The sequence below is a fragment of the Geodermatophilus sp. SYSU D00698 genome (genome assembly GCF_054050335.1).
This window is the reverse complement of sequence record NZ_JBJGZD010000023.1, coordinates 1-56,313: the sequence shown is the minus strand read 5'-3', so window position 1 is coordinate 56,313 and position 56,313 is coordinate 1. Positions and strand designations below refer to the sequence as shown.

Sequence of the window (56,313 nt, the reverse complement as noted above, 5' to 3'; positions counted from 1 at the left end):
CGCCAGGTCACCGCCGTGTGCGCCGCCTTCGACGTCGACGGGCTGCGCGCCGACCTCGTCACCGCGCGCACCGCGATCGCGCACGCCGCCTGGTCCGGCCGCGACGCGGTCACCGAGGACGACGTCCGCGTCGCCGCCCGGCTGGCGCTCCCCCACCGCCGGCGCCGCGACCCGTTCGACGCGCCCGGCCTCGACGACGACACCCTCGAGCAGGCGCTCGAGGACAGCCGCCCGGACGAGGACCCGCCGCCCCCGGACGGCCCCGGCGACGGCGGCGCTCCCCCGCCCCCTCCCGGCGACGGCCAGGGTCAGGACGGCGGCGCCTCCTCCGGTTGGGAGGAGAGCCGTTCGCGCGACGAGGGCTCCTCCCGGGGCGGCGAGGAGCGCGGTGGGGCGCCGGCGTCCGAGCGGGCCGCGGTCGCGCCGTCGGACCCGTTCCGCACCCGCCGGCTCGAGGTGCCCGGCGTCGGGACGGGCGCGGCCGGGCGGCGGTCCAAGGCGCGCGCCGAGCGCGGGCGGGTCGTGGGCTCCACCCGCCCGTCCGGGCCGGTGACCCGGCTGCACCTGGTCGACACCGTGCTCGCCGCCGCGCCGCACCAGGTCGCCCGCGGGCGCACCGGCCCCGGCCTGCGGGTCGCCCGTGGGGACCTGCGCCAGGCCACGCTCGAGGGCCGGGAGGGCAACCTCGTGCTCTTCGTCGTCGACGCCAGCGGCTCGATGGGCTCGCGGGCGCGGATGGGCGCGGTCAAGGGCGCGGTGCTGTCGCTGCTGCTCGACGCCTACCAGCGCCGCGACAAGGTCGGCCTGGTCACCTTCCGCGGCGCCGACGCCGTCCTCGCGCTGCCGCCCACCTGGTCGGTCGAGGCCGCCGCGGCGCGGCTGCGCGAGCTGCCCACCGGCGGGCGCACGCCGCTGGCCGCCGGGCTGCTGCGCGCGGAGGAGACGCTGCGGGTGGAGCGGGTGCGCGACCCCCAGCGGCGCCCCCTGCTGGTCGTCGTCACCGACGGCCGGGCCACCGGGGCGCGCGGCTCGGACGCGCTCGGCGCCGCGCACGCGACCGCCCGGCGGCTGGCCGAGGCGGGCACGGCGGCGGTCGTCGTCGACTGCGAGTCCGGCCCGGTGCGGCTGGGCCTCGCCGGCGTCCTCGGCACCCACCTCGGCGCGCGGACCCTCCGGCTGGAGGAGCTCGCCGCCGAGTCGCTCGCGGCCACCGTCCGCTCCGTGCGACAGGCGGCCTGACGGTGCCGAAGGGACAGGTCGCCGTCGTCCCCCAGGACGGGCTGACGACCCGGCAGCGCCGCAACCGGCCGCTGCTGGTCGTGCACACCGGCCAGATGAAGGGCAAGTCCACCGCCGCGTTCGGCATGGCGATGCGGGCGTGGAACCAGGGCTGGTCCGTCGCGGTCTACCAGTTCGTCAAGAGCGCGAAGTGGCGGGTCGGCGAGGAGAACGCGCTGACCGCGCTGGGCCGGCTGCACGAGCAGACCGGCGAGGGCGGGCCGGTGGTCTGGCACAAGATGGGCTCGGGCTGGAGCTGGTCGCGCCGGCAGGGCACCGAGGTCGACCACGCCGCCGACGCCGCCGAGGGCTGGGCGCAGATCAAGCGCGACCTGGCCGCCGAGGCGCACCGCTTCTACGTCCTCGACGAGTTCACCTACCCGCTGAAGTGGGGCTGGGTGGACGTCGACGACGTCGTCGAGACCCTCACGCACCGGCCCGGCACCCAGCACGTCGTGATCACCGGGCGGGACGCGCCGCAGGCGCTGGTCGACGCCGCGGACCTGGTGGTCGAGATGACCAAGGTCAAGCACCCGATGGACGCCGGCCAGAAGGGCCAGCGGGGGATCGAGTGGTGAGCGGGGTGGGCCGGGTCCCGAGGGTCGTGGTCGCCGCCCCGAGCAGCAACGCGGGCAAGACGTCGATCGCCACCGGGCTGGTCGCCGCGCTGGCCGCCCGCGGGCTGGCCGTCTCCCCGCACAAGGTCGGCCCCGACTACATCGACCCCGGCTACACCGGCCTGGCCGCCGGCCGTCCGGGCCGCAACCTGGACCCGGTGCTGCAGGGCGAGGAGCGCGTCGTCCCGCTGTTCCTGCACGGCGCCCGCGGGGCCGACGTCGCCGTCGTCGAGGGCGTGATGGGGCTGTTCGACGGCGCCACCTCCCCCGACGTCGAGCCCGGCTTCGCCTCGACCGCGCACGTCGCGCGGCTGCTGCGGGCGCCGGTGGTGCTGGTCGTCGACGCGGGCGCGCAGGCGCAGAGCGTGGCCGCGCTGGTGCACGGGTTCGCCACCTTCGACCCGCGGGTGCGCCTGGGCGGCGTGGTGCTCAACCGCGTCGGCAGCGACCGGCACGAGGCGATCCTGCGCGAGGCGCTGGACGCGGCCGGGGTGCCGGTGCTCGGCGCGGTCCGGCGGCTGGACGCCCTCGGCACGCCGTCGCGGCACCTCGGTCTGGTGCCGGCCGCCGAGCGCTCCACCGAGGCGCTGGCCACGGTGCGCCGCCTCGGCGAGGTGGTCGCCGCCGCGGTGGACCTCGACGCCGTGCTGCGGCTGGCCCGGTCCGCACCCGGCCTCGACGGGCCCCCGTGGGACCCGGCCGCCGAGGTCACCGCGGTCGCCGGGCGGCCGCGGATCGCCGTCGCGGGCGGGCCGGCGTTCACCTTCGGCTACGCAGAGAACGCCGAGCTGCTCGCCGCGGCCGGCGCCGAGGTGGTCCCCGTCGACCCGCTGCGCGACGAGGCGCTGCCCGCGGGGACCGCGGGGCTGGTCGTCGGCGGCGGGTTCCCCGAGGTCTACGCCGACCAGCTGTCGGCCAACACCCCGCTGCGGGACGCCGTCGCGGCCCTCGCCGCCGGCGGCGGCCCGGTGGCCGCCGAGTGCGCCGGGCTGCTCTACCTCTCCCGCGAGCTCGACGGCGCGCCCATGTGCGGCGTCCTCGACGTCGCGACGGCGATGACGCCGCGGCTGACCCTGGGCTACCGCGCCGCGGTCGCCCTGTCCGACAGCGTGCTGGCCGCCGCCGGCACCCGGGTGCGCGGGCACGAGTTCCACCGCACGCACGCGCTCCCCGGCGCCGGCCCGACCCCGGCCTGGCGGTGGCCCGGCGGCGCACCCGAGGGGTTCGTCGCCGGCTCGGTGCACGCCTCCTACCTGCACCTGCACTGGGCCGGCTCCCCGGCCCTGGCCGCACGGTTCGTGGCCGCCTGCGCGGCGGCCGTCCCGGAGAGGGCACGCCATGCACATCGCTGAGGGCTTCCTGCCCGCGCCGCACGCGATCGGCTGGACGATCGCCGCCGCGCCGTTCGTCGTCCACGGCGCCCGGGCGGTGGTCACCGAGGTGCGCGAGCACCCGGAGTCCACGCTGCTGCTCGGCGCGGCCGGCGCGTTCACCTTCGTGCTCAGCGCGATCAAGCTGCCCTCGGTCACCGGCAGCTCGAGCCACCCGACCGGCACCGGCGCCGGGGCCGTGCTGTTCCGGCCACCGGTGATGGCGCTGCTCGGCACCGTCGTCCTGCTGTTCCAGGCGCTGCTGCTGGCGCACGGCGGGCTCACCACGCTCGGCGCCAACGCGTTCTCCTTCGCCGTCGTCGGGCCGTGGGTCGGCTACGGCGCCTACCGGCTGGCGCGGGCGCTGGGCGCCGGGCTGCTGCCCGGCGTGTTCGTCGCCCTCGCCCTGGCCGACCTCGCCACCTACGTCACGACGTCGCTGCAGCTCGCGCTCGCCTTCCCCGACGCCGACGGCGGCCTCCTCGCCGCGGCGGCCAAGTTCCTCGGCGTCTTCGCGGTCACCCAGGTGCCGCTGGCGGTCGGCGAGGGCCTGCTCGGCGTGCTGCTGTTCCGGGTGCTCACCGTCAACGCCCGGCCCGAGCTCGAGCGCCTGGGCCTGCTGCGCCCCGCCGCCACCCCGGAGGAGGTCCGGTGACCCGCCGCCACCTGGTCACCGCCCTGCTGGTCCTCGCGGTGGTGGCGCTGTTCGCCCTCCCGCTGGCCCTCGACGGCGGCGCCTCCGACTACGCCGGCACCGACAGCCGGGCCACCGAGGCGATCGAGCAGTCCGGCTACACCCCGTGGTTCGAGTCGGTGTCCGACCCCTCCGCGGAGGTCGAGTCGGGGCTGTTCGCCCTGCAGGCCGCGCTCGGCGGCGGCGTGCTCGGCTACGTGCTGGGCCGGCTGCGCGGCCGGCGGCAGGCGCGGGAGCAGCAGGCCGCCCCGCCTCCCGAGGCGCCGTGACGGGGCTGGCGGTCGACGACGCCGCCTGGGCCAGCGCCTGGCGCACCCGCTCCCCGGTGGACAAGCTGCTGCTCACCGGCGGACTGGTCGTCTGCGCGCTGGTGCTGCCGGCGTGGCCGGGCGGCGTGCTGGTCGCGGCCACCGCCGTCGTCCTCGCGCTCGGCCCGGCGCGGGTGCCGGCGCGCACCTTCGGCCGCGCGGCGCGCTGGCCGCTGGCCTTCGTCGCGGTCGGGGCGCTGACCGCCGTCGTCTCCGTGGGCGACGGCGGGCCCGGCTGGGCGCCGGACGCCGCGGAGCGCGCCGGCGCGCTGGTCGGGCACTCGGTCGCCGGGGGTGCGGCGGTGCTGCTGCTGGCCACCACCACGCCGATGACCGACCTGCTGGCCGCGCTGCGCCGGCTGCGCGTCCCGGCGGCCGTGGTCGAGGTGGCCGGGGTGACCTACCGGCTGCTGTTCGTGCTGCTGGAGAGCCTGCGCACCATCCGCGAGGCGCAGACCGCCCGCATGGGCCACTCGACCTGGCGCCGCTCCTACCGCTCCTCGGGGGCGCTGGCCGCCGCGGTGCTCACCCGGTCCTTCGACCGCGCCCGCCGGCTGCAGGAGGGCCTGGCCGGCCGCGGGATGGAGACCGGGCTGCGGGTGCTGCCGGAGTCCCGGCCCTCGTCCCGCCGCTTCCTCGCCGCCACCGCCGCGGGGCTCGCCGCGCTGGTCGCCGTGGGCGTCCTGGCATGAGCCACCGCACGCTGACCGCCGAGGGCCTCGTCGTCGGCTACGAGCGCGGCCGCCGGGTGCTGGAGGGCGCCTCGCTCACCGTCCCGGCCGGGCGCCGGCTGGCGGTGCTGGGCGCCAACGGCTCCGGCAAGACGACGCTGCTGCGCTGCCTGTCCGGCGCGCTGCGCCCGGACGCCGGCGGGGTGGCCGTCGACGGCGCGCTGCTGCACCACACCCGCCGCGGCCTGCGCGCGCACCGGCAGGAGGTCCAGCTGGTCCTGCAGGACCCCGACGACCAGCTGTTCAGCGCCTCGGTGACCCAGGACGTCTCCTTCGGCCCGCTCAACCTCGGCCTGCCCGAGGACGAGGTGCGCACCCGGGTGGCCGAGGCGCTGGCGCTGCTCGCCGTCGACGGCCTGGCCGGGCGGCCCACCCACCAGCTGTCCTACGGCGAGCGCAAGCGGGTGGCGATCGCCGGCGCGGTGGCCATGCGCCCCTGCGTGCTGCTGCTCGACGAGCCCACCGCCGGCCTCGACCCCTCCGCCGTCGCCGAGGCCCTGGCGGCGCTGGACCGGCTGCGGGCATCGGGCTCCACGGTGGTGATGAGCACGCACGACGTCGACCTGGCGCTGGCCTGGGCCGACGAGGTGGCCGTCGTCGTCGACCGGCGGGTGGTGCAGGGCCCGCCCGAGCAGCTCCTCGCCGACGACGGCCTGCTCGCCCGCGCCCGCCTCGGCCGGCCGTGGGCGCTCACCGTCGGCGCCCGGCTGCGCGAGCTCGGCCTGCTGGCCGACGGCCCGCTCCCCCGCGACGCGGCCGCGCTGCTCGCCGCCCTCCCCGACCGGCCGGGCGTGACCCCGTGGACGTGACCGTCGGCGTCGGCGCGGTCGCGGGGGTGGCCGCGCACGAGGTGCTCACCGCCGTCGACGCCGTCCTGCCGCCGGGCGCCCGGGTGGCGCGGCTGGCCACCCTCGACGCGCGCGCCGCCGAGCCCGGCCTGGTCGCCGCCGCGGCCGCCCGCGGCTGGCCGCTGACCGGCCACCCCGCCGCGGACCTCGCCCGGGTCGCCGTCCCCTCGCCCTCGGCGCGGGTGGCCGCGGCGGTGGGCACGGCGTCGGTGGCCGAGGCCGCGGCCCTGCTCGGCGGCGCCCGGCTGGTGGTGGGCAAGACCGTGCACGGGCGGGTGACCGCCGCGGTAGCGGTGTCGTCGCCGGGTGGGGGGCCGGAGGCCCTCCGGACGGCGGGGACGGACCGGCTCCACGCGACCGGGGGACGGTAAGTGGCCGCGGTTGGAGCCCGGGGGGCGACAGACGGCATCGACCTCGACCACCACGGCGACCTCGAGCTGGCCCCCGGTCTCACCGACCTCGCCGTGAACGTCCGCGCCGGCACCCCGCCGCCGTGGCTGCGGGCGGTGCTGCGGCGGGCCCTCGACGACGTCGCCGCCTACCCCGACGCCCGCCCGGCCCGCGCCGCGGTGGCCGCCGCGCACGGCCGCGACCCCGCCGAGGTGCTGCTCACCGCCGGCGCCGCCGAGGCCTTCGTGCTGCTCGCCCGCGCGGTCCGCCCGCGGCGGGCGGTGGTGGTGCACCCGTCGTTCACCGAGCCGGAGGCGGCACTGCGCGCGGCCGGGCACCCGGTGGAGCGGCTGCTGCTGGAGCCGCCGTCCTACCGCCTGCGGCCCGTGCCCGACGACGCCGACCTCGTGGTCCTGGGCAACCCGACCAACCCGACGTCGGTGCTGCACCCGGCCGACGACGTCGCCGCGCTGGCCCGCCCCGGCCGGGTGCTGCTGGTCGACGAGGCCTTCGCCGACACCGTGCCCGGCGAGCCCGGGTCGCTGGCCGGCCGTCCCGACCTGCCCGGCCTGCTCGTCGTGCGCAGCCTGACCAAGACGTGGGGGCTGGCCGGGCTGCGGGTCGGCTACGCGCTCGGCCCCGCCGACCTGGTCGCGGCCATGGCCGCCGCCCAGCCGCACTGGCCGCTGTCCACGCCCGCGCTGGCCGCGGCGGTCGCCTGCACCACCGCCGCCGCCCGCGCCGAGGCCGACGCGGCCGCCCGCGAGCTGGCGGACCACCGGGCCGCGCTGCTGGCCGCGCTCCCGGCCGGCGTGACCGTCCTCGGGGAGCCGCGGTCGTCGTTCGTGCTGCTGCGGGTGCCCGGCGGCGGGCGGGTGCGCGCGGCGCTGCGGGAGCGCGGCTGGGCGGTGCGCCGCGGCGACACGTTCCCCGGCCTGTCCCCCGACCACCTCCGCGTCGCCGTACGCGACCCGGCGACCTCGCGCGCGTTCGCCGCGGACCTCGCTGCGATCCTTGGAGCCGAGGTCCCCGACGCGGACGACGTCGTCGGGACCGGCCGCCGTCCCGGAGGAGCCCCGCTGAGCACCCACCCGACCCCGTCCGCCGGCCGCGGACAGGTCCCGTGAACGCGACGCCCGTCGACCCCGGGTCCGGGGTCGTCTACCCCGTCGGCCTGCGCCTGCTCGACCGCCGCGTCGTCGTGGTCGGCGGCGGTCAGGTCGCGCACCGCCGGGTGGCCGGGCTGCTCGAGGCCCGCGCGCGGGTGACCGTCGTCAGCCCGGAGGTCACCCCGGCGCTGGAGGCGCTGGTCGCGCCCGGCTCGCTGACCTGGGTGCGCCGCGGCTGGCGGCCCGGCGACCTCGACGGCGCCTGGTACGCGGTGGCCGCCACCGACGACCCCGCCGTCAACGCCGCGGTCGCCGAGGAGGCCGAGCGGCTGCGGGTGTTCTGCGCCCGCGCCGACGACCGGTCGGCCTCCAGCGTGTGGACGCCCGCCGTCGGCCGGCAGGGCGACCTGGTGATCGGCGTGCACGGCGGCGGCGACCCGCAGCGGGCGGTCGGCGTGCGCGACGCCGTCGTCGCCGGGCTGAGCGACGGCAGCATCCGCGACCGCGCCGCCCGCGAGCCGGAGGGCGGCCGGGCCGGCAGCGTGGTGCTGGTCGGCGGCGGGCCGGGCGACCCGGGACTGATCACCGTCCGCGGCCAGCAGGCGGTCGCGCAGGCCGACGTCGTGCTGGCCGACCACCTGGCGCCGCAGTCGCTGCTGGCCTCGCTGCCGCCGGAGGTCGAGGTCATCGACGCCTCGAAGCTGCCGCGCGGCCGGTCGATGGCGCAGGAGCAGATCAACGCGCTGCTGGTCGAGCACGCGCTGGCCGGCCGGCGGGTGGTGCGGCTCAAGGGCGGCGACCCGTTCGTCTTCGGCCGCGGCATGGAGGAGCTCGAGGCGTGCGTCGCCGCGGGCGTGCCGGTCGAGGTGGTGCCCGGCGTGACCAGCGCGATCGCGGTGCCGGCGCTCGCCGGCATCCCGGTCACCCACCGCGGGCTGACCCACGAGTTCGTCGTCGTCTCCGGGCACGTGCCGCCGGGCCACCCGCAGTCGCTGGTGGACTGGGCGGCGCTCGGGCGGCTGCGCGGCACGGTCGTCGTGCTCATGGGCGTGGACACCGCCGGCGCGATCGCCGCGGCGCTCATCGAGCACGGCCGGGCGCCGGACACGCCGGTGGCCGTCGTCGCCGACGGGTCCACGGCCACCCAGCGCGCGGTGCGCACCACGCTGGCCGGGCTGGCGGGGACGCTGGCCGACGAGGGCATCCGCCCGCCGGCCGTCTGGGTCGTGGGCGAGGTCGTCGCCCTGGGGACGCGGCTGTAGCCCGTGCGCGCGCTCGCGGTCGCCGTGGCGCCGGTGCTGCTGGTCCAGGGCGCGCGTGTCCGCCACCGCACGCCGGTGCTGCCGGAGGCGCCCGGGCCGCGCGCCGGCGTCGTGGCGGGCGACGGGCCGCCGCTGACCGTGGCGGTCGTGGGGGAGTCGCCGGCCGCGGGCGTCGGCGTCGCCACGCAGGAGGACGGGCTCGCCGCCCGGTTCGCCGCCGCGCTCGCCCGGCGCAGCGGCCGCGAGGTGCGCTGGCGGCTGTCGGCGCGCACCGGGACGACGGTCGCGCAGGCGCTCGGGCTGCTGGTCCCCGGGCCGGCCGGCCCGCCCGCCGACGTCGTCCTGGTCGCGTTCGGCGTCAACGACACGCTGCGGCTGCGCTCCCGGGCCGCCTGGCGCCGCGACGTGACCGCGCTGCTCGGCGCCCTGGCGCCGCTCACCGCGCCCGGCGGCGTCGTCGTGCTGGCCGGGCTGCCGGACCTGGGCCGCTTCCCCACCCTCCCGCAGCCGCTGCGCGGGGTGCTCGGCCGCCAGGCCCGGGCGCTCGACGCCGAGCTGGGGCGCCTGGCCCGCCCGGGCGTCCGGCACGCCCCCGCGCCGCCGCTCGACGGTCCCGGGCTGTTCGCCGACGACGGCTTCCACCCGGGCGCCGCGGCCTGCGCGATGTGGGCCGAGGTCCTGGCCGCCGCAGCACTTCCGCTGCGGATGTAGCAGTCCTACTATCGCGTGACACCGCCGGCTCCCTCCTCGGAGGCCCTGATGCCCGTGTCCCCTCCGGTGTCCGACCCCGTCGTCGAGGTGCGCGACCTGCGCATGACCTACGGCACGAACGAGGTGCTGTCCGGCGTCGACCTCACCGTCTCCGCCGGCGAGGTGGTCTGCCTGCTCGGCCCCAACGGCGCCGGGAAGACGACGACGATCGAGGTCCTCGAGGGCTTCCGGGTCCGCTCGGCCGGGGACGTCCGGGTGCTCGGCGAGGACCCGGCGCGCGCCGGCGACGCGTGGCGGGCGCGGGTGGGCGTGGTCCTGCAGTCCTGGCGCGACCACGCCCGGTGGACGCCCCGCCGCCTGCTGACCCAGCTCGGCGGCTACTACGCGCCGTACTCGACGCCCGACCGCCCCCGCCCGTACGACATCGGCCGGCTGCTGGACACCGTCGGGCTGACCGAGCACGCCGACCGCAAGATCGTCACCCTCTCCGGCGGGCAGCGGCGGCGGCTGGACGTCGCGGTCGGCATCATCGGCCGCCCCGAGCTGCTCTTCCTCGACGAGCCGACCGCCGGGTTCGACCCGCAGGCCCGCCGCAACTTCCACGAGCTGGTGCACCGGCTGTCCGACCTCGAGGGCACCAGCATCCTGCTGACCACGCACGACCTCGCCGAGGCGGAGAAGCTGGCCGACCGCATCCTCATCCTGGCCGGCGGCCGGATCGTCGCCGACGGCAGCGCGGAGGAGCTCGGCCGCCGGGTCGCCGGCACCGCGGAGGTGCGCTGGGCCTGCGGCTCCGAGCGCTTCGTGCACCCGACCACCGACGTCGTCCCCTTCGTCCGCCGGCTCGTCGAGCAGCACGGCGACGAGCTGACCGACCTGGAGGTCCGGCGGGCGAGCCTCGAGGACACCTACCTGGCGATGGTGCAGCGCTCCGAGGCCGGCCTCCGGCCCGGGCCCGCCCTGGAGGAGGTCACGCGGTGAACCCGACCCGGAACGCGATCGCCCTGGGCCTGCGCCGGGGCTGGCGGGAGTTCGTGCAGAGCGTGCGCAGCCCGCAGGACCAGGGGTTCTACCTGTTCACCGCCCTGGGCACGCTGCTCCTGCTGTGGTTCAACCGGGACGACGAGATCGGGGACACCGGGCTGACCTACCCGACGTACGCGCTGCCGAGCATCCTCGGCGGGCTGCTGGCCTTCGGCCTGGTGATCGGTCCCGCGTTCGACCTGGCCATGCAGCGGGAGGACGGCACGCTCCTGCGGCACAAGGCGCTGCCCCACGGCATGCAGGGCTACGTCACCGGGCAGCTCACCTACCAGTCGCTGAACCTGCTGCCGTCGCTCCTGACGATCCTGGCGCCCAGCTTCCTGCTCTTCGACGGGCTGATGCACGGCGGGGCCGCCGGCTGGCTCACGGTGGCGTGGGTCGTCGTCCTCGGCCTGCTGGCGACGCTGCCGCTCGGGATGCTGCTGGGCTCGGTCGTCCCCAGCACCCAGAAGGTGGGCTCCTGGGGGATGCTGCCGATCCTCGTCCTCACCGCGATCTCGGGGATCTTCTTCCCGCTGCAGTCGCTGTGGGGCTGGGTGCAGGGGGTCGCGCAGGTGTTCCCCGTGTACTGGATCGGCCTCGGCCTGCGGTCGGCCTTCCTGCCCGACGCCGCGGTGACCCTCGAGGTGGGCGACTCGTGGCGCACCGGGACGACGGTGCTGGTGCTCACCGCCTGGGCGGTGTCCGGGGCGCTGGTCACCCCGCGGGTGCTGCGCCGGATGGCCCGCCGGCAGTCGGGGTCGCAGGTCGAGGCGGCCCGCGAGGCCTCGCTGCAGTGGGTGCGGTGACCACCGACCGGGGCCAGGACGCGGTCTACAACCGGATCGCCCTGCTGCGGGCCGAGCAGGGCGTGACCCGGCGGGAGCTCGCCGACGCCCTCGGCGTCCACTACCAGACGGTGGGCTACCTGGAGCGCGGCGAGTACAACCCCAGCCTGCACCTGGCGCTGCGCATCGCGGAGTTCTTCGGGCTCCCGGTGGAGGTCGTCTTCTCCACCCGGCCGTTCCCGCGGATCAGCGACGCCGGCCGCCCGGCGCCGGGTGATCCGGGCGGGCGGGCGAGCGGCACCGCGGCCGGTTAGACGACCCGGGCGAAGACGACGGTGTTGTCCTCGCTGGCGCCGGCGGACTCGTCGAACTCGCCGCCGCAGGTGACCAGCGCGAGGTCGGCGCCCGCGGGGTGCCCGTTGAGCGTGTCCGCGAGGGCGGAGGTGGCCTTGTCCAGCCCGGTCACCGGGTCGGCGAGCACCTCGAGCCGCAGCCAGGCGCCGCCGGCGTCCACCAGGACCACCTCGTCGCCGGGGGACAGCTCCGGCAGCCGGTCGAACACCGCGCCGCCCCCGGCCCCGGCGTGGCCGAGGACGACGGCCATCCGTCCGGACCCGGGCGCGGGCCCGTCGGACCACCACGACGTCGTCCGCATCGACCCGGGCACGCCGTAGCCGTCGACGGCCCGGCCGGTGAACGGGTTCTCGTACCGCACCGTCCCGCGGGACTCGACCGCGGTGTCGACGTCGATGGCCGGGACGGCGATCCGCGCCGGCACGACCGGGCCCGCGGCCCGGGTGCCGGCGGCCGGCAGGGCGGGCACCTCGCCGGTCGCCGGCACCGCCACCAGCGAGGTGGCGGGGGGCGCCAGGGCCGCGTCGGCTGCCGGGCGCCCCGTCCACACGAACACGCCGGCCCCGGCGAGGACGACGACGAGGAGGGCCAGCAGCGGCAGGCGCTGGCCCGAGAGCTCCCTAACGACCGACCGCACGGGACCGGGCCCGGGAGGCGGCGGCACCGGCGCCGCCGCCGACCAGGAGGGCACCGCCCAGGGCGGCCAGCGGGACGACGGCGCCCGGACCCTCGGTCTCGACGCCCTCGTCCCCGCCGGTCGGCGCGTAGCCGAGGTACTGCACCGGCTGGTCGGCCACGGGCGCGGCGACCGGCGCGGCGTGCGGCGCCTCGGGCGTGGGCTCCGGCGCCGGCGTGGGGGGCTCGGGGGTCTCCGGGAGGGCGGGCAGGCAGGCCTGGAACGCCGCGATCAACTCCTCGACGTCGGCTGCCACCTGCTCGGCGGCGCTCCCGAGCGTCGCGGGGTCCAGCGCCGGCGGCCGGCCGGACGCGAGGCCGGTCAGGGCCCCCTGCAGCCCCGTGACCAGCTCCTCGACGGCCGCCGCGGGGTCCTGGGACAGCACGCCGTCGAGCAGGCCCTCCACGCCGTCGGCCACCCCCTGGACGCAGTGCTCCGGCACGCCGAGCGGCGTGAGCGCGGACTGCAGGCCCTGCACGAGCGCCTCCGGCAGCGGCGGGACCGGGCCCTGCTCCGCAGGGGCCGGCTCGGCGGGCACCTCCTGGTCGGCGCCCGGCAGCGGGAGCGCGTCGGTGCCGGGCAGCGCCGGGGGCTCGGCGGCGTCTCCGCCCTGCCCGGTCACGGCCTGCTCGAGCGTCGTGACGACGCCCGCCAGCGGATCGGCGGGGGTGCCGCCCGGCGCGGCCGTGGCCACCCCGGGCACCGCGACCGCCGCGGCGACCAGGCCGGCGACGAGCAGCGCCCGGCGGCCACGGGACCTGCGGGACGGGGAACGGCGAGCGGACGACAACGGGACCCCCCGGGGATGTCAGGACATGAGCGGCGTCACTGTCCGGGGGGAACGACCGTGACGTCGATCGGTGACGGACCCCTCCGCTCGGTCGGCTCGTCGTCACGCTCCGGGGTGAACCGGTGGCCGGTCCGGCGGCGGCTAGATGTTGGCGCCGTCCGGCGGGGGCCCCTCGGGCAGCGGCGCGGCGAAGCCGCCGCCCTCGGCACCGGGCGCCGGCATGCCGACCGTGTAGGAGGTCATCGACAGCGACCCGTAGGCGTAGCCGTCGACCAGCACGTCCGCCGTCGTCCCCGTGGCCCCGGCCATGCCGGCGACGTAGAGCAGCGGCAGGAAGTGGTCGGGCGTGGGGACGGCGAGGTCGAAGTCCCGGTGCCCGTCCAGGCGGCCCACCGCGCCGGGGTCGGTGAGCATGGCCTCGCGCGCGGCCTGGTCGAAGCGCTGCGCCCAGTCGAAGCCGGCGTCGGGCAGCGCGCGGCTGACCCCGCCGAGGTTGTGCACCACGTTGCCGCTGCCGATCACCAGGACGCCGTCCTCGCGCAGCGGCGCCAGGGCCGCGCCCATCTGCAGGTGGTAGTCCGGGCCCTTGAGTGCGTTGATCGACAGCTGCACCACCGGGACGTCCGCGTCGGGGAAGGCGTGCACCAGCACCGACCAGGCGCCGTGGTCGATCCCCCAGCTGTCGAGGTCGGCGCCCACCCACGTGGGGGACACGACGTCGGACACCTGCTCGTGCAGCTCGGGCAGCCCCGGGGCGTCGTAGGAGACGTCGAACAGCCGGTCCGGGAAGCCGAAGAAGTCGTGGATGGTGCGCGGGCGCGGCATCGCCGTCACCGCGGTGGCGTGCACGTACCAGTGCGCGGAGACGACGAGGATCGCCCGCGGCCGGGGCACCGCGCGGCCGAAGGCCCGCCAGGCGTCGGTGTAGCGGTTGCGCTCCAGGGCGTTCATCGGGTTGCCGTGGCCGATGAAGGCGGCGGGCATGAGGGTCATGCGGCTGTCCTCCCCGGCGGCGTCCCGCGACTCGGTCCCGTCCGGATCATGCCCGCCCCCGGCGGGCCCCGCGAGGTGCGCTCAGCCCGCGCGGCCGGCCGGCGGCACGTGGCGCAGCAGCGGGGACAGCCGCCGGGCGCCGGGACCCTCCGCCGCCGCGGCGTCGCCCGGGTTGGACAGCGCGCACGAGGTCAGCGACAGGCAGCCGCAGCCGATGCAGGAGCTCAGCCCGTCGCGCAGCTGCTCGAGCGCGGCGATCCGCGCGTCGAGCCGGTCCCGCCAGCCGCGGGACAGCCGCGCCCAGTCGCGCGCCGAGGGCGTGCGCCCGTCGGGCAGCGTGGCCAGCGCCCCGCGGATCTCCGGCAGCGACAGCCCGACGTTCTGCGCCGCCCGGACGAACGCCAGTCGGCGCAGCACCGAGCGGGGGTAGCGCCGCGCGCCGCCGGGCGTGCGGCTCGCGGCGATGAGCCCCTCGGCCTCGTAGTACCGCAGGGCCGACGGCGCGAGGCCTGACCGGGCGGCCACCTCCCCGATCGCGAGCAGCTCCACGGCGCCCCCTTGACCTCAAGTCGACTTCAGGTCCCACGGTAGCCGCATGACACCCACCGCACTGGTCACCGGGGCCTCCCGTGGCCTCGGGCTCGCCCTCGCCACCGAGTTGTCCCGCCGCGGGTGGCGGCTCGTCGTCGACGCCCGGGACGCCGGCCGGCTGGCCGCCGCCGTCGCCGGGCTCCCCCGTCCCGACCTGGTCACCGCCGTGCCGGGCGACGTCGCCGACCCCGCCCACCGCGCCGCGCTGGCCGCCGCCGCCGGCGACCGCCTCGACCTGCTGGTCAACAACGCCTCCGCGCTCGGTCCCGTCCCGCTGCCGCGGCTGGCCGACCTCCCGCCGGCCGTCCTGGAGGACCTGCTGCGGACCAACGCCGTCGCCCCGGTCGCACTCGTGCAGGCGGTGCTGCCCGCGCTGGAGCGCGCCGGCGGGACGGTCGTGTCGGTCAGCAGCGACGCCGCCGTCGAGCCCTACGCCGGCTGGGGCGGCTACGGGGCGGGCAAGGCCGCGCTCGACCTGCTCACCGCGGTGCTCGCCGTCGAGCACCCGGCGCTGCGCGTGGTCGCCGTCGACCCGGGCGACATGGCCACCGACATGCACGCCGCCGCCGACCCCGGCGCCGACCCGGCCGGCCTGGCCGACCCGGCCGACGTCGCCGCGGCGCTGCTGACGCTGCTCGAGGGGGACCTGCCCGGCCCACGGGTGCGCCTGGCCGACCTGGTGCCGTCGGCGGTGTCCCGGTGACCGCCCTCGCCGTGCCCATGGGGGCGGAGGCCGGCGAGCCGCCGGAGCGCCGCGGGCTGGCCCGGGACGGCGTGCGGCTGATGGCCGTCCGCCCGGACAGCCTCACCTCCGCCCGGTTCCGCGACCTGCCCGGCCTGCTCGAGCCCGGCGACCTGGTCGTGGTCAACACCTCCGCGACGCTGCCGGCCCGCCTCACCGCCCGCCGCGCCGACGACACCCGCACGCCGGTGCACGTCTCGACCACGCTCGACGACGGGACCTGGGTGGTCGAGGTCCGCCGCCCCGCCGACGACGGCCCCGAGACCGGGCTCGAGCCCGGCGCCGTGCTCCTGCTGCCCGGCGGCGTCCGGCTGGTCCTGCGCGGCGGGTTCCCCGATCCCGCGCGCCCCGGCCGGCTGTGGCGGGCGGTCGCCGCGCCGGCCGTCGCCCTCCCCGCCTACCTCGCCCGGCACGGCGAGCCGGTCCGCTACCGCCACCTGCGCGGTCCGGTCGCGCTCGACGACGTCCGGAACGTCTACGCCACCGAGCCGGGCAGCGCGGAGAACGCCAGCGCCGGCCGGCCGTTCACCGACCGCCTGCTGGTGCGCCTGATGGCCCGCGGCGTCCCGGTGGTGCCGCTGGTGCTGCACGCGGGCGTCTCCAGCCCCGAGCTGCACGAGCCGCCGGCGCCGGAGCGCTACCGGGTCCCCGAGGTCACCGCGCGGCTGGTCACCGCGACACGGGCGGCCGGGCGGCGGGTGGTCGCCGTCGGCACCACCGTCACGCGGGCGCTGGAGACGGTGACCGGCGAGGACGGCGTCACCCGGCCCGGCGAGGGCTGGACCGACCTCGTGCTGGGCCCGGACCGGCCGGCCCGCGCGGTCACCGGGCTGGTCACCGGGCTGCACGAGCCCGAGGCCAGCCACCTGCTGCTGCTGGAGGCGGTGGCCGGCCGGGACCCGGTCACGCGCGCCTACGAGGCGGCCGCGGCCGGCGGCTGGCTGTGGCACGAGTTCGGCGACTCGATGCTCTTCCTGCCCGGTGGCGGTCCGGGAGCCGACCGGCGAGGCTGACCGGGCCGGGACACCCGGGCCAGGACGGCCCGGCCTCCCCGGCCCGCACGGCCGGGGAGGCCGGGATGCCAGGCACGTGGCTGCTCGGGACGCAGCAGGAGGGGACGGCGGCCGGGGACGGCGCGGAGCCACCCCGGGCGGTGCTGCTGGGACTGCACGCCGACGCGGACGCGGTCGACCCGCTGGACGAGCTGGAGCGGCTGGCCGACACCGACGGCGTGGCCGTGGTGGGCCGGATGGTGCAGGCCCGGCCGCACCCCGACCCGGCGACGTTCCTCGGGTCGGGGAAGGTCGCCGAGCTGGCCGGCCTGGTCCGCGACCGCGGCGCCGGACTGGTCATCGCCGACGGCGACCTGTCCCCGGCCCAGGTGCGCAACCTCGAGGACCGGGTCGGCGCGCGCGTGGTGGACCGGACGGCGCTCATCCTCGACGTCTTCGCCCAGCACGCGCGCAGCAGCGAGGGCCGCGCCCAGGTGGAGCTGGCCCAGCTCGCCTACCAGCTCCCGCGGCTGCAGGGACAGGGGACGGAGCTCTCGCGGATCGGCGGCGGGCGGAGCGCCGGCGGCGCGGGGACCGGGGTGCGCGGCCCCGGCGAGCAGCGGCTGGAGTCCCAGCGGCGCCACCTGCGCCGGCGCATGACCATGCTGCGGCGCCAGGTGCAGCAGACCGCCGCCCGGCGGCAGCGCACCCGCAGCCGCCGCCGGGGCAACCGGGTGCCCTCGGTGGCGCTCACCGGCTACACCAACGCCGGGAAGTCGGCGCTGCTCAACCGGCTGACCGGCGCCGACGTCCTGGTGCAGGACGCGCTGTTCGCGACCCTCGACCCGACCGTCCGCCGGGCCGTCACCCCCGACGGCCGGCCCTACACGCTCACCGACACCGTCGGCTTCGTCCGCCACCTCCCCCACCAGCTGGTCGACGCCTTCCGCGCCACGCTCGAGGAGGTCACCGAGGCCGACCTGGTGCTGCACGTCGTCGACGCGTCCGCGCCCGACGCCATGGGTCAGGTGACGGCGGTGCGCGGGGTCCTCTACGAGATCGGCGCACGCGACCACCCGGAGCTGCTGGCGCTCAACAAGGCCGACGTCGCCCCGCCGGAGTGGATGGCGGCCCTGTGCACCGCCTACCCCGCCGCGGTGCCGGTCTCGGCCCTGACCGGGGAGGGCGTCGGGGACCTGCGCGCCGCGATCGCCCGCGCGCTGGACCGCTGACTCACCACAGGCCGGCGGCGGCCTCCAGCAGCACCCGCCGGTCCGCCGGCGGCCGGCCGGGGCAGGCGGTGCACAGGGCCTCGCCGGGCAGCCGGTACAGCAGGCAGCAGGAGGCGCGGCGGACGAACCGGACGCCGCCGACGTCGGTGTAGCGGGGTGCGGGCATCGGGTCGCCGACGGCCGCGGCGAGCGGCGCGGCCAGCGCGGTGACCGTCTCCACGTCGCCGAGCGCCCGGCCGACGGCGAGCAGCCGGCCGGCCAGCGAGTCGGTGGCCACCGCCCACAGCGGCCGCTCGCGCAGCCCGCCGGCCGCGGCCACCGCGGCGACCGCCGACGCCAGCGCCTCCCGCAGCTCCCCCGCCGGGTCCGGGCCCGCGGGCGCCCGCGACACCCCGGCCAGCACCGCGCCGCCGGCCATCCCGTACAGGGTGGTGTCGGCCAGCCGCGCCGACAGCGGCCGGCCGGTGGCCAGCCCGGCGGCGACCGGGGTCAGCAGCACCGCCGACGCCGAGTACCACCACACGGTCGCGAGCACCCGCCGGTCGGTGCTGCGGTACCGGCGGCCCAGCGCGGCGACCCGCTCCCCGGTCCAGTCCGGGTCGGCCAGCAGCGTGGCCGGGAACGGGCGTGCCGACGGCGGGGCGAGCAGGCCGAGGCCGGCGGCCCCGGGCACCCGGGCCGCCACGACCGCCTGCGGTCCGCCGTCCACGGCCCCAGTCTGCTGCACCGACGTTGCGGTCCCCGGCCCCGCGGGCCGCCCCGCCCCCTACGGTGTGTGCTGGGACACGCCGCCGGCACGGCGTGCGCATCGACGAGACGGAGGGAGCACACGTGAGCGAGTCGACCGGGTCGGAGGGCCGCCGGTTCCCGGCGCCGGAGCAGCTGGCCGCGTCCGCCAACGTGGGCCCGGACGTGTACGAGCAGGCCGAGTCCGACCGGCTGGCGTTCTGGGAGACCCAGGCGCGCCGGCTGAGCTGGACGCAGGACTGGGACGAGGTCCTCGACTGGACCGACCCGCCGTTCGCCAAGTGGTTCGTCGGCGGGAAGCTCAACGTCGCCTACAACTGCCTGGACCGGCACGTCGAGGCCGGCCACGGCGACCAGGTCGCCTACCACTGGGAGGGCGAGCCGGGCGACACCCGCACGATCACCTACGCCCAGCTCACCGAGGACGTCTGCCGCGCGGCCAACGCGCTGCTCGAGCTCGGTGTGCAGGCCGGTGACCGGGTCGCCATCTACATGCCGATGATCCCCGAGACGATCGTCGCGATGCTGGCCTGCGCCCGCATCGGCGCCGTCCACATGGTCGTCTTCGGCGGCTTCTCCGCCGACGCACTGGCCAGCCGGATCACCGACGCCGGCGCCGTCCTGGTGGTCACCGCCGACGGCGGCTACCGGCGCGGGGCGCCCAGCGCGCTCAAGCCCGCCGTCGACGACGCCGTCAGCCGCACCGAGGGCGTCCGCAACGTGCTGGTGGTCCGGCGGACCGAGCAGGACGTCGAGTGGACCGAGGGTCGCGACCTGTGGTGGCACGACGTCGTCGACCGGCAGTCGCCCGAGCACACGCCCGAGGCCTTCGACGCCGAGCACCCGCTCTACATCATGTACACGTCCGGGACGACGGCGAAGCCGAAGGGCATCCTGCACACCTCCGGCGGCTACCTCACCCAGGTCGCCTACACGCACTGGGCGACCTTCGACCTCAAGCCCGACACCGACGTCTACTGGACCGCCGCCGACGTCGGCTGGGTCACCGGCCACAGCTACATCGTCTACGGGCCGCTCGCCAACCGGGCGACGTCGGTCATGTACGAGGGCACCCCGGAGACCCCGCACCGCGGCCGCTGGTTCGAGCTGATCGAGAAGTACCGCGTCTCGATCCTCTACACCGCCCCGACGGTGATCCGGACCTTCATGAAGTGGGGCGAGGACATCCCCGCCGGCTTCGACCTCACCTCGCTCCGGGTGCTCGGCTCGGTCGGGGAGCCGATCAACCCCGAGGCGTGGCTCTGGTACCACCAGAACATCGGCGGCGGCCGCTGCCCGATCGTCGACACCTGGTGGCAGACCGAGACCGGCGCGCACATGATCACGCCGCTGCCCGGCGTCACCGACCTCAAGCCCGGCTCGGCGCAGACGCCGTTCCCCGGCATCTCGGCCAGGGTCGTCGACGACGAGGGCAACGAGCTCGGCGACGACAGCACCGGCCTGCTGGTCCTCACCAAGCCCTGGCCGTCGATGCTGCGCACCATCTGGGGCGACGACGACCGCTACGTCGACACCTACTGGTCGCGGTTCGGCAAGGAGGTCTACTTCGCCGGCGACGGGGCCAAGAAGGACGCCGACGGCGACATCTGGCTGCTCGGCAGGGTCGACGACGTCATGAACGTCTCGGGTCACCGGATCTCCACCACCGAGGTCGAGTCCTCGCTGGTCGCCCACCCCGCCGTCGCCGAGGCCGCGGTCGTCGGCGCGTCGGACCCGACCACCGGGCAGGGCATCGTCGCGTTCGTCATCCTCCGCGGGTCGGCCCAGGACTCCGGCGAGGACCTGGTGCAGCAGCTGCGCACGCACGTGTCCAAGGACATCGGGCCGATCGCCAAGCCGCGCCAGATCATGGTCGTCCAGGAGCTGCCCAAGACCCGCTCGGGCAAGATCATGCGGCGGCTGCTGCGCGACGTGGCCGAGAACCGCGAGCTCGGTGACGTCACCACGCTGACCGACTCCTCGGTGATGAACCTGATCAAGGACAAGCTGCCCGCCACCAGCGGCTCCGAGGACTGAGGCACCGGAGGCCCTCCGCACGTCCTGGCGCGCAGGACGTGCGGAGGGCCTCCCGCGTCCCGGGCGCCCGATCGGGTTCCGGGTGCGTGATCCGGGCGGTGACGGGGCAAGATCCTCCCCAGGCCGTCCGCGGCCGTCCGACCAGTCCGACCAGGGAGGAGCCCCCGTGGCCCACAGCGCGTCGACCACCCAGCCCGCCGGGCGGCATGCCGTCAGCGCCGACCCCTCCGTGGGCGTGCTGGTGCAGAGCGCCATGGCCGACGTCTCCACGCTGATCCGCGGGGAGATCGAACTGGCCAAGGCCGAGATCGGCCGCTCGGCGAAGAAGGCCGGCATCAGCGGCGGGTTGTTCGCCGCCGCCGGCGTGCTCGTGGCCTTCGCCGGTATCTTCCTGTTCATCATGCTCGCCGAGCTGTTCACCTGGCTGGGCCTGCCCCGCTGGGTCTCCTACCTCATCGTCACCGCGGGCCTGCTGCTGATCGCCGGCCTCGCCGCACTGGTCGGCGTGCGCATGATCAAGCGGATCGACAAGCCGGAGCGGACCCTGGAGTCGCTGCGCGAGCTGCCCGAGGTCATGCACCGCGAGCAGCCGGGCCAGCGTCGCCGTGCGCTGCCGACGGTGAGCAACGGGCGCGTCGAGCGGCGCTCCCCCGACACCTACCTGGTCTGAGCGCCGCGAGGTCCGGCGGCGCTCCCGCCGACGAGCGTCCCGACGCCACCAGCGTCCTGCTGCCCGGCTCCTGGATCCACCGCGACGTCTCGGCCAACGGCGTCCGGCTGCACCTGGCCGAGGCCGGCGAGGGCCCGCTGGTGCTCCTGCTGCACGGGTTCCCGCAGTTCTGGTGGACCTGGCGCGCGCAGCTGCCGGTCCTCGCCGCCGCCGGCTTCCGGGCGGTCGCGCCGGACCTGCGCGGCTACGGCGCCAGCGACAAGCCGCCGCGCGGCTACGACCTGCCGACGGCGGCCGACGACGTCGCGGCGCTGGTCCGCGCCCTCGGCGAGCGGGACGCCGTCGTCGTCGGGCACGACTGGGGCGGGCTGGTCGCCTGGACGATGGCCGCGCTGCACCCGCGCAGCGTGCGCCGCCTCGTCGTCGTCTCGATGGCCCACCCGCGGCTGCTGCGCACCGGGCTGCGCGACCCCGCCCAGCGGCGGGCGCTGCGGCACGTGCTGGGCTTCCAGGTGCCGCGGCTGCCCGAGCGGCGGCTCACCCGCACCGACGACGACCCGGTCGCCGAGTTCCTGCGCAACTGGGCCGGGCGGGACTGGACGCACACCGCCGACTTCGCCGAGGCCGTCGAGCGGTACCGGTCGGCGGCGCGGATCCCGCAGGCGGCCTACGGGTCCATGGAGTACTTCCGCTGGGCCGGGCGCTCCCAGCTGCGGCCGGACGGGCTGCGCTACGCCCGCCGCATGGCCGCGCCGGTCACCGCCCCGACGCTGCAACTGCACGGCGACGCCGACCCGCTGCTGCTGCCGCGGACCGCCCGCGGCTCGGGCCGCTACGTGGCCGGCGCCTACGAGTGGCGCGAGCTCCCCGGCATCGGCCACTTCCCGCCCGAGGAGGCCACCACCGAGGTCACGGCGGCGATCGCGGGCTGGGCGGCCGGCTGACGGCCTCTCCCGGTCAGCGGCGGCCCCGCCGCAGGGGCCCACCACGGGCCGGCGAGCGGTGGAGGGGCAGCGGGGTCCTTCACTCACACGGGCCGGTGTCGACCTCGGCGGTGGCATTGGCGCCGGCGGTGGCGGCGGGCGCGACCTGCTGGGCGGTGAGCGCGTAGCCGGTGGAGGGGTCGTCGATCGCCGAGGCGAACACGACGCCGAGGACCTGCCCGGCCGGGTCGAACAGCGGCCCGCCGGAGTTGCCGGCGCGGACCTCGCCGTAGAGCGCGTAGACGTCGCGCTGCACGGTGCGGGTGTCGCGGAAGTCCGGGCCGCTGATCGGGCCCTCGTCGCGCACGCGCGCCGGGCCGATGAACAGCCCCCCGCCACCCGGGTAGCCCATGATGATCGCGTCGTCGCCGGTGCCGGCGACCTGCGGGGCGAAGGCCAGCGGCACCTGCGGGAGGTCCGGGACGGCGAGCACCGCGACGTCGACCTCCTCGTCGACGTACACCGGCGTCGCCTCGTACTCCTCGCCCTCGGCCTCGACGACCGGGGCGTCCACGCCGGCGAGCACGTGCGCGTTGGTCATCACCCGGCCGGGCGCGTAGACGAACCCGGAGCCGTCGATCTGCCGCGAGCACGACGGCGCGATGCCGCTGATCTTCACGACCGACCCCTGCACCTGCCCGACGACCGGGCTCGCGGCCAGCGTCGCGTCCGGCGCCTCGACCTCGCGGGCCTGGGTCGGCGTGAGCGGGTCCAGGACGTCGGGCAGCCCGCGCCGGTCGATCGCCTCGCGCAGCGAGTCGTAGACCGCCCGGACGCCGTCGGGCACGGCCCGGTCCACCGCCTGCACCAGCGCCGACTTGCGCACCTGCCCGGCCAGCCCGGGGAACGGCGCGGTGGCCAGCGGGGTGGCGACCATCCACGCCACGAGCAGCACCGCGATCGCCGACACCACGGCGCCGGCGACCGAGTCGAGCACCTCGGCCGGCTCCCAGGTGACCCGGCGGCGCACCGCCCGCCCGATCGCCCCGGCCAGCACCTGCCCGAGCAGCGCCCCCGCCAGGACGACGACGAGCGCGGCGAACACCCGGGTGACCGGCGAGCCGTCGAGCCGGTCGGCGACGGGCCCGGACAGCTGGGCGCCGAGCACCGCGCCGCCGAGGAAGCCGAGGAAGGAGGTGGCCGACACCAGCAGGCCCTGCCGGAAGCCGGAGAAGGCGAAGACCAGGGCCAGCGCGATGAGGACGAGGTCGACCAGCGACATGGGTCAGCCGCGCACCGTCATGACGCCGGTCTGGCCCAGCTGGACGTGGAAGCTGCACTCGAACGGGTGGTCGCCGGGGGCGGTGACCTCGAACTCGATGGTCTCCGTCTCGCCCGCGGCCAGCAGCGGGATCTCCTCGGGGATCTCCTCGGCGCCGGCGCCGGGCGTGAAGCGGAAGTTATGGGTGGCCTGCGTGGCGGTGCTCTGCACGGTCAGCCGGACCCGCCCCGGCGCCACGGTGAAGGTGTCGGGGACGAACACGTAGTCGTCCGGCGTCTGGATCGTGACCTCCTGGACGCCGTCCTCGGCCGTGGTGACCGTGCCGAGCGACGCGTCGGGGCTCGACGGCGCCGCGGCACCGCCGCCGTCGTCGCCGGAGCCGCAGCCGGCCAGCACCCCGGCCGCCAGCACCGCGCCGGTCAGCGCCGCCGGGAGGCGGCGCGTCCAGATCCTGCTCATCGCCGCGGAACCGTACTTGTCGCGGCGTCCCCGGTCGTGCCGTCGGCCACCGTCGGCGCGGCGGCGTCCTCGGCGCCGCCCTCCCCCAGCGCCCCGGGCGCGGCCGCCGGCCGCGCACCGGCCGCCGACAGCGGGCGCACGTCGCGGACGTCCCAGGGCCGCGCGAGGCCCGCGGCCTCGAGGACGGCGTCCAGCAGCGCCGCGGTGAAGCCCCACACGACCATCCCGGCCACGCCGAACGCCGGGCCGACGTACCCCGCCGGGTGGCGCACGCGGAACCGGTTGACCGGGTCGGTGAGGTCGGCCAGCGGCACCCGGGCCACCCGGGCCACCTCCCGCGGGTCGCCGACGGCGACGTCGCGCGGGTCGTCCCACCACGCCACGACCGGGACGACGAGGTTGTCCGACGGCCCGAGGAACAGCTCGGGCAGCGTGGCGAGCACCCGGACGCCGTCCGGGTCGACGCCGGCCTCCTCCTGCGCCTCCCGCAGCGCGGTGCCCACCGGGTAGTCCTCCCCCGGGTCGGCGCCGCCGCCGGGGAACGCCGGCTGCCCGGCGTGCGTGCGCAGCAGCGCGGACTTCTCGATGAGCAGGACGTCGGCGCCGCGCGGGCCCTCGCCGAACAGGACGAGCACCGCGGACCGGCGCGCGGTGTCGCTGGCCGCCTGCGTGCGGTGGCGCAGCGGGAGGTCGGCCGCCGCGGCCACCAGCCGAAGCAGGTAGTCCGGCAGGCCGGTGGTGTCGGCGCCGGGCAGGAGCCCGGTCACAGCTGCACCCCGAGGTGCTCGGCGACCAGGGCGCGCAGCTCGTCGAGGGACTCGACCGCGCCGGTCCGCACGGAGACCACCGACCCGTCGGCGGCGAGGAACACCGTGTGCGGGAGGCCGCGCAGCCCGAGCGCCGCGGCGACCTCGCCGTGCCCGTCGAAGGCGCCGGGGATCGTCACGCCGGCGTCCTCGGCGAACGACGCCGCCTGCGGGACGCCGTCCTGGCTGATCACGCCCACGACCCGGACGCGGTCACCGGCGGCGTCGGCGAGCTGCTGCACCAGCGGCAGCTCCTCGCGGCACGGGCCGCACCAGCTCGCCCACAGGTTCAGCACGGTCGGCACGCCCGGGGCGCGGCCGAGGTCGAGGGTGCCGCCGCTGAAGCACTCGATCGGCGCGACGCCGGACAGGTCGCCGTCGGCGGCCGGCGTGCCGGGCTGCTCCGGGCAGGCCGCCAGGTCCGTCCGCGTCTCCGCGACGGTGGCCCGCTCGGGCGCCTCGGGCTCGTCGGCCGAGGCGGTGCACGACGACAGCAGCACCCCGAGCGCCAGCAGCGCGGCCGCGCGCCGGGCGCTCACTCGGTGTCCGACGCCGCGGGCGTCTTGACCAGCTTCATCGCCGCCTCGGGGTCGGTGGGGCCGATGCCGTAGGACGGGCACCAGCGGGCCAGCCCGCACGCCCCGCAGGCGGCCTTCTTGGCGTGGCAGACGCGCCGGCCGTGGAAGATCACGCGGTGGCTGAACAGGGTCCAGTCGCGCTTGGGGACCAGCTCGGCGACCTCGGCCTCGACCTTGACCGGGTCCTCCTCGGCGGTCCAGCCGAAGCGGCGGACCAGCCGGCCGAAGTGGGTGTCCACGGTCAGCCCCGGGACGCCGAAGGCGTTGCCGAGGACGACGTTCGCCGTCTTGCGGCCGACGCCGGGCAGCGTGACCAGGTCGGCCATGCGGCCGGGCACCTCGCCGTCGAAGCGCTCGACCAGCGCCTGGGCCAGGCCGAGCACCGAGTTGGCCTTGGCGCGGAAGAACCCGGTTGGCTTGAGGATCTCCTCGAGGTCGGCCCGGTCGGCCCCGGCGAGCGCCACGGGGTCGGGGTACCTCGCGAACAGCGCCGGCGTGACCTTGTTCACCGTCTTGTCGGTGGTCTGCGCCGACAGCACGGTGGCCACGAGGAGCTCGAAGGCGTTGGTGAAGTCGAGCTCGCAGTGCGCGTCGGGGTGGATGACGGCCAGCTCACGGGCCATCCGGCGGGCGCGGCGGGTGCGGGCCAGCGGCGTCTCGTCCGGGTCGAAGGGCACGGCGGCCGGACGTCGGGCGGGAGCACGGCGCGCAGCGGGGCGGGCGTAGGCCGGCGTGGACACGCGGTCGAGGGTATGCGTCACCGGCGACACCCTCCGGGCCGTGCCACCATGGCTGTACAGGCCCGCTCAGCAGCGACCGGACCCGGGAGGTGACGTGGTCGCGCTCATCGTCATCCTCTTCCCCCCGATGGTCATCGCGTTCCTGCTGGTCATGGAACGCGTCGAGGAGCCCCTCCGCCGTCCGACGTCCCCGCGCGAGGTGGCCGAGTTCCTCGAGTCGGCGACCCCGGGCGAGGTGGACACGCTGGCCGCCTCCGGCATCCGCCGGGCGATGGCGCGCTGGCGCCGCCGCCGTCGGTCGCGGGTCCGCCAGAGCACCGAACCGCTGGTCTAGACCCTCACACCGCGTCGCTCCCGGGGCCGTTCCTCACCCCGGTGGGTCACCCCGCGTGTCTCCGAACGGGTGACCGTGCGCACAGCCGCCTAGACTCCGTACGGATGCGGGGCCGACGCCCCGCAGGTCGAGCGCGGAACGGTGGGGTGGAGAGAAATCGTGGTGGACGAGGTGCTGGCCCAGTCGGGGCTCTTCCAGGGACTCTCGGAGGACGCCGTCGACCCCGTCGCCAGCCGTCTGGAGACGATCACCCTGCCCCGCGGTCGGGTCGTGTTCAACGAGGGCGAGCCGGGCGACAGCCTGTACATCGTGCTGAGCGGCAAGATCAAGCTGTCCCGGCGCTCCCCCGACGGCCGCGAGAACGTGCTGGCCGTCATGGGCCCCTCCGACCAGTTCGGCGAGCTGTCGGTGTTCGACCCCGGCCCGCGCACGGCCACGGCCACCGCGGTCACCGACGTCAAGCTGGCCAAGATGCCGCAGTCGGTGCTGCGCCCGTGGATCGAGGCGCACCCGGAGGTCGGCGAGCGGCTGCTGCACGTGCTCGCCCGCCGGCTGCGCCGCACCAACGACTCGGTGGCCGACCTGATCTTCACCGACGTCCCCGGCCGCGTGGCCAAGGCGCTGCTGCAGATGGCCGACCGGTTCGGCAGCCGCGAGGCCGACGGCCTGCGCGTCAAGCACGACCTGACCCAGGAGGAGCTGGCCCAGCTGGTCGGCGCCTCGCGCGAGACGGTCAACAAGGCGCTGGCCGACTTCGTGCACCGCGGCTGGATCCAGCTGCAGGGCAAGTCGGTCGTCGTCCTCGACGAGGACCGCCTCCGCCGCCGCGCGCGCTGACGACCGAACGCGAGAGGCCCGGGACCGTCACGGTCCCGGGCCTCTCGCGTTCAGGGCACTAGGACGGGAGCGGCACGACCAGGCCGATGCGGGTGCCGTCGGGGAGCTCGGCGAAGCGTCCCTCGGGCGTGGTCCGCAGCTCGGGCATGATCGGGTGCAGCGGCTCCGGCGGGGACCCGGCCAGCGCGGCCGCCACGTCGGGGAAGGCCGACAGCTGGCGCAGCGTGTGGATCGTGGGCGGCAGCATCGGCCGGGTGCCGGCGCGCATCTCGGTGAGCGCTGCCTCCGGCGTCAGCCAGCTGGCCTCGTCGGCCTCCCCGGAGACGTCGCGGGCCTCCTGCCCCACCGGCAGCGCCGCGACGAAGAAGCGGGTGTCGTAGCGGCGGGTCTCCTGCGGGGGGGTGATCCAGTGCGCGAACGGCCGCAGCAGGTCCGCCCGCAGCGCCAGTCCGCGCCCGGCCAGCAGCTCGGCCAGCGACAGCTCGCGGGTGAGCAGCGCCTGCCGCTGGGCCTCCCAGTCGTCCCCGGACACGTCCGGCACGACGTCGCTGCCGTCGGGTGAGCCGGCCAGCAGGACGCCGGCCTCCTCGAAGGTCTCGCGGACGGCGGCGCACACCAGCTCCCGGGCCACCCGCTCGTCGCAGCCCAGCGCCTGCGCCCACTCGGCGGGCGGCGGCCCGGCCCAGGCGACGGCGGTGTCCCCGTCGCGCGGGTCCACCCCGCCGCCGGGGTAGGCGGTCATCCCCCCGGCGAAGGGCATCCCGCGCGTGCGGCGCAGCAGGTGGACCTCGAGGCCCTCCGCGCCGTCGCGGAGCAGCAGGACCGTCGCCGCCGGGCGGATCGCCGTCATCCGCGCAGTTCGACGGTCAGCTCGATCTCCACCGGCGCGCCCAGCGGCAGCTCGGCGACGCCGATCGCGCTGCGGGCGTGCCGGCCGGCCTCGCCGAAGACCTTGCCGAGCAGCTCGCTGGCGCCGTTGACCACGCGCGGCTGGCCGCTGAAGCCCTCCGCGCTGGCCACGTAGCCGACGACGCGCACGATCCGGGCCACCTGGTCCAGCCCGACCAGGTCGTCGACGGCGGCCAGCGCGTTGAGGGCGCACAGCTTGGCGTCGGCGGCGGCGTCCTCGGGGTCGACGGACCCGCCCACCTTGCCGGTGCGCCGCAGCCCGCCGTCGACGAACGGCAGCTGGCCGGAGGTGAACACCAGGTCCCCGGTGCGCACGGCCGGCACGTAGGAGGCGACCGGCGCGGCCACCGGGGGCAGCCGGATGCCGAGTTCGGCCAGCCGCGCGTGCCAGCTCTGGGCCTGCATCCCCTGCGTCATCGCGGGCGCCTCAGGCCAGCGGGCGCTTGAGGTAGGCGACCGGCTGCTCGGGGCCGGTCGGCCCGGGCAGCACCGTCACCAGCTCCCACCCGTCGGTCCCCCACGAGTCGAGGATCGCCTTGGTGTTGTGGATCAGCAGCGGGATGGTGGCGTACTCCCACCTGCGGCGGGCCGGATCACTCATGGGGGACGACGCTAGCGCAGCGCCGGGGGGCCGGCGGCGGGTGCGCTTCGCCCGCGACGGGCCGTGGTCCCCGGAGTGCTCCTAGGCTGGTCAGGGTGAGCCCCGACTTCCCCGTGCGCTGCCACGTCGTCACCGGGAAGGGCGGGACCGGCAAGACCACCGTCGCCGCCGCCCTGGCCCTGGCCCTGGCCTCGGAGGGCCGCACCGTCCTGCTCGTGGAGTGCGAGGGCCGCCAGGGCATCGCCCAGCTCTTCGACACCCCGCCGCTGCCCTACGAGGAGCGCCGGGTCGCGGTCACCCGCCACGGCGGGGAGGTGCGAGCGCTCGCGATCGACGTCGAGGAGGCCCTGCTCGAGTACCTCGAGATGTTCTACAACCTCCGCCGCGCCGGCCGCGCGCTGCGCAAGATGGGCGCCGTCGACTTCGCCACGACGATCGCCCCGGGCCTGCGCGACGTCCTGATCACCGGGAAGATCAAGGAGGCGGTGACCCGGCGCAGGGACGGCCGGCGGGTCTACGACGCGGTCGTCGTCGACGCCCCGCCGACCGGGCGGATCACCAAGTTCCTCAACGTCACCAGCGAGATGGCGGGCCTGGCGCGCTCCGGCCCGATCAAGACGCAGAGCGACGGCGTCATGGCGGTGCTGCGCTCCCCGCAGACGGCGGTGCACCTGGTGACCCTGCTCGAGGACATGCCGGTGCAGGAGACCGCCGACGCCATCGCCGAGCTGACCGAGGCCAAGCTGCCCGTCGGCTCGGTGATCGTGAACATGGCCACCGAGCCGGTGCTGCCCGAGCCGGCGCTGGTGCGGGCCGCCGAGGGTGCGGTCACCGGCGCCGACCTCGTGCCCGGGCTGACCGCCGCGGGCCTGCCCGCCGACCCCGCGCTGGCCGACGCGCTGGCCGCGGAGGCGGTCGAGCACGCGCAGCGGTGGGCGGCGCAGGATGCGCTGCGCGCCCGGGTGGAGTCCTTCGACCGGCCGACGGTGGAGCTGCCGCTGCTGCCCGGGCCGATGGACCTCGGCTGCCTGTTCGAGCTGGCCGACCGGCTCGAGGAGCACCTCGGCGCGGAGGTGGCGGCGTGAGCGCGGCCCGCGCCGCCGCGTCGCCGGCGACCGACCGGCACGCACCGCCGATGGACCTCGCCTCGCTGATCGAGGACCGCGACACCCGGATCGTCGTCTGCTGCGGCTCGGGCGGGGTCGGCAAGACGACGACGTCGGCCGCGCTCGCCCTGGCCGCCGCGGAGGCCGGCCGCCGCGTCGTCGTCCTGACCATCGACCCGGCCCGCCGGCTGGCGCAGTCGCTGGGTCTCGTGGAGCTGGACAACGAGCCGCGGCGGGTCGACGTCCCGGGGGCCGCGGGCGAGCTCCACGCGATGATGCTGGACATGAAGCGGACGTTCGACGACATCGTGTCCGCACACTCGACGCCCGAGCGGGCCGAGCAGATCCTGGCCAACCCCTTCTACCAGACCCTGTCCTCGTCGTTCTCCGGGACGCAGGAGTACATGGCGATGGAGAAGCTGGGCCAGCTGCGGGCGGCCGACACCTGGGACCTGATCGTCGTCGACACCCCGCCGTCCCGGTCGGCGCTGGACTTCCTCGACGCGCCCAACAAGATGAGCCGGTTCCTCGACGGCACGATGATCCGGCTGCTCACCGCGCCGGCCCGCGCCGGGGGCCGGGCCGGGCTGCGCGTCGCCAGCGCCGGGCTGGTGTTCTTCACCCGGATCATCAGCAAGGTCCTCGGCGGCCAGCTGCTGCGCGACATCTCCGCGTTCGTCACCGCGCTGGACACCATGTTCGGCGGCTTCCGCGAGCGGGCCACCGCCACCTACGAGCTGCTGCGCCGCCCGGGCACCTGGTTCGTCGTCGTCGCGACGCCGGAGCCGGACGCGCTGCGGGAGGCCTCCTACTTCGTCGACCGGCTCTCGGCCGAGGGGATGCCGCTGGCCGGGCTGGTGCTCAACCGCACCCACCCGCCGGCGAGCACGCGGCTGTCGGCCACCCGCGCCGAGGCGGCCGCCGAGGCCGCCGCGGAGAACGGGGACGGCGACCCGGCCGCGGCGCTGGCCGCCGGCGCCCTGCGGGTGCACGCCGAGCGGATGACCGTGGCCGCCCGCGAGCAGCGGCTGGCCGACCGGTTCACCAGCGCCCACCCGGAGGTGGCGATGCGGGCGGTCCCGGCGGCCGCCGGCGACGTCCACGACCTCGACGGGCTGCGCACCATGGCCGAGGCGCTGACCGGTCCCGACGACGACACGCCGACGGGTGTGCCGCGCACCCGCGTGCTGCCCGCGCGCCGCGCCTGATCACCCGGCCGGGCCACCCCGGCCCCGTACATTGGCAGCGATGTCTGCTGCCTCCCGTGCCCGAGTCCTGGGCAAGCTCGTCGCGATGATCGTCGTGGCCGGCGCGCTCGTCGCCGGCCTGCTCTTCCCGCTGGTCGGCGGGAGCGGGCTGGTGGCACGCAACTCCGCGTCGCTGCTCGACGCGCTGCCGGTGGAGCTCACCGACGCCACGCCCGCGGGCAACTCCCGCGTCCTCGCCGCCGACGGCTCGCTGATCACCAACTTCTACGCCCACGACCGCACGGTGGTGGCGTCCGACCAGATCGCCGACGTGATGAAGCAGGCGCTGGTCGACATCGAGGACTCCCGCTTCTACGACCACAACGGCCTGGACGTGCAGGGCACGCTGCGCGCCGCGGTGACCAACGTGGCCGCGGGCTCGGTGCAGGAGGGCGGCTCGACTATCACCCAGCAGCTGGTCAAGCAGACCCTGCTGGAGACCGCCGACAGCGCCGAGGAGCGGCAGGAGGCCATCGAGCAGGACGGCGTCGAGGGCCTGTCCCGCAAGCTGCGCGAGGCCCGGCTGGCCCTGGCGCTGGAGGAGACCTACCCCAAGGACGAGATCCTCACCCGCTACCTGAACATCGTGTACTTCGGGCAGGGCGCCTACGGCATCCAGGCCGCCGCCCAGAAGTACTTCAGCGTCAACGCCGCCGACCTGACCCTCCCCCAGGCGGCGATGCTCGCCGGGCTGGTGCAGAGCCCGACCAACGACGACCCGATCACCCAGCCGGAGAACGGCCAGACCCGCCGCAACCAGGTGCTGCAGCGGATGTTCGACCTCGGCCACCTCGACGGGACGACCGAGGAGCAGCTCGCCGCGCTCATGGCCGAGCCGGTGCAGGTGGCGCCGGGCATCAGCCCGCCCAACGGCTGCATCGACGCCGCGATCGGCGGGTTCTTCTGCGCCTTCATGCAGCAGTACCTGACCCAGGTCCTCGGCATCAGCCAGGAGCAGCTGGACAACGGCGGCCTGACCATCCAGACGACGCTGAACCCGCAGCTGCAGACCCTCGGCGACCAGGCGGTCCTCAACACCCTGCCGATGGGCGACCAGCTCGCCGGCATGTTCACCGCCGTGCAGCCGGGCACCGGCGCGGTCCTGGCGATGAGCGTCAACCGGCAGTACGGCTGCGCGGACCCGCAGTGCGAGTCCGTCGTCCTGCACACGGCGGCCAGCAAGGGCTCCGGCTCGACCTACAAGGTGTTCACCGCCGCCGCGGCGCTGGAGGCCGGCATCCCGGCCAGCACCGTGATCAGCACGCCGGGCAACCAGTACACCTCGCGGGTCTTCCGCGGCCCCTCCTGCGGCGGCGACCGGTCCCAGTCGACCGGCATGTACTGCGTGGAGAACGCCGGCAACTACCCCGACACCCTCGACATGGTCGGCGCGCTGGTCCGCTCGTCGAACACCTACTTCCTCGCGCTGGAGGACCGGCTGGGCAGCGTCGAGGGCCCGGTGCGCATGGCCGAGCGGATGGGCATGAGCTTCGACCAGCCCACCCAGAACTCCGCCGACGAGATCATCGACGGCAACTTCGGCTCGTTCACGCTCGGCGCCGAGGCCACCAGCCCGCTGGACCTGGTCACCGCCTACTCCACGCTGGCCGCGCAGGGCACGCAGTGCGACCCGATCCCGGTGGTCCAGGTCTTCGACCGCGCCGGCCAGCCGCTCACCGGCGACGACGGCCAGCCCGTGGTCCGCGGCGACCAGTGCACGCCGAACGCGATCCCGGCGAACATCGCCAACACGCTGGCCAACATCCTGGTCGGCGACACCGCCAGCCCCGAGGGCACCGGCACCCGGGCCGCGATCCCGGGTCACGCGATCGCCGGCAAGACCGGTACCGCGCAGGGCCGGGACTCGGTGGCCTTCGTCGGCGTCATGCCCGAGTACGCGGCCAGCGTGATGGTGTTCAACCCCAAGGAGCAGCAGGACGTCGGCGGCTACGGCGGCAACATGCCGGCCACCATCTGGCACGACGCCTTCGCGCCCTTCCTCGCCGACAAGCCCACCTCGGCGTTCCCGCCGGCCGACCCCGCGCTGATGCAGGGGCAGCCCGCGCCGGCGCCGAGCGCCCCGGCGCCCGACCAGGGGACGGCGACGCCCGACCAGGGCGACGCCGGCCGGGGCGACGCGGACGCCGGCCAGGGCGACGCGGACGGCCGGCCCGGCAACGGCAACCGGGGCGGTGGCAACGGCGGCCGCGGCGGCAACTGAGGCCGCCCCCGCGGCCGGCCCGCCCCCGGCGGCGGCCGCGGGTCAGCCGAGCTGGCGGCGGACCTCCGCGGCCACCCGGGCGCCCTCGGCCCGGCCGGCGACGGCCGCGTTGGCGGCGCCCATGACCCGGCCCATGTCCTTCATGCCGCTCGCGCCGGTGCGGGTGATCGCGTCGGCGACGATCGCGGCGAGGTCGGCGTCGTCGAGCTGGGCGGGCAGGTAGGCGGCCACCACCTCGCCCTCCGCGCGCTCGCGGCCGGCCTGCTCGGCACGGCCGGCCCCGTCGAACGCCTCGGCCGCCTCGCGGCGCCGCTTGGCCTCGCGCCGCAGCACCGCGAGCACCTCGTCGTCGGACAGCTCCCGGGCCTCCTTGCCCGCGACCTCCTCCGCGCTGACCGCCGCGAGCACCATCCGCAGCGTCGCGGTGCGCAGCTCGTCGCGGCTCTTCATGGCGGTGGTGAGGTCGGCGCGCAGCCGGTCCTTCAGGTCAGACACGCCCCCAGCCTGGCACGACGCCCTCCGTCCCGGCCGCCGGGGCCGATCACGGCCCGTAGGCTCGGGCCCGTGCGCTGGTACACCGCCCTGCCCACGGCCACCCTCGCGGCGGGCGCCTCCACGGTCGCCTACGCGTCGCTGTACGAGCGCAACCGCTGGACGCTGCGCCGCTTCGACGTCCCGGTGCTGGCCCCCGGCTCGGCGCCGCTGACCGTGCTGCACCTGTCGGACCTGCACATGACCGCCGGGCAGCGCTCCAAGCGCGACTGGGTGGCGGCGCTGGACGGCCTCGAGCCCGACCTCGTCGTCGACACCGGGGACAACCTGGCCGGGACCGACGCCGTCCCGACGGTGCTGCAGGCGCTGGACCCGCTGCTGGACCGGCCCGGGGCCTTCGTCACCTCGTCCAACGACTACTTCGGGCCGCGGCCGAAGAACCCGCTCAGCTACCTCACCCGTCCCGACAAGCGGGTGCACGGCACCGAGCTGCCCTGGCGCGACCTGCGCGACGGGCTGACCGGCCGCGGCTGGCTGGACCTCACCAACGCCCGCGGGGAGCTGACCGTCGCCGGCCGGCGGATCGCGTTCGCCGGCTGCGACGACCCGCACATCCGGCGGGACGACTACGACGCCGTCGCCGGCCCGGCCGACCCGGCGGCGGACCTGCGCATCGGGGTCGTCCACTCCCCCGAGCCGCGGGTGCTCGACCGCTTCGCCGCCGACGGCTACGACCTGCTGCTGTGCGGCCACACCCACGGCGGGCAGCTGCGGGTGCCGTTCTACGGCGCGCTGGTCACCAACTGCGGCATCGACCGGGACCGGGTCCGCTGGCTGCACCGCTGGGCCGAGCCCGCGCCGGGGCGGCCGAACGGCACCTGGCTGCACGTCTCGGCGGGCCTGGGCACCAGCCCCTACGCGCCCGCCCGGTTCGCCTGCCCGCCCGAGGCGACCCTGCTCACGCTGACGGCGCGGCCGGCCTGAGGAGGGACCCCTCTGCCCCCCGCCACCGGCAGGCGCGCGGCGGGACCCTGCAGAGGGGCCACGGGAACGGGACGGTACAGTGGTCGAGGCACCGGGGTGTGGCGCAGCTTGGTAGCGCGCGTCGTTCGGGACGACGAGGCCGCAGGTTCAAATCCTGTCACCCCGACTCCAGTCGAGGGGGCCGCCGGGAGGCGGCCCCCTCGACCGTTCCGGGGCCGTTCCGGTTGAGTCCGGTCCGCAGCGGGCACCGTCGGACCCGATGACCGAGTGGCTGCTCCTCCTCGCCGCCGTGGTGCTCACGGCACTCACCGGCTTCTTCGTCGCGGCCGAGTTCTCCCTCACGACGGTCGACCGCGGCCGCGTCGAGGAGGCCGCCCGCGCGGGCGACTCCCGGGCCGGCGGCGTGGCGACCGCGCTGCGGACCCTGTCGACCCAGCTGTCGGCCGCCCAGCTCGGCATCACGCTGACGACGCTCGTCGTCGGCTACCTGGCCGAGCCCGCGATCGGCCAGCTGCTGCACGGCCCGCTCGAGGCGCTCGGCCTGTCCCAGGCGGCGGCCACGGGCGTCTCCTACGGCCTGGCGCTGGCCCTGGCGACGACGCTGCAGATGCTGCTCGGCGAGCTCGGGCCGAAGAACCTGGCCATCGCCGACCCGCTGGGCATCGCGAAGGTCGTGGCGCCGGGGATGCGGGCGTTCACCGCGGTCGCGGGCGTCGTCGTCAACTCGCTGCAGCGGCTGGCCAACGCGATCGTGCGCCGGCTGGGTTTCGAGCCCCGCGAGGAGCTGGACTCCGCCCGCGGCGCCGAGGAGCTGGCCGCGGTGGCCCGCCGGTCGGCGGCCGAGGGCGACCTCTCCCCCGTGGCCGCCCGCCTGCTCGAGCGCTCGCTGGGCCTGCGCGCCAAGTACGCCACCGACGTCATGACGCCGCGGACCCGGCTGTGGACGCTGCGCGCCAGCGCCACCGCCGCCGACGTCATCGCCGCGGCCACCGAGTCGGGCAACTCGCGCTTCCCGGTCTACGGCTCCGACCTCGACGAGGTCACCGGGGTGGTGCACGTCAAGCGCGCGGTCGCCGTCCCGGAGGCCGAGCGGGGTCGCCGCACCGCCGGGGAGCTGGCCGACCCGGTGCTGGCCGTCCCCTCGTCCCTGCGGCTGGAGCGGCTGCTGGACCTGCTGCGCGAGCAGGGCCTGCAGATCGCGCTGGTGGTCGACGAGTGGGGTGCCACGCACGGCGTGGTGACGCTGGAGGACATCGTGGAGGAGCTGGTCGGGGAGATCACCGACGAGACCGACCGGCCGCTGCGCACCATGCGCCGGGTCGACGACGTGCGGTGGGTGCTGTCCGGGCTGCTGCGCCCCGACGAGGTGCTCGACCGCACCGGCATCGCGGTGCCCGAGGGGCGGTACGAGACACTGGCCGGCTTCCTCGCCGAGCGGCTGCAGCGGCTGCCCGAGGCCGGCGACTGCGTCGAGTTCGACGGCGCGCGGCTGACCGTGCAGAGCCTCGACGGCCGCCGGGTCGCGCGGATCCTGGCCGAGCGGACGGTGGTGCTGCCCCCGGGCGCCACGGCCTCGCGGGTGCGGCAGGAGGCGGCGGCGTGAGCGACGTCGTCAGCCTGCTGATCCTGGTCGGCCTGCTGCTGGGCAACGCGTTCTTCGTGGCCGCCGAGTTCGCGCTGGTGTCCGCGCGGGTCGACCAGATCGAGCCGCGCGTCGCGGAGGGCTCCGCGCGGGCGGCCAGGACGCTCGCCGCGATGCGCAACGTGTCGCAGAACATGGCGGGCGCCCAGCTGGGCATCACGCTGTGCTCGCTGGGCCTGGGCGCCGTCGGCGAGCCCGCGGTCGCCCACCTCATCGAGGCGCCGCTGCACGCGCTCCACGTGCCGGACGCGCTGCTGCACCCGATCGCGCTGGTCATCGCGCTGGCGCTGGTGACCGTGCTGCACATGGTGCTCGGCGAGATGGTGCCCAAGAACATCACGATCGCCGGGCCGGACCGCGCGGCGATCGCGCTCGGCCCGCCGCTGGCCACCTTCACCCGGCTGCTCAAGCCGGTCATCTGGTTCTTCAACACCACGGCCAACGGCTTCGTGCGGCTGTTCGGCGTCACGCCCACCGACGAGGTGGCGGCCAGCTTCGACGAGGCCGAGATCCGCTCGATGATCACCCAGTCGCGGCGCGAGGGGCTGCTGGGCACCGAGGTCAGCGCACTGGCGGCCGGCGCGCTCACCTTCGAGCAGCACACCGTCGAGGACGTGCTGCTGCCGATGGACACCGTCGTCACGGTGCCGCGCTCCACCACGCCGCGGCAGCTGGAGGCCGTCGTCGCCGAGCACGGCTTCAGCCGCTACCCGGTGCAGGGCGAGGACGGGTCGCTGGTCGGCTTCGTGCACGTCAAGGACGTGCTGGGCATCGACGCCGCCGGGCGCGACCGGCCCATCCCCGACGAGCAGGTCAACCGGCTGGTGCCGATCGCGCCCGGCACCGGGCTGCCCGAGGTGCTGTCGGAGATGCGCGCGCAGGGCGCCCACCTCGGCGGCGTGGTGGACGCCGGCGGAGGGGAGCGGCGCACCGTGGGCCTGGTGGCGCTGGAGGACGTGCTGGAGCTGCTGATCGGCGACGTCCGCGACGCCGCCGCCGAGGCCGCGGCCGAGCAGGCGCGGGTGATGGCCGGGCGGGCCGGCCGCGGCTCCCGGGGCGGGCAGCCGGCCGGTGCGGGCGCCGGGGGAAGATGAGCGGGTGAGCGCCCCCGTCCTGTCCCCGGAGGTCACCGCCCGCTGGCAGGCCCGCTTCCGCGCGCCCCGTGTCAGCCTGCCCGACTGGGCGCTGCACGCGCCGCAGCGCTGCCTGTACGCCTCGGACGTCAGCGGCGTCGTCGAGCAGTACGCGTGGGACCGCACCACCGACGCGCACCGCCAGGCCACCGACCGGCCCAACGGCACGCTGATCGGCACGCTGTCCCCCGACGGCGAGACGATCTGGTGGTTCGCCGACACCGACGGCGACGAGTTCGGCGTCTGGATGGTGCAGCCGTTCGCGGGCGGCGAGGACCGGGTCGCCGTCCCGGAGGTCGGGCCGGCCTACCCGGCCGGACTGGAGATCGGCTCCTCGCTCGTGGCGATCGGCCGGTCCACCGACGACGGCAGCGAGCTGTGGCTGGCGCCTGCCGGCGGGACGCCGCGGGTGGTCTACCGGCACGAGGACCCCGCCTCGGTCGACGCCCTCACCCTCGACGACGAGCTGCTGGTCATCTCGCACTCCGAGCACGGCGACCCGCGCTACCCCGCGCTGCGGGTGCTGCGGACCGCCGACGACTCGGTGGTGGCCGAGAAGTGGGACGGCGAGGGCCGCGGCCTGCACGCGCTGGAGTTCGCCCCGCTGCCCGGCGACCGGCGGCTGCTGGTCGGCCACGAGCGGCGCGGCCGGGAGGAGCTGCTGGTCTGGGACGTCGCGGCCGACACCGAGACCGAGATCGTGCTCGACCTGCCCGGCGACGTGACCGCCGGCTGGTACGCGGACGGGTCGGCGTTGCTGGTCGGCCACGACCACGCCGCCCGCAGCGAGCTGTACCGCTACGCCCTGGCCACGGGTGAGCTGGAGCGGCTGGACACCCCGTCCGGCGTCGTCCGCGGGGCCACCGCGCGCCCGGACGGGACCGTGGAGCTGGCCTGGTCGTCGTCGGAGCGCCCGCCGGTGATCCGCCGCGCCGACGGGCCGGTGGTGCTCGCCGCGCCCGGCGAGGAGCCACCGGCCGCGCACCCCGTCGAGGACCGCTGGGTGTCCGGCCCGGGCGGGGACGTGCACGCGCTCGTCGTCCGGCCGGCCGGGCAGGCGCCGTACGCGACGGCGTTCCTGGTGCACGGCGGCCCCGAGTCCGCCGACGACGACTCCTACCGCGCCCGCCGCGCCGCCTACGTCGACGCCGGCTACGCGGTCGTGCACGTCAACTACCGCGGCTCCACCGGCTACGGCAGCGCCTGGCGGGACGCGCTGACGGGCCGGCCCGGGCTCACCGAGCTCGAGGACGTCGCCGCCGTCTACGACGCGCTGGCCGCCGAGGGCTTCCTCGACCCGGCGCGGACGGTGCTGACCGGCGGCTCGTGGGGCGGCTTCCTCACCCTGCTGGGCCTGGGCACGCAGCCCGAGCGCTGGGCCGCGGGCATCGCCGAGGTCCCGGTGGCCGACTACCTGGCCGCCTACGAGGACGAGATGGAGGGCCTGCGGGCCTACGACCGGGCGCTGTTCGGCGGCTCCCCCGACGAGGTGCACGAGCGCTTCGTGCGGTCCTCGCCGATCACCTACGTCGAGCAGGTGCGGGCGCCGGTGCTCGTCGTCGCCGGGGCCAACGACCCGCGCTGCCCGATCCGGCAGATCGAGAACTACCTCACCGAGCTGGAGCGGCTGGGCCACCCGCACGAGGTGTACCGCTTCGACGCCGGCCACGGCTCGCTGGTCATCGAGGAGACGATCCGGCAGGTCGAGACGGCGCTGTCGTTCGCGCTGCGGCACGTCCGGCCGTGACGCGGGCCGGGAGCAGGGCGACGACGGTGAGCGTCGTCAGCAGGTAGAGGTCCTCGACCACGAGCCCCGGGACGCCGAGGTCGTGGTGGTGGCCGGTGTCGGCCTCGGCGAACCAGATCGACGACGACGCCAGCACCAGCCCGGTGACGACGGCGAGCGCCGCGGCGGCCCGGCGCCCGGACAGCCGCCCCGGCGCCGCCGGGCTGCCGGCGGCGACGTCCACGAGGACGACCAGCGCGGGCACCAGCCAGACGAAGTGGTGCGACCAGGCGATCGGGCTGACCAGGCAGGCGGCCAGGCCGGTGAGCGCCACGCCGGCCAGGTCGTCACCGGCCCGGGCGGCCCGCACCGCGCGGGTGAGCACCAGCGCGAGGACGGCGACCGCGAGGACCAGCCACAGCAGCCGCGGCGGCTGCGCGGGGTCGGTGAGCCGCGCCAGCCCGCCGAGCAGCGACTGGTTGGAGGTCTTGTCCAGCCGGCCGACCCGCTCGGTCTGCCACAGCGTCCCGGTGAAGAACCGCCACGACGTCGCCGGCGCGACGGCGAACGCCAGCCCGGTCGCGAGCGCCGCGGTGCCGGCGGCGACCGCCGCCGCCCGCCGGCGCCGCGTCAGCAGCAGGTACACGACGAACAGCCCGGGCGTGACCTTGAACGCGGCGGCCAGGCCGATGCCGGCGCCGGCCCACCGCCACCCGCGGCGCAGCGCGGCGACGTCGGCCAGCACCAGCGCGAGCAGCAGCAGGTTGACCTGGCCGAAGCCGATCGTCTCCCGCACCGGCTCGAGCACGAACACCACCGGCAGCGCGGCCGCGACGGCGAACGCCGGCGGCCACCCGCGCCGGCGGGCCGGCGGGACGACCAGCCACGCGGTGACCCCGGCCAGCACCAGCAGGTTGAGCCCGGCGTGCACGGCCGCGACCGCCTCGATCGACAGCAGCGTCATCGGCAGCACCGCCAGCGCCGCGAACGGCGGGTAGGTGAAGCCGTAGTCGGTGCGGCCGAAGGTGTAGTCGTAGAGCGGCCGACCCGAGCGCCACCACTCGACGGCGCCGTCGTACACCCGCAGGTCGAACCAGTTGTGCCAGGGGTCGTTGGGCCCCAGCGCCGAGACCAGCCCGGCGAGCACCGCCAGCCCGAGGACGACGGCGACCTGCGCGGCGACCCGCCACCCGGCCCCCGGACGGCCGACGGGTGCCACTCCGCTCAGCGCCGGAGCAGCAGCTCGGCGATCTGGACGGTGTTCAGGGCCGCGCCCTTGCGCAGGTTGTCGTTGCTCACGAACAGCACCAGTCCGCGGTCGTCGTCGACGCCCTGGTCCTGCCGGACGCGCCCGACGTAGCTGGGGTCCTGGCCGGCGGCCTGCAGCGGCGTCGGGACGTCGGTGAGCTGCACGCCCGGCGCCCCGGTGAGCAGCTCGGTGGCGCGGGCGACCGGCAGCGGCCGGGCGAACTCGACGTTCAGCGACAGCGAGTGGCCGGTGAAGACCGGCACCCGCACGCAGGTGCCCGAGACGCGCAGGTCGGGGATGCCGAGGATCTTGCGGCTCTCGTTGCGGAGCTTCTGCTCCTCGTCGGTCTCCAGCGAGCCGTCGTCGACGACGCTGCCGGCCAGCGGCAGCACGTTGAACGCGATCGGGCGCACGTACTTCTGCGGCTCGGGGAAGGCCACCGCCGCGCCGTCGTGGGTGAGCTCGGCGGCCTTGTCGACGACCGCCTTCACCTGCCCGTCGAGCTCCTCGACGCCGGCCAGGCCGCTGCCGGAGACCGCCTGGTAGGTGCTGGCGACCAGCCGGACCAGCTGCGCCTCGTCGTGCAGCGGCTTGAGCACGGGCATCGCGGCCATCGTGGTGCAGTTCGGGTTGGCGACGATCCCCTTGGGGATCTCGGCCAGCGCGTGCGGGTTGACCTCGGCGACGACGAGCGGGACGTCGGGGTCGCGGCGCCAGGCGGAGCTGTTGTCGACGACGGTCACGCCCGCCTCGGCGAACCGCGGCGCCTGCGCCCGCGAGGTGCTCGCGCCCGCGGAGAACAGCGCGACGTCGAGCCCGGACGGGTCGGCGGTGGCGGCGTCCTCGACGGTGATCTCGCCGTCGCTCCAGGGCAGGGTGCTGCCGGCGCTGCGGGCGCTGGCGAAGAACCGCAGCTCGGCGAGCGGGAACTGCCGCTCGCCGAGGATCCGGCGCATGACGGCGCCGACCTGGCCGGTGGCGCCGACGATCCCGACCCGCAGGCCGTCGCTGGAGAAGGTTGTCATCGTCCGGTCCCTCCGTAGACCACGGCCTCCTCCTCGTCGGTGCCGAGGTCGAAGGCGTCGTGCACCGCGCGGACGGCGAGGTCGACGTCGGTGTCGCGGCAGACCACGGAGATGCGGATCTCCGAGGTGCTGATGAGCTCGAGGTTGACGCCGGCGTCGGCCAGGGCGCCGAAGAAGCGGGCCGAGACGCCGGGGTGGCTGCGCATGCCGGCGCCGACCAGGCTCACCTTGCCGATGTGCTGGTCGAAGCGGACGTCGCTGTAGCCGACGGTGTGCTTGACCTTCTCCAGCGCGGCGATCGCGGCCGGGCCGTCGCTCTTGGGCAGCGTGAAGGAGATGTCGGCGAGCTTGCTGGCCTCGGCCGACACGTTCTGCACGATCATGTCGATGTTGATCTCGGCGTCGGCCAGCACGCGGAAGATCTGCGCGGCCTCGCCCGGCCGGTCCGGGACGCCGTAGACGGTGATCTTGCCCTCGCTGCGGTCGTGCGCGACGCCGGTGATGATCGCCTGTTCCACGCTGAGGTCCTCCATCGAGCCGGTCACCACGGTGCCGGGGAGCTGTGAGTAGGAGCTGCGGACGTGCACCGGGATGCCGTAGCGGCGGGCGTACTCGACGCAGCGGAGCATCAGCACCTTCGCGCCGGAGGCCGCGAGCTCGAGCATCTCCTCGTAGGTGACCGTCTCCAGCCGCCGGGCGTTGGGGACGATCCGCGGGTCGGCGGTGAAGACGCCGTCGACGTCGGTGTAGATCTCGCAGACGTCGGCCCGCAGCGCCGCGGCGACGGCGACCGCGGTGGTGTCCGACCCGCCGCGGCCGAGCGTGGTGACGTCCTTGGTGTCCTGGCTGACGCCCTGGAACCCGGCGACGATGACGACCGAGCCCTCGTCCAGCGCCGAGCGCAGCCGGCCGGGCGTGACGTCGATGATCCGCGCCTTGCCGTGGCTGGAGGTCGTGATCACCCCGGCCTGCGAGCCGGTGAACGACCGGGCCTCGTAGCCGTGCGTGCTGATCGCGATGGCCAGCAGCGCCATGGAGATGCGCTCGCCCGCGGTGAGCAGCATGTCCAGCTCGCGGCCGGGCGGGTCGTCGGTGATCTGCGCGGCCTGGTCGAGCAGCTCGTCGGTGGTGTCGCCCATCGCCGAGACCACGACGACGACGTCGTTCCCGGCCTTCTTCTCCGCGACGATGCGCTCCGCGACGCGCTTGATGTGGGCGGCGGAGGCCACGGAGGAGCCACCGTACTTCTGCACGACGAGGGCCACGGGTCCACAGGCTACCGATGCCGGCCTCCTCCCCCGTGAATCAGCCCGGCGCGGTCCCGTTGCGTCCGGCCGCCGCGGGCGATGTGATCACCGGGTGACCGCTCCCGAGGACTGGCTGCTCAGTGCCGAGGAGCGGGGCAACGCGGCCACGGCGCTGCCGGCCTGGACCGAGGGCAACCTCGCCGAGCCGCTGGTGCACGGCGCCGCCTACTTCGACCGGCTGGTCGAGTGCGTGGAGGGGCTCGACGAGGGCGACCACCTCTTCTTCACCGACTGGCGCGGCGACCCCGACGAGGAGCTGCGCCCCGGCGGGCCGACCGTCGCCCAGCTGTTCACCGAGGCGGTGCGCCGCGGGGTGACCGTCCGCGGCCTGGTCTGGCGCTCGCACGTGGACTGGCTGTCGTTCAGCGCCCGTGAGAACCGGGCCCTGGACCGGGAGGTCGAGGACGGCGGCGGTCTGGTGGTGCTCGACCAGCGGGTGCGCCGGATGGGCAGCCACCACCAGAAACTGGTCGTCTGCCGGCACGACCAGGACGCCACGCAGGACGTCGCCTTCGTCGGCGGGATCGACCTGTGCCACAGCCGCCGCGACGACGCGGACCACCGCGGTGACCCGCAGACGCTGCCGATGGCCGCGGCGTACGGCCCCACCCCGCCCTGGCACGACGTGCAGCTGATGGTCCGGGGCCCGGCGGTCGCGGCCGTGGACACGGTGTTCCGGGAGCGGTGGGACGACCCCACCGACCCCGACTCGGGCAACCCGATCGCGCACCTCGTCGACCGGCTGCGGCGCAGCCGGATGTTCGCCGACCCGCTGCCGCCCCAACTGCCGCCCCCGCCGCCCGCGGGGCCGCACCTGGTGCAGAACCTGCGGACCTACCCGGCGATCCGGCCGCGCTACGACTTCGCCCCCGACGGCGAGCGGTCGGTCGCCCGCGGCTACTCGAAGGCGATCCGGCGGGCGCGGCGGCTGATCTACCTCGAGGACCAGTACATGTGGTCGGGCGAGGTGGCGGAGCTGTTCGCCGACGCGCTGCGCGAGCACCCCGACCTGCACCTGGTCGTCGTCGTGCCGCGGGTGCCCGACCAGGACGGCGCGATCGCCCAGCGGCCGCAGTACGTGGGGCGGTGGCAGGCGATCGAGATGTGCCGCCGGGCCGGCCGGGACCGGGTGCACGTGTACGACGTCGAGAACCACGAGGGGACGCCGGTCTACGTGCACGCGAAGGTGTGCGTGGTCGACGACGTGTGGGCCAGCGTGGGCAGCGACAACTTCAACCGCCGCTCCTGGACCCACGACAGCGAACTGTCCTCCGCCGTCCTCGACACCACCCTCGACCCCCGCGAGCCGCGCGACCCGGCCGGCACCGGCGACGGCGCCCGGACCTTCGCCCGCGACCTGCGGCTGGTGCTCGCCCGCGAGCACACCGACCGGGCCGAGGACGGCAGCGAGGACGCCGACCTGCTCGACCCGGCCGCCTTCGTCGCGACCCTCGACGCCGCGGCCGACGCGCTCGACGCCTGGTACGACGGGGGCCGCCGGGGACCCCGTCCTCGCGGCCGGCTGCGGCACCACCGCCCCGAGCGGCTGACGCTGCCCACCCGCCTGTGGGCGACGCCGCTGTACCGCCTGGTCGACGACCCCGACGGCCGTCCTCTCCGCCTCCGCCGCCGCCGGGAGTTCTGAGCTCCCGGACGCCACACCGGCGCGACCGGCCGGCCCCGGCGCACCGCGCCCACGGGTCCGACCGGCCGTTCCGCGCGCTCCCGGCTCCGCCCGTGCCGGCCCGGGCAGTGCACCTCCCGAGGGAAGTAGTGCTCTGCCCCCGATACGGACCAGAGCACAAGCACACGAAACCCATCGAGCAGGCCCCACCTTCGTGCTCTGCCCCCAGTCGGGGGCAGAGCACGAGCTTCCACAGGAGCACATGCCGCACGCCGGCATCCGGTCAGCCGCTGCAGGCTGCCCCCGTGACCGACTTCGACCTCTCCGGCACGCTGAGGCGGATCCGCAGGACTGCTGACCAGTCCCAGCGCGAACTCGCCCGGACCAGCGGTGTGTCGAAGACGGCGCTCGCCGCGGCAGAGGCGGGGACCGCGCGGGCTCGACGCCCGCGCACTGGCCCGGCTGGCGGCCGTCGCCGGGCTGCGGCTGGCGCTGCTGGACGCCGAGGGGCGGGAGGTGGCGCCGATGGACGGCGCGGCCGTGCGGGACGAGGGCGACCGGCACTTCCCCGCGCACCTGGACACCCGGCACGGCGACGACGGCTGGTGGCACGGGCCGCACCGGTTCGACCGCACGCCGGTCACCTACACGTTCACCCGCGACCGGCGGAGCAGGGACGACCGTCGCCGGGTGCGCGGGACCCCGGAGGACCACCAGCTCCCCCGGCCCGGGGACGCCCCGGCCGACCGGGCGGCGGCCCGGCGGGCGGCCGCGGAGAGGGCCCGCGCGGAGGAACGGGAGCGCCTGCGGGCGGCCGGGCTGCTCCCGCCTGCGCCGGAGTTCCGCTGCGTGTGCCCGCCGGCCTGCGACGACCTGCTGCTCGACGAGCCCCCGTCGGCGCCGGGCCGGCCCGCACCGCCCGCCCCGCACGCGCCGGACTGCGCGTGTGGCTGCGACCTCGGCTGACACGCTGCTACCGTGGGCTCCGTGCGCGGCAGCCTCCTGCTTACCCGCCGCGGCGAGGCCTCCTAGGTCGGCTCCCTCGCCGCGGAGACCCTGCCGTGGTCGATGACGTCCCGGTGCCCGCTGACCGCCCCCCAGGAGCGACAGTCCAGCCCGCGCCAGAGGAGTCATCCCACCGTGACCAGCCCGCAGCACCCGCACGCCCGCAACCCCCAGCGCCCCTCGGGGATGCCGATCTCCCGCTACGCCCCGTTCCAGCCGGTCGACCTGCCCGACCGCACCTGGCCGGAGAAGGTCACCACGGTGGCCCCGCGCTGGTGCGCCGTCGACCTGCGCGACGGCAACCAGGCCCTGATCGACCCCATGAGCCCCGACCGCAAGCGCCGGATGTTCGAGCTGCTGGCGCGGATGGGCTACAAGGAGATCGAGGTCGGCTTCCCGGCGGCCAGCCAGACCGACTACGACTTCGTCCGCCAGCTCGTCGAGGACGACCTGGTACCCGACGACGTCACCATCCAGGTCCTCACCCAGGCCCGTGACGAGCTGATCGAGCGCACCTTCGAGTCGCTGCGCGGCGCGAAGCAGGCGATCGTCCACCTGTACAACTCGACGAGCACGCTGCAGCGCCGCGTCGTCTTCGGCAGCGACCGCGCCGGCATCGTCGACATCGCCGTCCACGGCGCCCAGCTGGTCCGCAAGCTGGCCGAGCAGGCCGGCGACACCGAGATCCGGTTCCAGTACAGCCCCGAGTCCTTCACCGGGACCGAGCTGGACTTCGCCGTGGAGATCTGCAACGCGGTCACCGACGTCTGGGAGCCGACCCCCGACCGGCCGACCATCCTCAACCTGCCGGCGACCGTCGAGATGGCCGAGCCGACCGTCTACGCCGACCAGGTCGAGTGGATGCACCGCAACCTGGGCCGCCGCGACGCCGTCGTCCTGAGCCTGCACCCGCACAACGACCGCGGCACCGCCGTCGCCGCCGCCGAGCTGGGCTACCGCGCCGGCGCCGACCGCATCGAGGGCTGCCTGTTCGGCAACGGTGAGCGCACCGGCAACGTCGACCTGGTCACCCTGGGCCTGAACCTGTTCAGCCAGGGCATCGACCCGCAGATCGACTTCTCCGACATCGACGAGATCCGCCGCACCGTCGAGTACTGCAACCAGCTCGGCGTGCACGAGCGGCACCCCTACGGCGGCGACCTGGTCTACACCGCCTTCTCCGGCTCCCACCAGGACGCCATCAACAAGGGCTTCAAGGCCCTGGAGGCCGACGCGGCCGCCGCCGGCAAGCCGGTCGGGCAGATGCCGTGGGCGGTGCCGTACCTGCCGATCGACCCCAAGGACGTCGGCCGCAGCTACGAGGCGGTCATCCGGGTCAACAGCCAGTCCGGCAAGGGCGGCGTGGCCTACGTCATGAAGACCGAGAACCACCTGGACCTGCCCCGCCGGCTGCAGATCGAGTTCAGCGGGGTCGTCCAGCGGCACACCGACGACGAGGGCGGGGAGGTCACCGCCCAGCAGATGTGGGCCGCGTTCAGCAACGAGTACCTGCCCGACCCCGACGCCCCGTGGGGCCGGTTCGCCCTCGCCGGCCACCGGCACACTGCCCACGGCGACCAGCTCGACGAGATGGTCGTCGAGCTGACCGCCGACGGCGTCCCGGTCACCGTGCAGGGCCGCGGCAACGGCCCGATCGCCGCGTTCGTCGACGCGCTGACGACCCTCGACGTCGACGTCCGGGTCCTGGACTACGCCGAGCACGCGCTGTCCGCCGGTGGCGACGCCCGCGCCGCCGCCTACGTCGAGTGCGCGGTCGGCGAGCGCGTGCTGTGGGGCGTGGGCATCGACCCGAACATCGTCAGCGCCTCGCTGCGCGCCGTCGTCTCGGCGGTCAACCGGGCCCTGCGCTGAGGACGGGCCCGGGGCTCCGCGGCGTCAGTCGCCGCGGAGCCCCGGGTCCGCGCCCCCGCCGGCGTGCTCGGCCACCTCGTCGACCACCAGCAGGTCGCGGCGCACGTGCCGGCGGCGGTAGGCGATCCGGCTGACCATGTGCGCCGACAGCGGCGCGGTCAGCACCTGCAGCATCGCCACCAGCAGCAGCACCCACATCGCGGGCGTCCCGGCCAGCCGGATCGCCGCGCCGACCAGCACCAGCAGCAGCCCGGTGACCTGCGGCTTCGTGGCCGCGTGCAGGCGGGTCAGCACGTCGGGGAAGTGCAGCAGCCCGAGCCCCGCGGTGAATGCGAGGAACGACCCGAGCAGCAGGCAGACGGTCGCGACGACGTCGAGGACCGCGCTCACGGCCGCTCCTCCCCCGCAGGGTCGTCGCCGGAGGGCCGGTCGAGCACCATGCCGCCGACGTAGCGGACCACCGCGATGGCACCGATGTAGCCCAGCAGCGACACGACGACGAGCACCGGCACCGCGGACGCGTCGCGGGACAGCGCCACGTGCACGCCGAGCCCGCCGGCCGTGATCACCAGCATCGCGTCGCCGGCCACGACCCGGTCCAGCAGCGACGGCCCGCGGGCCAGCCGCACCAGCGCGAGCAGCGCCCCCGCCCCGACGAGGCCGAACGCCACGACGGCCACCCAGCTCACCGCGCCACCTCCGTGGGCTCCCGGTCCAGCGCGGCGCGCTCGCGGGACCGGCCGAACGCCCGCACCACCCGGTCCTCCACGGCCAGCACCCCGGCGCGCTGGCGCTCGAGGTCGTCGCGGTCGCGGACCTCGAGCAGGTGGACGGCGAGCACCCGGTGCTCGCGGTCCAGGTCGAGCACCACCGACCCGGGGACCAGGCTGAGCGCCTCGCTGATGACCGCGAGCAGCAGGTCGGAGTCGGTGCGCAGCTGCACCCGGATGACGGCGCTGCGCAGCGGCGGGCCCGGCCGCAGCGCGCGCCAGGCCACCTGCGCGCTGGAGACGGCGAGGTCGACGGCGAACACGGCGAGGAACCGCAGCAGCGCGAGCGGCCGGATGCGGATGTTCTCCACCACCGCCGGGAGCGGCACCACGCGGGTGACGAGGACGGCGACCAGCACGCCGCCCAGCACGTTCGCCCACGACCAGGTGCCCCACAGCAGCACCCAGACCAGCACCAGCCAGACCAGCGCGGGCAGCTGGCGCAGCAGGTGGCGGGCGCGGTCGGTCACCGCTCCCCCTCCACGGCCGTGCGGTAGGGGCCGCGGTCGAGCAGGTCGGTGGCGGCGCGGCCGGCCAGGCCGTAGAGCGGGCCGGCCAGCGCGGTGAGGGCGACGGTCAGCGCCACCAGCGCCGCCGTCGCGCCGACCAGCACGCGCGGCAGCCGCTCCGCGGGCTCGTCCGGGTGCTCGTCGGGCTCCTCGGGCCCCTCGGACGCCGTCGCCACGGCCACCTGCCGCTGCCACGCCGCCGACGGCCGGGCGGCGCCGTTCCCCGACGGGCGGGCCCCGCCCCGCGGCCCCGCGTCGGCCGCCGCCGCGGCGGCGGTGTCGGCGCCGGGCTCCTGCGCGCGCGGCCGCCAGAACGCGCGGGTCCACACCCGGGCCACCGCCAGGAGGGTGAGCAGGCTGGTCACCAGCCCGGCGCCGACCAGCACCAGCGCCAGCGGGCGGCCGTCGGCGACCCCGGCCTGCAGCAGCCCCAGCTTGCCGAGGAACCCGGACAGCGGCGGGATGCCGGCCAGGTTCAGCGCGGGCAGCAGGTACAGCACCGCGAGCAGCGGGGAGGCGGCGGCCAGCCCGCCGAGCCGGCGGATCGACGTCGACCCGCCGGTGCGCTCGACCAGACCGGCGACGAGGAACAGCGTGGTCTGGACGACGATGTGGTGGACGACGTAGAACACCGCGGCGGTCAGCCCCGCGACGCTGCCCAGCGCGATGCCGAACACCAGGTAGCCGATGTGGCTAACCAGCGTGAAGGACAGGATCCGCCGCAGGTCGGTCTGCGCGACCGCGCCGAGGATGCCGACCACGAGCGTCGCCAGCGCCGCCGCCATCAGCAGGGTGTCCAGCGCGCCGTCGGGGAACAGCAGCGTCTGCGTGCGGACGATCGCGTAGACGCCGACCTTGGTGAGCAGCCCGGCGAACACCGCGGTCACCGGCGCCGGCGCCGTCGGGTAGCTGTCGGGCAGCCAGGCCGACAGCGGGAAGACGGCGGCCTTGATGCCGAAGGCGATGAGCAGCAGCGCGTGCAGCAGCGTGCGGGTGCCCTCGGGGACCTCGGCCAGCCGCACCGACAGGTCGGCCATGTCCACGGTGCCGGTGGCCGCGTACACCAGGCCGATCGCGGCGAGGAACAGCAGCGACCCGACCAGGCTGACCACGACGTAGGTGATCCCGCCGCGCACCCGCGGCGCGGACCCGCCGAGGGTGATGAGCACGTAGCTGGCGGTCAGCAGCACCTCGAAGCCGACGTAGAGGTTGAACAGGTCGCCGGAGAGGAACGCGAACCCGACGCCGGCCATGAGCACGAGGAACGTCGGGTGGAAGATCGACACCGGCGCCTGCTCGCTGCCGTCGGCGGCGCCCTGGCCGACGGCGAACAGCAGCACCCCCAGGCCCACGGTGTGCGCCACCACCAGCATCAGCGCCGACAGCCGGTCGACCACCAGCGAGATCGCCTGCGGCACCGGCCAGTCGCCGACCGCCACCGCGACCGCGCCCGACCGGTCGGCGAGGACCAGCAGGGTCACCGACACGCCCAGGACCGCGGCGAGCACCGCGACGCTGAGTACCCGCTGGGTCCGCGTGTGGCGGTTGAGCAGCAGCGAGACGGCAGCACCCAGCAGCGGCAGGACCACCGGCAGCGGGGCGAGGACGCGGATCACCGCGGCCGCCGTCGCGCCGGGGGCAGGTCGACGTCGTCCGCGGGGGTGCCCGGCGGCGGCTGACCGCGGCGCCGGGGCGGCTCGGCGTGGAACGGGCGCCGGTCCTCGGCGGCCAGCCGGTCCGGGTCGATCTCGTCGGGGTCCTCGCGGCCGGAGCGCCGGCCCTCCCGGGTGGCCAGCCGGCGGTCCTCCTCGTCGGCCTCCACCGCCTCCTGGCGGGCCAGCCGCCACGAGCGGTGGATCACCGCCAGGAGGAACGCCGAGACGCCGAAGGTGATGACGATCGAGGTGAGCACGAACGCCTGCGGCAGCGGGTCGGCGGTGGCGTCGTCACCGCGGCCAAGCAGCGGCGCGCTCCCGGCCGGGCCGGCGGCGGAGATGAGCAGCAGGTTGGTGGCGTTGCCCAGCAGCAGGAAGCCGAGCAGCACCCGGGTGAGGCTGCGGTCGAGCAGCAGGAAGACGCCGGCGGCGTACAGGCCGCCGATGACCACGGGCAGGACGACGGTCGGCGTCACCGGGCCACCACCTCCCCCGGCATGGTCTCGACCGGGTCGTCCTCGTCCTCCTGGCGGTCGAGCTCGGCGCCGAGGCTGCGCAGCACGTCGAGCACCAGGCCGACGACCACCAGGTAGACGCCGACGTCGAAGAACAGCGGCGAGACCAGCTTGACGTCGCCGAGGACGGGCAGCGTCCACTCCCAGTAGGTGGACTCGAGCTCCTGCCCGCCCAGCACGAGCGCGGCGACGCCGGTGCCGCCGGCCAGCAGCAGGCCCGCGCCGAGCAGCCGGCCGGGGTCGAGCGGGGCGGCCTCGCCGAGCTCGTAGCGGCCGCCGGCCAGGTAGCGCAGCACCAGCGCGAGCCCGGCGACCAGGCCGCCGGCGAACCCACCGCCGGGCTGGTTGTGCCCGGCGAACAGCAGGTACAGCGAGAAGACCAGGACGGTGTGGAACAGCATCCGCACGACGACCTCGAGCACCACCGACCGGCGCCGCGGGTCGAGCGTGCCGCCGGCGGCCAGCCACTCCCCGACCGGCGCCCGCCGGGACCGCCCGGCGACCTGGTCCTCCCGCTCGGCCCGCTCGATCGCCCCGGTGCGCCGCCGCAGGAAGACCAGGCTGGCCACGCCGGTGGCGGCGACGATGAGCACCGAGATCTCCCCGAAGGTGTCCCAGGCTCGGATGTCGACCAGGGTCACGTTGACGACGTTGTGCCCCTGCGCCTCCTCGGCGAGCCGGGCGTACTCGTCGGACACCGGGGCGGCGGCGCGGGCGGCCAGCGCCACGGCGGACACCGCCCCCATGAGCAGGCCGACGCCGACGGCGAGCAGGCCGCGCCCGGCGCGCTCTCGGCGGCGGTGCCGCTCGGACACGTCCTTGGGCAGCTTCCGCAGCACCAGGACGAACGCCACGATCGTCACCGTCTCGACGAGGAACTGGGTGAGCGCGAGGTCCGGCGCCCCGGCGATCACGAAGAACACCGCCAGCCCGTAGCCGGTGACGCCGACGACCAGCGCCGCCGACAGCCGCTGCCGCACCCGCACCGCCATCGCGGCGGCCAGCAGCACGACGACGCCGACCAGCACCTGGACCGGGCTGTCCCAGGCCCGCCACTGCGCCGGGCGCTCGGCGACGGTGGTGAGCAGCGCGCCGGGCAGCAGGACGACCGCGGTGAGGATGGTGCCGAGGTAGGCGGGCAGCGACCCGCGCTGCGTCGTCCCGGTGACCAGGACGGCGAGCCGGTCGACGCCCTGCAGCACGTTCCAGTAGCCCTCGTCGGCCGACGCCCGGACCGTGAGCCGCCGCTGCACCCGGGCCACCGCCGCCCGCCCGGCGAACAGCGCCGCCCCGCCGAGCAGGGTGAGCGCCGACAGCGCCAGGGCCGGCTGGAGCCCGTGCCACAGCGCGAGCTCCTCGGTCTCCGGCGCGTAGCCGGGCAGCCCGTCGGCGTAGCGGCCGACGACCGGCTCGAGGCCCTTCGCGAGCACGCCGCCCGCGAGGCCGAGGAGGGCGAGGACGACCGGGGCGGCGAGGAACAGCGGCCCGGGCGGGTGCGCGACCTCCGTGGCCGGCCGGCCGGCGTGGGTCGCGAACGCTCCCCACACGAAGCGGAGCGTGTAGCCGGCGGTGAGCACCGACCCGAGCACCAGCCCGGCGAGGACCAGCAGCGCGGCGGTGCGGTCGGGCAGACCGCCGTCGAGGAGCGCGGTGAACGCCGCCTCCTTGCCCACGAAGCCGAGCAGCGGCGGCAGCCCGGCCATCGACGCCGCGGCCAGGCCGGCGACCGCGGCGACTCCCGGCATCCGGCGGCCGAGGCCGGACAGCTCGCGCAGGTCGCGGGTGCCGGTGGCGTGGTCGACGACGCCGACGGTGAGGAACAGCGTGGACTTGAACAGCCCGTGGGCGAGCACCATGGCCAGCCCGGCGCGGGCGAGCTCGGCGCTGCCGGCGCCGACCAGCGTGGTGAGGAACCCGAGCTGGCTGACCGTGCCGAAGGCGAGCAGCAGCTTGAGGTCGGTCTGGCGCAGCGCCCGGTAGCCGCCGACCAGCATCGTGGCCACGCCCAGCCCGAGCACCAGCGGCCGCCAGCCGGGCAGGTCCGCGGCGCCGGGCGCCAGCCGCGCGACCAGGTAGACGCCGGCCTTCACCATGGCCGCCGCGTGCAGGTAGGCGCTCACCGGCGTCGGCGCCTCCATGGCCGCCGGCAGCCAGAAGTGGAACGGCACCAGCGCGGACTTGGTCACCGCGCCGGCCAGCACGAGCAGCACCCCGGTGACGACGGCAGGCCCGCTGCCCGGGTCGGCGACGATCGCCGACAGCCGCGACGTGCCCGCGGCGTGCGCCAGCACGACCAGCCCGGCCAGCATCGCCAGGCCCCCGGCGGTGGTGAGGACCAGCGCCTGAGCGGCCGCCCGCCGGGCCGCCAGCGACGTCCCCGACCCGCCGATGAGCAGGAAGGAGAAGACCGTCGTCAGCTCCCAGGCGACGTAGAGCAGGTAGACGTCGTCGGCGAGGACCAGCGCCAGCATCGAGCCGGCGAAGGCGGTCAGGCAGCCGGCCAGCCGGCCGGTGCCCTCGGCGTCCGGCTCGACGTAACGGCTGCAGTAGAGGAGCACCAGCGCGCCGACGCCGGTGACCAGCCCGGCGAACACGAGGGCCAGCGGGTCCAGCCGCAGCGCCACCGACAGGTCGAGCGCGGGCACCCAGGGCACGGTCTCGCGGACGTCGTCGCCGGACGCGACCGCCGACAGCTGCGCGAGCGTCCAGGCGAACCCGGCCGCGGGCACCAGCGCGAGGGCGAGGAAGGCGTCCCGTCCCCACCACCGCACCAGCACCGGCGCCGCCAGGGCGGCCACCAGGTGCGCGAGCAGCAGTGCGGTCACGGGGCTCCCGGGTCGGCGGCGGAGGGGAGCACGCGACGACGGCGGTGCGGCGGCGTCGCCCCCTCGTGGGGGTACCGCCGCTCCCGCGCCGGGAAACCGGGGGCGCGGAGAACCGGGTCACCTACCCGGCGTCACCAGGCCCGACTCGTAGGCGAATGCAACCGCCTGGACCCGGTCGCGCAGCCCCAGCTTGAGCAGCACCCGGCTGACGTGCGTCTTCACCGTCGCCTCGCCGAGGTACAGCCGCGCGGCGATCTCGGCGTTGGACAGCCCGGCGGCGACCAGCGCCAGGACGTCGGTCTCCCGCTCGGTCAGCGCCGCGAGCTCCGCGGCGCGGCCGGGGTCGGGCGCGGGCGCTGCGGCGAAGGACCGGATCACCCGCAGTGTCACGGCCGGGTCGAGCAGCCCCTGCCCGGCGGCCACGGTGCGCACCGCGGCCACCAGGTCCTCGGGCGGGGCCACCTTGAGCAGGAACCCGCTGACCCCGGCGCGCAGCGCGGCGGCCACGTACTCGTCCTCGTCGAACGTGGTGAGGACGACGACGCGCGTGGGCAGGCCGGCCCCGACGATCCGGCGGGCCGCCTCGAGCCCGTCCGTGCCGGGCATCCGGACGTCGAGCAGCACCACGTCGGGCGCGAGCTCGGTGACCACCCGCACGCCGCCGGCGCCGTCGCCGGCCTCCCCGACCACCTCGATGTCGGGCTCGGCGGCCAGCACCATCCGCAGGCCGGTGCGGATCATCGACTGGTCGTCGACCAGCACCACCCGGATCGTCACGCGCCCACCGCCGCGGGCGCGCTCGCCGGCGCGGGCACCGGGAAGCCGGCGCGGACCCGGTAGCCGCCGCCGCGGACCGGCCCCACGGAGAGGTCGCCGCCGGCCACGGCCACCCGCTCGCGCATGTGCAGCTGCCCGTGCCCGCCGGTGCCGGGGACCGGCGGCGGCACGGGGACCCGCGGCCGGCCGTCGTCGGTGACGGTCACCGTCACCCGGCCCGGCCTCCAGGCGACCTCCACGCACGTGGCCGCGGCACCGGCGTGCCGGACGACGTTGGACAGCGCCTCCTGCACCACGCGGACGGCCGCGACGTCGACCAGCTGCGGCAGCTCGGCCGGCTCCCCGGTGACGACGAGCCGCACCGGCATCCCGCCGGCGCGCAGCTCGGCGAGGACGGCGTCGAGCCGGGACAGCGACGGCCGCGGCGCCGGGTCGCCGCCGCCGGACTCGCGGAGGATGCCGACCACCCGGCGCATCTCGTCGACCGACTCGCGCCCCAGCCGCTCCAGCCCCAGCAGCACGTCCTGGGCCTCCGGGTGGTCGGGCAGCAGCCGGCGCAGGCCGCCCATCTGCAGCACCATCACGCTCACCGCGTGCGCCACCGAGTCGTGCACCTCGCGGGCGATGCGCGCCCGCTCGGCCACCACCGCGGCGCCGGCCACCGCCTCCTGCTGCTCGGCCAGCCGCGCGGCGAGCGCCTGCAGCGCCAGCGAGCGCTGGTGCGACTGCCGCACGAGGACCCCGACCGCCCAGGCGGTGCCGGTGACGACCAGGTAGAAGACGCTCTCCCAGGTGGAGGGGCCGAAGGCGATGCCGCTGCCCACCACGACCAGCGTCGCGACGACGGCCGCGCGCAGCCCCCGCCGCACCGGCAGCACCGCGGCGGCGTGCCCGACGAGCACCGCCATCGCGATCAGCTGGGCGCCGCCGGGACCGGGCGTCCCCAGCGCGTAGTTGCCGAGCACGCTGAGCCCGCCGGCCACCGCGGCCGCCTCCGGCCGCCGGGCGCCGAGCGCCACGACGGCCCCGACGGCGACGCCGGGCAGCGCGGTGACCAGCGGGTAGCGGAACACCTCCTCGGTCAGCGTCTCGACGACCGACAGCACCGCGAGCACGGCGCCGAGCACCGGCCAGACGAGCCGGCGGGCGGAGGGGGACGACGACCAGCGGGGCACGGCGAGCACGGTAGGGGCCCGCGGGGGTGCCCGGGATCCCCCGCGCGGCCGATGGACACGCGCCCGCCCTCCTCCTCGCGGCGGAGGACGGTCGGTCCGCCGGGACGGACGTGGCGGAGGGCCCCGCGGCCGGAGAGTCCTCGCCGACGCACCGCAGCGAGCGGTGCCCCGACCGACGAGGACCGATGACCACCTCCCCGCTCCCCACCCGTCCCGCCGCCACCCCCGAGGCGCGCCCGGCCCGCAGCGCCGGCTCGCTGATGCTGCCGATCGCCGGCGCCGCCCTGGTCGGCGGCTCGCTGCTCTACGTCGCCGGCATGGTGACCTCCCCGCCGCAGGACTCCCAGGCCGCGGCCGACTACATCGCGGCCCTGGGTCGCGACGAGGGCCGGACGACGCTGTCGGCGGTGCTGCTGCACTACGGCAACATGGCGCTGGCCCTGGCCTGGCTGGCCGTCCCGACGCTGGTGCGGGGCCGCCGCGGGCGCATCCCGACCGTCGTCGGGGCGCTGCTGTCCGCGATCGGCCTGGTCACCGTGGCCGGCTTCGTGCTCTACGACCACTGGACCGGCGCCATCGGCCGCGAGCTCGACCCGGCCACCGCCCTGGGCCTCTACGACGCCGTCGGGGCCAACCCGGGGGTCGCGGTCGTCGGCCTCCTGACCCTGTTCGGGCTCCTCGGCCCGATCGTCGGCTACGTGGGTCTCGCCCGCGCCGGGGTGACCGGCTGGTGGCTGCTGCTCCCGGCCGTCGGCTGCCTCGTGGCCTCCGCCGTGATCCCGTTCTCGCCGACGGTCCACGGCGCCCTGGCCCTCGTCGGCGCCGTCCCGGCGGTCGTCGTCGGCCTGCGGATGCTCGCCCGCACCCGCGCCGAGGCCGCCGTCGCCGCGTGAGCACGATCAGGTCAGCTGATCGTGCTGCGTCCTGGCTCACCGCCCCCCGTGTGCCCCGACGCGCTCGCGTGTGCCAGGTCGCCCGCGGCGCGGCAGCCCGCGGCGCGCGCCGCGGGGGCCAGCCAGGAGGTCTTGACCC

Annotated in this window: 58 protein-coding genes and 1 tRNA gene (1 of these 59 only partly in view); 34 read left to right on the top strand and 25 right to left on the bottom strand. The window is 76.4% G+C overall.

The window, feature by feature from the left end:
* The 14 genes in view from ACI8AB_RS18690 to ACI8AB_RS18625 are tightly spaced (at most 48 nt apart) and all read left to right on the top strand, a layout consistent with a single transcriptional unit that may run on beyond the window.
* Positions 1–1,239, top strand: partial view of a putative cobaltochelatase gene (locus ACI8AB_RS18690; protein ID WP_456951352.1) — the 3' portion only. It extends 774 nt beyond the left edge of the window; the window shows 1,239 of its 2,013 coding nt (coding positions 775–2,013); its start codon lies off the left edge, out of view; its stop codon occupies positions 1,237–1,239.
* A gap of 2 nt (positions 1,240–1,241) precedes the next feature.
* Positions 1,242–1,856: a cob(I)yrinic acid a,c-diamide adenosyltransferase gene (cobO, locus tag ACI8AB_RS18685; protein WP_456951351.1), complete on the top strand. Its 615-nt coding sequence runs from the start codon at positions 1,242–1,244 to the stop codon at positions 1,854–1,856.
* A complete protein-coding gene (locus ACI8AB_RS18680) occupies positions 1,853–3,247 on the top strand; it encodes a cobyrinate a,c-diamide synthase (RefSeq protein ID WP_456951350.1) in 1,395 nt (464 codons plus the stop codon). Before cobO ends, ACI8AB_RS18680 begins: the two co-directional genes overlap by 4 nt.
* A complete protein-coding gene (locus ACI8AB_RS18675) occupies positions 3,234–3,920 on the top strand; it encodes an energy-coupling factor ABC transporter permease (RefSeq protein ID WP_456901777.1) in 687 nt (228 codons plus the stop codon). The genes ACI8AB_RS18680 and ACI8AB_RS18675 overlap by 14 nt, the downstream gene beginning before the upstream one ends.
* The gene (locus ACI8AB_RS18670) at positions 3,917–4,228 is read left to right on the top strand and encodes an energy-coupling factor ABC transporter substrate-binding protein (RefSeq protein WP_456951349.1); all 312 of its coding nucleotides are present in this window, start codon (positions 3,917–3,919) and stop codon (positions 4,226–4,228) included. The genes ACI8AB_RS18675 and ACI8AB_RS18670 overlap by 4 nt, the downstream gene beginning before the upstream one ends.
* A complete protein-coding gene (cbiQ, locus tag ACI8AB_RS18665) occupies positions 4,225–4,959 on the top strand; it encodes a cobalt ECF transporter T component CbiQ (protein WP_456951348.1) in 735 nt (244 codons plus the stop codon). The genes ACI8AB_RS18670 and cbiQ overlap by 4 nt, the downstream gene beginning before the upstream one ends.
* Positions 4,956–5,807, top strand: coding sequence for an energy-coupling factor ABC transporter ATP-binding protein (locus tag ACI8AB_RS18660; RefSeq protein WP_456951347.1), 852 nt, complete (start codon positions 4,956–4,958; stop codon positions 5,805–5,807). Before cbiQ ends, ACI8AB_RS18660 begins: the two co-directional genes overlap by 4 nt.
* Positions 5,798–6,217 (top strand): cobalamin biosynthesis protein, encoded by a 420-nt coding sequence (locus ACI8AB_RS18655; RefSeq protein ID WP_456951346.1) that lies wholly within the window; start codon positions 5,798–5,800, stop codon positions 6,215–6,217. The genes ACI8AB_RS18660 and ACI8AB_RS18655 overlap by 10 nt, the downstream gene beginning before the upstream one ends.
* Positions 6,218–7,363 (top strand): Rv2231c family pyridoxal phosphate-dependent protein CobC, encoded by a 1,146-nt coding sequence (cobC, locus tag ACI8AB_RS18650; protein WP_456951345.1) that lies wholly within the window; start codon positions 6,218–6,220, stop codon positions 7,361–7,363.
* Entirely contained in the window at positions 7,360–8,607 is a 1,248-nt protein-coding gene (cobA, locus tag ACI8AB_RS18645) for a uroporphyrinogen-III C-methyltransferase (protein ID WP_456951344.1), read from the top strand. The genes cobC and cobA overlap by 4 nt, the downstream gene beginning before the upstream one ends.
* Before the next feature lie 3 nt (positions 8,608–8,610).
* Positions 8,611–9,318: an SGNH/GDSL hydrolase family protein gene (locus tag ACI8AB_RS18640; protein ID WP_456951343.1), complete on the top strand. Its 708-nt coding sequence runs from the start codon at positions 8,611–8,613 to the stop codon at positions 9,316–9,318.
* A 48-nt stretch (positions 9,319–9,366) separates the two neighbouring features.
* Positions 9,367–10,299 (top strand): ABC transporter ATP-binding protein, encoded by a 933-nt coding sequence (locus tag ACI8AB_RS18635; RefSeq protein ID WP_456951342.1) that lies wholly within the window; start codon positions 9,367–9,369, stop codon positions 10,297–10,299.
* The gene (locus ACI8AB_RS18630; RefSeq protein ID WP_456951341.1) at positions 10,296–11,150 is read left to right on the top strand and encodes an ABC transporter permease; all 855 of its coding nucleotides are present in this window, start codon (positions 10,296–10,298) and stop codon (positions 11,148–11,150) included. Before ACI8AB_RS18635 ends, ACI8AB_RS18630 begins: the two co-directional genes overlap by 4 nt.
* Positions 11,147–11,443 (top strand): helix-turn-helix transcriptional regulator, encoded by a 297-nt coding sequence (locus ACI8AB_RS18625; protein ID WP_456951340.1) that lies wholly within the window; start codon positions 11,147–11,149, stop codon positions 11,441–11,443. Before ACI8AB_RS18630 ends, ACI8AB_RS18625 begins: the two co-directional genes overlap by 4 nt.
* Here ACI8AB_RS18625 and ACI8AB_RS18620 read toward each other — a convergent pair.
* From ACI8AB_RS18620 to soxR, 4 genes are all read right to left on the bottom strand, one after another.
* Positions 11,440–12,120: a class F sortase gene (locus tag ACI8AB_RS18620; RefSeq protein ID WP_456951339.1), complete on the bottom strand. Its 681-nt coding sequence runs from the start codon at positions 12,118–12,120 to the stop codon at positions 11,440–11,442. The genes ACI8AB_RS18625 and ACI8AB_RS18620 overlap by 4 nt on opposite strands.
* Complete coding sequence (locus tag ACI8AB_RS18615; protein ID WP_456951338.1) at positions 12,104–12,949, bottom strand: hypothetical protein; 846 nt, start codon at positions 12,947–12,949, stop codon at positions 12,104–12,106. Before ACI8AB_RS18615 ends, ACI8AB_RS18620 begins: the two co-directional genes overlap by 17 nt.
* A 141-nt stretch (positions 12,950–13,090) precedes the next feature.
* Positions 13,091–13,942 (bottom strand): 4,5-DOPA-extradiol-dioxygenase, encoded by an 852-nt coding sequence (gene ygiD, locus ACI8AB_RS18610; protein WP_387987394.1) that lies wholly within the window; start codon positions 13,940–13,942, stop codon positions 13,091–13,093.
* 81 nt (positions 13,943–14,023) lie between these two features.
* Positions 14,024–14,491, bottom strand: coding sequence for a redox-sensitive transcriptional activator SoxR (gene soxR / locus ACI8AB_RS18605; RefSeq protein ID WP_456951337.1), 468 nt, complete (start codon positions 14,489–14,491; stop codon positions 14,024–14,026).
* Between the two features lie 46 nt (positions 14,492–14,537).
* Between soxR and ACI8AB_RS18600 the strand changes: the two genes are divergently transcribed.
* From ACI8AB_RS18600 to hflX, 3 genes are all read left to right on the top strand, one after another.
* Positions 14,538–15,236: an SDR family NAD(P)-dependent oxidoreductase gene (locus ACI8AB_RS18600; protein WP_456951336.1), complete on the top strand. Its 699-nt coding sequence runs from the start codon at positions 14,538–14,540 to the stop codon at positions 15,234–15,236.
* Positions 15,233–16,288 (top strand): S-adenosylmethionine:tRNA ribosyltransferase-isomerase, encoded by a 1,056-nt coding sequence (locus ACI8AB_RS18595; RefSeq protein WP_456951335.1) that lies wholly within the window; start codon positions 15,233–15,235, stop codon positions 16,286–16,288. Before ACI8AB_RS18600 ends, ACI8AB_RS18595 begins: the two co-directional genes overlap by 4 nt.
* Positions 16,289–16,353: 65 nt before the next feature.
* Positions 16,354–17,499: a GTPase HflX gene (gene hflX, locus ACI8AB_RS18590; RefSeq protein ID WP_456951334.1), complete on the top strand. Its 1,146-nt coding sequence runs from the start codon at positions 16,354–16,356 to the stop codon at positions 17,497–17,499.
* A 1-nt stretch (position 17,500) separates the two neighbouring features.
* On the opposite strand, the gene ACI8AB_RS18585 is transcribed toward hflX, so the two are convergent.
* Entirely contained in the window at positions 17,501–18,208 is a 708-nt protein-coding gene (locus ACI8AB_RS18585; RefSeq protein WP_456951333.1) for a (2Fe-2S)-binding protein, read from the bottom strand.
* 122 nt (positions 18,209–18,330) lie between these two features.
* Here ACI8AB_RS18585 and acs point away from each other — a divergent pair, with 122 nt between their 5' ends.
* The 3 genes from acs to ACI8AB_RS18570 all read left to right on the top strand — a co-directional run bounded on the left by acs (position 18,331) and on the right by ACI8AB_RS18570 (position 21,897).
* A complete protein-coding gene (gene acs, locus ACI8AB_RS18580; RefSeq protein ID WP_456951332.1) occupies positions 18,331–20,283 on the top strand; it encodes an acetate--CoA ligase in 1,953 nt (650 codons plus the stop codon).
* 166 nt (positions 20,284–20,449) lie between these two features.
* The gene (locus ACI8AB_RS18575; protein ID WP_456951331.1) at positions 20,450–20,953 is read left to right on the top strand and encodes a phage holin family protein; all 504 of its coding nucleotides are present in this window, start codon (positions 20,450–20,452) and stop codon (positions 20,951–20,953) included.
* Between the two features lie 140 nt (positions 20,954–21,093).
* Positions 21,094–21,897, top strand: a complete 804-nt coding sequence (locus ACI8AB_RS18570) for an alpha/beta fold hydrolase (protein WP_456951330.1) — start codon at positions 21,094–21,096, stop codon at positions 21,895–21,897.
* 79 nt (positions 21,898–21,976) lie between these two features.
* Here ACI8AB_RS18570 and ACI8AB_RS18565 read toward each other — a convergent pair whose 3' ends face one another.
* Genes ACI8AB_RS18565 through nth form a run of 5 tightly spaced genes read right to left on the bottom strand, consistent with a single transcriptional unit; the run spans position 21,977 to position 25,741 of the window.
* Positions 21,977–23,158, bottom strand: coding sequence for a MarP family serine protease (locus ACI8AB_RS18565; protein ID WP_456951329.1), 1,182 nt, complete (start codon positions 23,156–23,158; stop codon positions 21,977–21,979).
* A gap of 3 nt (positions 23,159–23,161) precedes the next feature.
* On the bottom strand, positions 23,162–23,617 hold the full coding sequence (locus ACI8AB_RS18560) for a cupredoxin domain-containing protein (protein ID WP_456951328.1): 456 nt from the start codon (positions 23,615–23,617) through the stop codon (positions 23,162–23,164).
* Complete coding sequence (locus tag ACI8AB_RS18555; protein WP_456951327.1) at positions 23,614–24,384, bottom strand: NUDIX hydrolase; 771 nt, start codon at positions 24,382–24,384, stop codon at positions 23,614–23,616. The genes ACI8AB_RS18560 and ACI8AB_RS18555 overlap by 4 nt, the downstream gene beginning before the upstream one ends.
* On the bottom strand, positions 24,381–24,962 hold the full coding sequence (locus ACI8AB_RS18550) for a TlpA family protein disulfide reductase (RefSeq protein WP_456951326.1): 582 nt from the start codon (positions 24,960–24,962) through the stop codon (positions 24,381–24,383). The genes ACI8AB_RS18555 and ACI8AB_RS18550 overlap by 4 nt, the downstream gene beginning before the upstream one ends.
* On the bottom strand, positions 24,959–25,741 hold the full coding sequence (gene nth, locus ACI8AB_RS18545) for an endonuclease III (RefSeq protein WP_456951325.1): 783 nt from the start codon (positions 25,739–25,741) through the stop codon (positions 24,959–24,961). The genes ACI8AB_RS18550 and nth overlap by 4 nt, the downstream gene beginning before the upstream one ends.
* A 94-nt stretch (positions 25,742–25,835) precedes the next feature.
* Between nth and ACI8AB_RS18540 the strand changes: the two genes are divergently transcribed.
* Both ACI8AB_RS18540 and ACI8AB_RS18535 read left to right on the top strand, forming a co-directional pair.
* On the top strand, positions 25,836–26,075 hold the full coding sequence (locus ACI8AB_RS18540) for a hypothetical protein (RefSeq protein WP_387987421.1): 240 nt from the start codon (positions 25,836–25,838) through the stop codon (positions 26,073–26,075).
* Positions 26,076–26,234: 159 nt separating this feature from the next.
* Positions 26,235–26,912 (top strand): Crp/Fnr family transcriptional regulator, encoded by a 678-nt coding sequence (locus ACI8AB_RS18535; RefSeq protein WP_456903448.1) that lies wholly within the window; start codon positions 26,235–26,237, stop codon positions 26,910–26,912.
* Positions 26,913–26,970: 58 nt separating this feature from the next.
* Here the strand turns inward: ACI8AB_RS18535 and ACI8AB_RS18530 are convergent, their stop codons facing one another.
* The 3 genes from ACI8AB_RS18530 to ACI8AB_RS18520 are packed head-to-tail and all read right to left on the bottom strand — an operon-like array spanning position 26,971 to position 28,422.
* Positions 26,971–27,762, bottom strand: a complete 792-nt coding sequence (locus ACI8AB_RS18530; RefSeq protein WP_456951324.1) for an NUDIX hydrolase — start codon at positions 27,760–27,762, stop codon at positions 26,971–26,973.
* Positions 27,759–28,238 (bottom strand): RidA family protein, encoded by a 480-nt coding sequence (locus ACI8AB_RS18525; RefSeq protein ID WP_456951323.1) that lies wholly within the window; start codon positions 28,236–28,238, stop codon positions 27,759–27,761. Before ACI8AB_RS18525 ends, ACI8AB_RS18530 begins: the two co-directional genes overlap by 4 nt.
* Positions 28,239–28,248: 10 nt before the next feature.
* The gene (locus tag ACI8AB_RS18520; RefSeq protein WP_387987427.1) at positions 28,249–28,422 is read right to left on the bottom strand and encodes a hypothetical protein; all 174 of its coding nucleotides are present in this window, start codon (positions 28,420–28,422) and stop codon (positions 28,249–28,251) included.
* A gap of 95 nt (positions 28,423–28,517) precedes the next feature.
* On the opposite strand from ACI8AB_RS18520, the gene ACI8AB_RS18515 reads away from it, so the two are divergent.
* From ACI8AB_RS18515 to ACI8AB_RS18505, 3 genes are read left to right on the top strand one after another with little or no spacing between them, the layout of a single operon-like run.
* On the top strand, positions 28,518–29,507 hold the full coding sequence (locus ACI8AB_RS18515) for an ArsA-related P-loop ATPase (protein WP_456951322.1): 990 nt from the start codon (positions 28,518–28,520) through the stop codon (positions 29,505–29,507).
* Entirely contained in the window at positions 29,504–30,736 is a 1,233-nt protein-coding gene (locus tag ACI8AB_RS18510; RefSeq protein ID WP_387987431.1) for an ArsA family ATPase, read from the top strand. Before ACI8AB_RS18515 ends, ACI8AB_RS18510 begins: the two co-directional genes overlap by 4 nt.
* A 40-nt stretch (positions 30,737–30,776) precedes the next feature.
* Positions 30,777–32,996, top strand: a complete 2,220-nt coding sequence (locus tag ACI8AB_RS18505) for a transglycosylase domain-containing protein (RefSeq protein WP_456951321.1) — start codon at positions 30,777–30,779, stop codon at positions 32,994–32,996.
* 42 nt (positions 32,997–33,038) lie between these two features.
* Here ACI8AB_RS18505 and ACI8AB_RS18500 read toward each other — a convergent pair whose 3' ends face one another.
* Positions 33,039–33,491, bottom strand: a complete 453-nt coding sequence (locus ACI8AB_RS18500; protein WP_387987435.1) for a GatB/YqeY domain-containing protein — start codon at positions 33,489–33,491, stop codon at positions 33,039–33,041.
* A 69-nt stretch (positions 33,492–33,560) separates the two neighbouring features.
* Between ACI8AB_RS18500 and ACI8AB_RS18495 the strand changes: the two genes are divergently transcribed.
* The 5 genes from ACI8AB_RS18495 to ACI8AB_RS18475 all read left to right on the top strand — a co-directional run bounded on the left by ACI8AB_RS18495 (position 33,561) and on the right by ACI8AB_RS18475 (position 38,994).
* Positions 33,561–34,472, top strand: a complete 912-nt coding sequence (locus ACI8AB_RS18495) for a metallophosphoesterase (protein WP_456951320.1) — start codon at positions 33,561–33,563, stop codon at positions 34,470–34,472.
* Positions 34,473–34,564: 92 nt separating this feature from the next.
* A tRNA-Pro gene (locus tag ACI8AB_RS18490) sits at positions 34,565–34,638 on the top strand.
* A gap of 93 nt (positions 34,639–34,731) precedes the next feature.
* Positions 34,732–36,075: a hemolysin family protein gene (locus ACI8AB_RS18485; RefSeq protein WP_456951319.1), complete on the top strand. Its 1,344-nt coding sequence runs from the start codon at positions 34,732–34,734 to the stop codon at positions 36,073–36,075.
* Complete coding sequence (locus ACI8AB_RS18480; RefSeq protein WP_456951318.1) at positions 36,072–37,208, top strand: hemolysin family protein; 1,137 nt, start codon at positions 36,072–36,074, stop codon at positions 37,206–37,208. The genes ACI8AB_RS18485 and ACI8AB_RS18480 overlap by 4 nt, the downstream gene beginning before the upstream one ends.
* Before the next feature lie 4 nt (positions 37,209–37,212).
* A complete protein-coding gene (locus tag ACI8AB_RS18475; protein WP_456951317.1) occupies positions 37,213–38,994 on the top strand; it encodes a prolyl oligopeptidase family serine peptidase in 1,782 nt (593 codons plus the stop codon).
* On the opposite strand, the gene ACI8AB_RS18470 is transcribed toward ACI8AB_RS18475, so the two are convergent.
* The 3 genes from ACI8AB_RS18470 to ACI8AB_RS18460 are packed head-to-tail and all read right to left on the bottom strand — an operon-like array spanning position 38,927 to position 42,512.
* On the bottom strand, positions 38,927–40,192 hold the full coding sequence (locus tag ACI8AB_RS18470; protein WP_456951316.1) for a glycosyltransferase 87 family protein: 1,266 nt from the start codon (positions 40,190–40,192) through the stop codon (positions 38,927–38,929). The genes ACI8AB_RS18475 and ACI8AB_RS18470 overlap by 68 nt on opposite strands.
* A 5-nt stretch (positions 40,193–40,197) precedes the next feature.
* Positions 40,198–41,247, bottom strand: coding sequence for an aspartate-semialdehyde dehydrogenase (locus tag ACI8AB_RS18465; RefSeq protein ID WP_456951315.1), 1,050 nt, complete (start codon positions 41,245–41,247; stop codon positions 40,198–40,200).
* Entirely contained in the window at positions 41,244–42,512 is a 1,269-nt protein-coding gene (locus ACI8AB_RS18460; protein ID WP_387987449.1) for an aspartate kinase, read from the bottom strand. Before ACI8AB_RS18460 ends, ACI8AB_RS18465 begins: the two co-directional genes overlap by 4 nt.
* 94 nt (positions 42,513–42,606) lie before the next feature.
* Here ACI8AB_RS18460 and ACI8AB_RS18455 point away from each other — a divergent pair, with 94 nt between their 5' ends.
* The 3 genes from ACI8AB_RS18455 (at position 42,607) to leuA (ending at position 47,055) form a co-directional block, all read left to right on the top strand.
* Positions 42,607–44,199, top strand: coding sequence for a phospholipase D family protein (locus ACI8AB_RS18455; RefSeq protein WP_456951314.1), 1,593 nt, complete (start codon positions 42,607–42,609; stop codon positions 44,197–44,199).
* A gap of 369 nt (positions 44,200–44,568) precedes the next feature.
* The gene (locus ACI8AB_RS18450) at positions 44,569–45,144 is read left to right on the top strand and encodes a hypothetical protein (RefSeq protein WP_456951313.1); all 576 of its coding nucleotides are present in this window, start codon (positions 44,569–44,571) and stop codon (positions 45,142–45,144) included.
* A 174-nt stretch (positions 45,145–45,318) separates the two neighbouring features.
* Positions 45,319–47,055, top strand: coding sequence for a 2-isopropylmalate synthase (leuA, locus tag ACI8AB_RS18445; protein WP_456951312.1), 1,737 nt, complete (start codon positions 45,319–45,321; stop codon positions 47,053–47,055).
* Positions 47,056–47,079: 24 nt separating this feature from the next.
* Here the strand turns inward: leuA and mnhG are convergent, their stop codons facing one another.
* From mnhG to ACI8AB_RS18405, 8 genes are all read right to left on the bottom strand, one after another.
* Entirely contained in the window at positions 47,080–47,445 is a 366-nt protein-coding gene (mnhG, locus tag ACI8AB_RS18440; protein WP_456951311.1) for a monovalent cation/H(+) antiporter subunit G, read from the bottom strand.
* Positions 47,442–47,744 (bottom strand): monovalent cation/H+ antiporter complex subunit F, encoded by a 303-nt coding sequence (locus ACI8AB_RS18435; RefSeq protein WP_387987459.1) that lies wholly within the window; start codon positions 47,742–47,744, stop codon positions 47,442–47,444. Before ACI8AB_RS18435 ends, mnhG begins: the two co-directional genes overlap by 4 nt.
* Positions 47,741–48,295, bottom strand: coding sequence for a Na+/H+ antiporter subunit E (locus tag ACI8AB_RS18430; protein WP_387987461.1), 555 nt, complete (start codon positions 48,293–48,295; stop codon positions 47,741–47,743). The genes ACI8AB_RS18435 and ACI8AB_RS18430 overlap by 4 nt, the downstream gene beginning before the upstream one ends.
* Positions 48,292–49,950 carry a Na+/H+ antiporter subunit D gene (locus ACI8AB_RS18425; protein WP_456951310.1) on the bottom strand — a complete coding sequence of 553 codons (1,659 nt, stop codon included), beginning with the start codon at positions 49,948–49,950 and terminating at the stop codon, positions 48,292–48,294. Before ACI8AB_RS18425 ends, ACI8AB_RS18430 begins: the two co-directional genes overlap by 4 nt.
* On the bottom strand, positions 49,947–50,465 hold the full coding sequence (locus ACI8AB_RS18420) for a Na(+)/H(+) antiporter subunit C (protein ID WP_456951309.1): 519 nt from the start codon (positions 50,463–50,465) through the stop codon (positions 49,947–49,949). Before ACI8AB_RS18420 ends, ACI8AB_RS18425 begins: the two co-directional genes overlap by 4 nt.
* The gene (locus tag ACI8AB_RS18415) at positions 50,462–53,329 is read right to left on the bottom strand and encodes a Na+/H+ antiporter subunit A (RefSeq protein ID WP_456951308.1); all 2,868 of its coding nucleotides are present in this window, start codon (positions 53,327–53,329) and stop codon (positions 50,462–50,464) included. Before ACI8AB_RS18415 ends, ACI8AB_RS18420 begins: the two co-directional genes overlap by 4 nt.
* A gap of 117 nt (positions 53,330–53,446) precedes the next feature.
* A complete protein-coding gene (locus ACI8AB_RS18410) occupies positions 53,447–54,106 on the bottom strand; it encodes a response regulator (protein ID WP_387987467.1) in 660 nt (219 codons plus the stop codon).
* Entirely contained in the window at positions 54,103–55,281 is a 1,179-nt protein-coding gene (locus tag ACI8AB_RS18405; protein ID WP_456951307.1) for a sensor histidine kinase, read from the bottom strand. The genes ACI8AB_RS18410 and ACI8AB_RS18405 overlap by 4 nt, the downstream gene beginning before the upstream one ends.
* A gap of 185 nt (positions 55,282–55,466) precedes the next feature.
* On the opposite strand from ACI8AB_RS18405, the gene ACI8AB_RS18400 reads away from it, so the two are divergent.
* The gene (locus tag ACI8AB_RS18400; protein ID WP_456951306.1) at positions 55,467–56,174 is read left to right on the top strand and encodes a hypothetical protein; all 708 of its coding nucleotides are present in this window, start codon (positions 55,467–55,469) and stop codon (positions 56,172–56,174) included.
* Positions 56,175–56,313: the final 139 nt, after the last annotated feature.

Excerpts from the sequence above, each read along its gene's own strand:
- ACI8AB_RS18675 (WP_456901777.1), top strand. The coding sequence starts at position 3,234 with ATGCACATCGCTGAGGGCTTCCTGCCCGCGCCGCACGCGATCGGCTGG.
- ACI8AB_RS18660 (WP_456951347.1), top strand. The coding sequence starts at position 4,956 with ATGAGCCACCGCACGCTGACCGCCGAGGGCCTCGTCGTCGGCTACGAG.
- ACI8AB_RS18635 (WP_456951342.1), top strand. The coding sequence starts at position 9,367 with ATGCCCGTGTCCCCTCCGGTGTCCGACCCCGTCGTCGAGGTGCGCGAC.
- ygiD (WP_387987394.1), bottom strand. The coding sequence starts at position 13,942 with ATGACCCTCATGCCCGCCGCCTTCATCGGCCACGGCAACCCGATGAAC.
- ACI8AB_RS18600 (WP_456951336.1), top strand. The coding sequence starts at position 14,538 with ATGACACCCACCGCACTGGTCACCGGGGCCTCCCGTGGCCTCGGGCTC.
- hflX (WP_456951334.1), top strand. The coding sequence starts at position 16,354 with ATGCCAGGCACGTGGCTGCTCGGGACGCAGCAGGAGGGGACGGCGGCC.
- ACI8AB_RS18565 (WP_456951329.1), bottom strand. The coding sequence starts at position 23,158 with ATGTCGCTGGTCGACCTCGTCCTCATCGCGCTGGCCCTGGTCTTCGCC.
- ACI8AB_RS18560 (WP_456951328.1), bottom strand. The coding sequence starts at position 23,617 with ATGAGCAGGATCTGGACGCGCCGCCTCCCGGCGGCGCTGACCGGCGCG.
- ACI8AB_RS18530 (WP_456951324.1), bottom strand. The coding sequence starts at position 27,762 with ATGACGGCGATCCGCCCGGCGGCGACGGTCCTGCTGCTCCGCGACGGC.
- ACI8AB_RS18525 (WP_456951323.1), bottom strand. The coding sequence starts at position 28,238 with ATGACGCAGGGGATGCAGGCCCAGAGCTGGCACGCGCGGCTGGCCGAA.
- ACI8AB_RS18520 (WP_387987427.1), bottom strand. The coding sequence starts at position 28,422 with ATGAGTGATCCGGCCCGCCGCAGGTGGGAGTACGCCACCATCCCGCTG.
- ACI8AB_RS18505 (WP_456951321.1), top strand. The coding sequence starts at position 30,777 with ATGTCTGCTGCCTCCCGTGCCCGAGTCCTGGGCAAGCTCGTCGCGATG.
- ACI8AB_RS18485 (WP_456951319.1), top strand. The coding sequence starts at position 34,732 with ATGACCGAGTGGCTGCTCCTCCTCGCCGCCGTGGTGCTCACGGCACTC.
- ACI8AB_RS18465 (WP_456951315.1), bottom strand. The coding sequence starts at position 41,247 with ATGACAACCTTCTCCAGCGACGGCCTGCGGGTCGGGATCGTCGGCGCC.
- ACI8AB_RS18400 (WP_456951306.1), top strand. The coding sequence starts at position 55,467 with ATGACCACCTCCCCGCTCCCCACCCGTCCCGCCGCCACCCCCGAGGCG.